Genomic DNA, 57,671 nt, shown 5'->3' with positions numbered 1-57,671 from the left:
GCATCAGCTCTGCGAGAGAGCTAACAGAAGCATTTATAACTAACGCCAAGGCAACTCACGGAAACGATTATGACTACAGCGAATTCACTTACGTGACAGCTAGCCAGCCAGGAAAGATCATTTGCCCCTCCCATGGCGATTTCTGGCAGGCACCGTCCAACCACTTGCGAGGAACAAAATGCCCGCGGTGCTCAAAAATCATCACGCACAAAAGATCACTCAAGGAAAAGTGCAGATCGCTCGACATAAACTACTGGCGCACCCTTAAAAGACGAGAAGCCGGCCTCTCGGAAGAAAAAATACTTAGCGACGGCCATATACGCAACACTAGAGAGATCAACCTAATTACAGTATTTGGAAAAATATACCCCAACCTAGAAGAGGCAGCACGCCAGCTGAAACCACCAGCCAGCACAATGACAATCAGTCGCTGGATTAATAAAGGCATAAGCCCAGATGAGGCATTCACAAAGAGGCCAAACCTAGGAGGCCTTGAGGGAGTTGTATACTTGGTTACACACAAAGAGACCGGAAGACAATATGTTGGCATTACGATTCAAAGCTTTGAAATGCGCTGGAAGGGACATGTAGAAAGCGCTGCAAAAGACAGCATAAAATCAGAGCACTCACTACATGCAGCCATCCGTAAATTTGGCCAAGACGCGTTCACAATAGAGGTAATCGACCACGGCTCCATGAATCATGACCTAGAAATAAAAGAGCGCTCATGGATAAAAAAATTTAACACTCTCGTCCCTAACGGATTCAATATCTCGCCAGGAGGCACCTCAGGCGGATCAACACCAAAACCAATCACTGTCGACGATATAAAATTCAAAAGCAGACGACTAGCAGCTGAATACATATCAGGAACTAGGAAAATCTCTATTGATGCCGCCAAATACCGACTTAGAAAAAACAGGATAGATATCAAGAAGCCTGTCAACTCCGAAAAGCACAAAACTCATAAAAACACCCAACGTTGAGACTAAGCATCTACTGAATGCCCCAACAGCACTGATCATTTGGCGCCTCTTGAATCTGGAAATGAGGCCGAAAGCACATCTTAAAGAGAGTAAACAACCATCCCACACCATGTTCAGTTACCGGATAGGCACAGAATCTAGGAAACACTCGATAGCGTCGCCAACATGCTCAATAAAATATCAAGCCCCGTAAGCAACACCACTGGACAAAATAGAATCCGCCCGGAATTTTCCCAAAAAATCAAATAAATAGAGCTTGAAGAGGCCTATATGGGCGGGCACGTTGGTTGTTGCCAAACAAAAACAGCATCCTCAGCCCCATGCAGACCATCCAATTCTTGCACGATGCCTTCACCTAGGTACTCCCCACGATCCATCGAAGTCCTGATGGCCGCGGTGGCCGCCCTGCTGCAAGGCCGCGCTGGGGCGCTTCCTGCCCGGCTCTGCCTATCCCAAGCATGCGATCAAGCGAATCGACCGCCTGCTCGGCAATCGGCAGTTACAGGCCGAGCGGGGGTTGATCTACTGGGCCATGCTCCGCGCCCTGCTGGGGTCACTCAAGCATCCAAGCATCCGTCGATCCTGGTGGACTGGTCGCCGATCGATGCCGCCGGCAAGCTGTTCCTGCTGCGCGCCGCGATCCGGCTGGCCGGACGCTCGCTGCCGGTCTGTGAAGTCGTCCATCCGCGCGAGGGCTGCCCGCGTTGTCAGAAACGTCTGCTCGAGATCTTGGCGACGATGTTGCCGGTAGGCTGCACGCCCACCCCGGTCACCGATGCCGGCTTCCGGCGGCCCTAGTTCCAAGCCGTCAAGGCTCGGTTCTGTCGACGAACAAGCCTTTAGCCTCAAGCGCTGCACTCAGGGAAGCAAATTCGGACACCCACGGATAGCCTGGCGGGAGCAAGAGCTCCTTGTAGTGAAGAATCGGCGGATGGAGGCAGCCTGAAGCTCCGGCAGGATACAGCACCGTCAATCTCAACCAGCCGGCCCACCATCCTCCAGCCGGACGACGCTCCACCTGCCAATCCGCGGCCTTGGCGGTAGCGGAGACTTTGGCCTGCAAATCGTCGGTAAGCAGCGGTAGGGCCGCTCGATGCAGGTACACCGAGCGACCGACCCGTTTTCCGAGCCGGCGGGTCCTCTCCATACAACCTCCTCCATAGCGCGACCACAGCGCCGACGATGACATAGCCCTCTGCGGTAGCGTGACTCCCTTGGAGGGCATCCACTTACGTCACAGGCGCATCAGCTGCCATCTAGCCACCGCGCTGGGCTATCGAGCGGCACAGAGTGGCATCAAGACCTGTTTCATCACGGCGGCCGACCCGATGCTACAACTGGGAGCCGCCCAACGGCAGGGGCGACTGAAGGCCTATCTTAACCGCACCATCCTGGCGCCGCGCCTACTGGTGATCGACGAGATTGGCCACCTGCCGTTCGGGCGCGAGGAGGCCAACCTATTTTTCCAAGTGGTCGCCAAGCGCTACGAGAAGAGCTCGATGATCCTGACCTCGAGCCTGCCGTTCAGCCAGTGGGCCGATACCTTCAGCGGCGATGCCACGCTGACGGCGGCCATGCTGGATCGGCTCCTGCACCATGCCTACATTCTCACCCTGACCGGAGAAAGCTACCGACTCAAGGATAAACGAAAGGCGGGCGTGATCCGCCAAACCGTAAACCCGAGTGATTCAGATGGATCATTATTACTTCGGCAAATGAGGGCCAAGGTGGGTCAGTTTTCAGTCGGTGTTGACACACCGAGCAGAGCGACATAGAAATTATGAGCTATTTCAGACTACCAGTTGAGGCTCTAACAGCTCTCCTCCTATCTCAGCAAGCCGGCTGTCCCTCCTGTCATATGCGTCAACCCTCTCGAACATGACCCTGAAGACAACCGCAGCAATCCGGGATGCAAGCAGAGGGGGCACTGCATTGCCAACCTGGTGAAATTGCTCTGTCCTGTTACCTTGGAAGAAGTAGTTATCCGGGAAGGTCTGAAGACGGGCAGCCTCACGGACGGTCAGACTACGGCATTGGCAGGGGTCGTAATGGATGAAGTAATGCCCATCCTTTGAAATGTGGCTGGTGATCGTCGTGGCTGGCATCCCCTGCATCTGCACCCTGAAACGATCACTGAACTTTCCGCTCTTCCAATTCTTATGATCGGGAGCAAGACCTTCCAAGGCAAACTCCTTGTGCCCCTTGGGCGAAGTTTCGTGCGCCTGTGCGTAGACGGCGGCATACAGATAGCGGCGAAGATCCGAAGGCATATGCCCCCGTGCTTCATGGTTCAGCCAGTAATCCAGATTCTCATCCAGATACCAGTCATCCAGCTGCTCGATACCTGTGGTGCCATCTTCCTTTCCAGCGGCTCTTTTCACTCGCCGCCCCCCCGGACTTTTGGGGGCCCCAAAGTGGCTCCACAGTTTGTTCAGCTCTGCCCACATGCCCGCATTCACAGGATCAATCTCGTTACAGAGATACTCGAGCTGCGCCCGCACTACAGTGCTCCAGCCATCTTGGCTGTCAGCCATTTTCGTCAGCGTGCTGCGCAGCTTCGGCAGGCCACTAAGGACCTGACCGACAGACACCCTTGACGCCTCCTTGCGCAAGGTGATCAGGTTCGCCGAGGCAGGGAGACTGTCCGTAGCAATACCCAGCAGAATGACACGGTGTCTTGCCTGAGGAATGCCGTAGTCCTCGGCCTTGAGGATGAATGTCTTGGGGTCGATCTTGTCCACGTCGTCACCCGGGCCGAACGATGCGCCGGTTGCGAGCGAGTAGATGCGGTACTGCTTGCCACTCCCCCCTTTGTGAAGGGCCTGATGCGGATCAGAAAGATCTCTCAGAATGTTGGAGAAAATCCGCTGGTCATTGACCTTCGCGGAAAGAATGCCCTTCACGTTCTCCATCACGAAGACTGTGGGCTGCCGCTCCCGGATGATCCGGAGGTATTCCTTGTAGAGGAAATGTCGATGATCGTCCTCGGCCTTGTAGTCGGCCTTTGCCTGATTGCGGGCACGACCGACTATCGAATAGGCCTGACAGGGCGGACCACCGATCAGCACCCATGGGCGATTGCCGTCCAACCTCTCATCCAGAGCCTTGTCCAGGATGTCGTTGCCCAGATCACTACCCAGGGTTATGCACTTGGCTTCCTCGGCAGCCTCCTCCCAGAGCGGCAGGGTAATCGCCGAGGGGGTGAAGCCTCCGGTCGCTGACGGGCTGTTGCAGTAGCTGTAGTACTCGAACAGCCGATCAGGCATCTTCTTCCTGAGCAGCCGATAGAAGGCTCTCAGCCGCAAGGTTTCCCATGCCTTGGGATCCATTTCGGCTGAAACGATGATCTCGAAGCTCTTGCCACCTCCGGCCGACGAAAAGCCCTCTCCCAGGCCTCCGGGACCAGCGAAGAGATCCACCACTTGGATCGGCTCATCGAGCGCTCTTGCTGGCTCCAGCGGCGTATCCTCTGGAAGGGCTAAGGTCATCTGGTCTTGATTCATGGACATCGTCAGTAAGGAAGTCAGGTCTCGCATGATGGCGGGCATCCGCGGCAGCGACACCTCACCGGAAATGAGAGTGCGGCGTCTGCTACATCGGCACGGCTTCAGGTATCGCCTCCACCAGAAGGGGCTACCGGGCAAGCCGGATCTGGTGCTTGCCCGTTACAGGCTCTGCATTTTCGTTCACGGCTGCTTCTGGCACAGACATCCCGGCTGCCGTTACGCCACGACGCCTCGCACGCGTGAAAGCTTCTGGCAGGAGAAGTTCGCTCAGAACGTCGCAAGGGATGCCCGTAATCGCGCCCTGCTCCTCGATCAGGGATGGAGGGTGTTCGAGCTCTGGGAGTGCGGAATCCGACGGCCGGAATCAGACATGTTCTGGGTCCTCGAGGCAGTCCGCAATTGTAATGAAAAACATCTCAGCTGGCCCGACCTATCGAGCCTCTGATCCCCAAGGCAGGGCAGTCACCCGAAGGAACAACCTGCCCCTGCCTACCAACGCCCTCGGGGCGGAACTCGGTCAAGTCAGTTCCAAACGAGCCTCAGGCACGTCAACCGCGGGTGCCGAGAACGGACGAGCGAACATCGCCGCCTTGCACTCTGGACGCTTTGCCCACTCCGAGATCATCTTCCCGTTCGCTGTCTCATGCAGTCGGTCATTGACCTCACGAGCCCAGATCCTGACCTGCTCCAGAAACTGCGGAGAGACGCCCTGTCGGTTCCAGACCCTTTCAAGGTCAAAGGCACCCTTGTAGGACTCTGCGACTACCGCAACTGTGTATGCGGCAACGTTCGCAAGGAACGCCGAGACGAGCGGCCGAGCTGTCTTGTGAACAGCCTTGAAGATGATGGCCTTGGCGACCAGAGCTTTGAAGAAAGACGGATCCAGCACAACTGGCGAACCGTCTGCCTCGGAGTCCGCCAACGAAGTCATGAACCTGTCGAAGCACTTCTGGGTCCCGAGGCTTACAACATCGGGCTTGACCTCCCAGGCCATGAGATACTTCGCGAGATCCGTTTTCGTGATCTTCCGGGAGACAGGTACCGACTCCTTCAAGGCTCGCAGCTTCGCCGCAGTAGTCCCCTCCCGGGCTAGAAGGGTGTTGTAGCTACCAGCGGCCCGCTCGTAGAACCATCGCCCAGTCCCATCGGGGCAGTAGACCGTGAGCGAAAGGCGCTCGACGTCGACATGGAAAGGTTTGTTGGCCGAAAGGTCGGACTGCCGTACTGCATTCTGGCTGTTGGCATAGCGCGAGATATCAGAAACGAGAGCCTCCTCCTTGGCAGGATCCTCCTCCTTCAGCACGATGATTTTGGCCGGCACGCGAACCTTGGCAAGGTCCGTCTCACCATATTTTTTCTTCGCGAAATAGATGGACGCTGTCGTCTGGCCACCATTCACGATCTGCATGCCCTGCAGCCAGGCAATTCCCGGAGCGCCATCGCTGGTCCGGTCGAGCTTCATGTCATCGGCCACGAGCACGATGCCGTTGTTGTAGGCCATGAACCTCTCCGGGGCAGTCCGGAGGGTGTTCTGGATACCGGCGTTGACGCCCTTGGACTTCACGCTCAGGAAGGAGCGGACGTTGGCCTCCAGCAGACGAGGACCGAATTTTTCATAGATGAACCGCAGAGCCTCGCCCGGGATGGCAGTCAAGGCGTAATCATAGTCACCGGTCTCGCCTGGCACGAAGACGCATGGCAGCGGCGATCCGGAAACCTCGTTGAAGTCCACAACGAGTTCGTCGCGCGGCTTGCCCTCTGAACGGTGTCGGTACAGGCGCTCGATGTCCATGACCTCAAGCTTCACGGACTTGCCACCGACCTCCCGACTCTTGAAGCTCTTGGACTTGGCGACTCCATCCGTGAGCACAAAGATACGGACCTGTTCCAGCTCGTCGTAGATGCCCTGAATTGTCAGGGCGAGAGAATGCTCGTCACTCGAAGGGTCGAGTTTTCCTACGAGGCGCCCCGATGCACAGTACTCGAGAAAGCGGATGCACTGAGAAGCGGCTGTCTTGGTGTCCTGATCGGGTACCGGAGTCAGGACTTCAACCCCCTCATACAGACTGACAAACAGATCCAGCTGATCGGCATCCTCGGACATGGCGTAGCCACTGAGGCGCAAATTGGCATTACCGACCTTCCTGTCGAAATGACAGACTACCGGCTCGAAGGTCATCCCGGCCTCGACCAGATGCTGCATCACCACTTCACAGAACTCGAGCTCGGCAAAGGGGGATCCGTCACTCATCTGGGCCGCGACCTCGGCCCGTGTGTCGGCAAAAAATTCTTCCAGGGTCATTGCAATATTCCAAGAGCTCGAAGAGCAGCGGGAAGGTCCGAAAGGAAATCCTTCGCGCGATCCAGATCTATTTCATAAATGGCACGGGAAACCCCATTGGGCACAGACCCTGTCGTCAATCTCGGAAAGCCTCCGGTGATCCTGTATACACGGACCTCTTTGAGCTCAAAGGTCCGTGTATACGCCGGAGCGTGCGACTCTACGTAACCGGCGGTCAGCAGCCTCTCCCTGATGAAGGCGACCGCAGCAGGGGCATCGACCAGTTGGTGCTCGATGCCGGAGATGATCTCAGGAAGTGTCGATCCCTCAGCCCCCCGGGAGAACCGGACTGCTGCCAGGAAGAGTGGCGAGGCTGTTGCGTCGTCAAGCTGCTCGAGGGAGCCGATCTTCACAGGAAAACCAGAGGTGGACAGCGTAGCCTTCACCTCGATCGCCCCATTCCCGAGAACAAAGTCCTGCGGGGCATCATCCGGCCCGAGCCAGCCTTCCAGAACAGTTTCCGTCGAAACACCGGCTTGGAACAGGAATGACATGAACGTCAGCTCACCAGCGAGACCCAACTCTGCCTCTGGCCCAAGAGGCTGTGTACCGCGAGACATGAACTGTTGCCACATCCGCACCCTGCGGAGCATGGTCTTGAGAGCGCGTTCCTCGCCATTCTGAACCTCAGCGTCCATCGCTCCAGCTACGTCACCGACCATCTCTGCAAACAACTCGGGGCTGCCGGACTCCTTGCGAGACAATGCAATCCACGTTTTCCCGTCCCCGTTCGGATCAGCCCTGACGACCTCGAAGCCCTTGCCCTCAGGCAGGCGCTCCGACGGAGCAAGCCGAGCGCTTGGGAAGCAAGCCAGCAGTGCCTCTTCATTGCCTGGAAATCTGCGCGCAGCGAGTAGCTCGCACGAACCAGCTGGCGCCACGGGAATACCACGCCACCCTCCCACACAGTCACTGCCGGAGAGTGCCTCCCACGCTGCGACAAACTCGTCAATCTGCCGGGCCATACTCATTCTCCCAAAGCAGATGGTCTACTTCGTACTTGACCGTCGTAATCGATCGACTGGCTGGGAAACTAGCCCCAAAGGCCACAACTGGCGGGCCATCCTCCGGCAACCCGGCAGTCTTCGGATCGAGAGGATAAACGAGCAAGAGCCCCCGTTCGGGTGCGGCAGGAACACCCTCCGCACCGTAGCCTCGAACACGCCTCACTGCCGGCCCGCTGGGAGTCTTCGGCTGCTCCTTGCCAGCCTCATCGGTCTGCCGGGCAGGATCCTTGGTCCATGCCGAAATCGTAAGTTCCAGCGCGGCCCTCCAGGCATCCTCACCCAAGTCGATCGACTCGTCTCGAGGCGAAAGAAGCCTTCCGATTGAATAGTGCCCGCTTCCATCCTTGGGCTTTCGCGTAGCCATATTGTCGATCGAATACTTACCACAGAAAGAGTGGGGTTCTCCCTCACCTCCGCCCATCAGCACGACGGTCCATGAGGTCAGCTCGCCGTTGGTGACCATGGCCTTGATGAAGTCCATCAGCAGAGCACTGTTCACCTTGCGAGCCGCGGGGTGGGTCAGATATGCCCCGAAGAAGTCGATGACGTGGTCAGCCGGGACATCCTTCCAGAGGAATCCTTTCCAGTCCTGCGCCCCTTCGTCCCGCTTCCGCGTAATCGTGCCGGCCTCGGCAGGCACGCCTGCTGCCTCAAATAGATGCTCTGCTGCCGCGAGATTCTTGGCGAGAATTCCCGGGTCGCGATGAAAGGCGACAGTTTCGAGTACCTCACCACTGAACGAGAGCTGGAGACTCTTGGCACTGCGCATCTTCAACGGGGAGGTGACCATCAGAACCGGATGGGACTGAACCTTCATGCCATATTCACGCGGCGTAGCACGAGTGGCCACCATCGTGTCGAACTCTTGGCGCAACTCTTCGGCAGCATCGGCAATGTGTCCGAACCACTCGACGAGATCAGGCGTCGTGTAGAGTCGGCAGAGGTCTACATAGCCAGGGCGATAGCCGAACCACCGTCCCATCTGCATAAGGGTGTCATACATCTTCGTCGTTCTGACGAAGTAACTGACGCAGAGGCCTTCAAGGGTCAGCCCCCGAGCAAGCTTGTCGCCACCGACTGCGATGACCTTCAGACCAGTCTCCTCCCTCTCGGCATAGTCGAGAACGTCTCCTGCTGTACCGTTGATGGCCCTGACACTCAAGTCGCCGAAGACTTCGGGCAAAACGGCTACCACATCCTCCCAGTCAGGGAGGTCGCAGTCAGCTTCCAAATCTTTCAGAGCGTGGCCGATAGCCGCTGAGGTTGGAACGAAGTCATCCAACCAGAGACGCTTCCACTCTGCCAGCAACTCATCTCTCTCGAATCCTCGTTCTATGCGCTGCCGGAATCGTTTCACGAGAGCATCGACCTGACGCCGTACCTCCTCCTGGACAGCCGTGTAGCGCGTCACATGGATGAGCATCGAGGAATGACTTCGCCCCTGCCCACGCAGAATCCTGACAGCGCAGGCGAGGACAAATGCTCCTACAGCGTTGCGCAGAGAAGGCGGGACCTCATCCAGTCCATCGTGAAGAGGTACATGATCCTTGGGGTGTTTAGGCGGCATCCAGCCGCCGCTACCCTCCTCATCAAGGTGATCGTCCACCTCCCTCGAGAGAGGGAGACCACCTATCCTGCCCTCTGGTGAGCGCAGACCAAACACACGGGCGGGCCCGACATAGTTCGACGGTGCAGAAAGATTGACGATGAAGGATTGCGGGAAGAGGTCCGGCCCCTCTTCCTTGGTCTCATTGCGCCGATGGATGAAGATATTGGCAAACGGCGTAGCCGTGTAGCCGACGTATGCCTTTTTGGCAAACGAGTGCAGAATTTTTCGAATACGACTGTTGATTGCCTTCGGCTGATGATCGTCGTCGGGCGTCCCGTCAGGGTTAAAGAGCTGCTCTCCGGTATCGACCGAAGCGTGGTCAGCCTCATCGTCAATGAGCAATAGTGGCAGGTTGGTGACGATGGGGCGCCCGTCAGCATCCTTCGCGTCGGCGACTTGATTGCGTATCCACTTCAGGAGACGCTCGAGGACAGTCTTGTTCTTCTTGACCACGAAGAGCCAAGGCCTCTGCTCCGGAGTGATGGCGTAATGCCTCGCGACCCGAGTATTGAAATCCCCATTGTCGGAGCGATTTGTCGCGCAGTTCGGACGGATTTCCGCATCCCTGCCGTTTTCACCTACACCGATGAATCGGACCACATCATTGCGAACAGAGGTCTCGTATCCCAGAAATCCCTCTTCGAGGCGAATCTGGGTCTGGGATCGCAGATTGTTGTGAAGCCCGGCAAGAACGATGATGATCTTGTAGCCAGCATCAGCCGCCTTGCAGATCAACCCGGTGTAGTTACCCGTCTTACCCGACTGAACGTGCCCCACCACAAGACCGCGCCGATCCCAGCGCCCCTCGCGCACAGGGTCCTCAAGCAACTCGAGGATCTGGTTGGTGGACTCGTCCAGAGCCTCCACAGCTTTCAGGGACATCTTGCGCTCAAGAAAGTCCCGGTAACGCTGCCAATAACGCCAATCCCTTCTTCGGGCTGCGGTAAGCCAGTCCTTGTGTCCCTCTTGGTCGGCCAGGGTCGAGGCGTTTCCGATCCAAAGGCTGAACCGCCGGATCAACTCAGCCACCGCCGCTCTCCTGTCGATCTCCACCCCCTGAACCATGGCCCCGGCGACGAAGTCGACCTGTTCCGCAATGAGGGCTGGCGTCACCATACCCTTTTCCATGGCATCCGCCAGAAAGGTCTGGGCAACGCTCACAACGCGTTGAAACACCTTGCTCTGTTCTTCCGTCACTTCAAGGTTCCTTCTTTGCTCCTGTCCACCCCGGGCAAGGAGGCGACCAGAGCCGGATAGTTATGAAACGGATCAGTGCACGACAGGGCTCGGACTGCGGCTTCGGAACTCATACCTCGCCGTCCGGTCATGTCGCGATAAAGAGTAAGGAGAACCGTGCGGACACCTTCCGGGGACTCCTCCGGCTCTCCAGAGAAGCCGGTCTTCGGGGTTTCCTTGTTCTCTGCCGTATCCAGCCATATCCGCTGGACCGGAACAGTCTCCTCGACGACTCTCAGCATTGCTCGGACGAGGTCAGTACGGCCTCCAATTGCCTCGAGTACCGCGGCCACGGCCGGATGCCCCTCATCGATACGGTAACGTATGCCATCCCTGAGCCGTTCGACACGCCAGGCCTCCTCGACCTGGACACCGCCGGGGCCGGGCGCCGGAGCCCCACGAAAGGCGAAGACTCTTCTAGCCCTTTCCCTCGTGTCCTCGGCAAGCTTCGTGAGCCATGGACGCACCGATACCGGAGGGCGAGCAGTCGATTTCTTTACATCGATCTTCCAATCGGCATCGGAGGTATTCGGTATGTCGAGCCGGATTCGAGCAAGCCGATGCGACTCCTCGCGGTTCCACGCTCGCCCCTGGCCAAGACCCAGCCATCCGCCTGCAAGCAGCAAACGGCGGTTCCGGTAGACATAGAAGCCTTGCTGTGATGTCCACCCTTCAGGACCTCCCGCCTTCTGGAAGTCATCTGCGGACAGTCGATCCTTGTGCGGAAGAACATGACACTGGGCCTCGACCGCACCAGAGAGCGTGAGGATCCGGGCGACAGGCGACTGCCACGGCTTCGCGGGATGCCCCATCATGAAAGGATCCCAGGGGTTTACAGACTTTCCATTGATGAAAAGCCGAAAGGCCGGATTCGGGCCTTCCAGAAGCCGATGGAAGATCATCGCCAGTTGCATCTCCACGTCGTCCACAAGATCGGCGAAATGGTCGATGTCGTAGCCAGGTGTCACGATGCGGTCCAGCCGCTCCCAGAGGACAATGGTTCCGGATCGGAGACCTCCGATCGACTCGATAAAGGGTTCAGATCCGTCGGCGGGTCCCTCGAACATGCGCCAGCCGTCATCCGGCGAGGCAGCGATGGCATCCAGATCCCATCGCAGGCAGGCAAGGGGAGCATCCATCTTCTTCGCTGCGACCGTGAGACGACGACACTGCGAAAAAGAGGCAGTCTTCAACCCCATTCCGAAACGTCCTAGATCAGTCGGGGCCCGTTCGTCGAGCGGATTTTTTGCACCAAGCGTCATGGCAGTTTCGAGCTCGGCGTCATTCATGCCACGACCGTCGTCCTGGACGGAAATTCGACTGGAGTATCCATCCCAGTCGAACCGCACATGGACCTCAGAGGCCCCGGCAGACACACTGTTGTCGATCACGTCTGCCAAAGCGGCGGCGGTCGAGTATCCGAGCCCGCGCAGAGCCTCCAGCATTGCACCAGCTCGCGGCGGTGCGAGTCTCGCTCTCTGGGTCATCATGTCGATCCCTGTGAAATAACTGGAGCCGGTGGATGTCATCTTTCCAGCGAAGCAGCTGGCAGAACCTGCGGTGCAGGCGATGATGTGGCCATGGTCTTCTGGGCAGATACACCATCCATAAACGACTCCACATCCCCCATCATCCTGCGAGAGAGCTTGCCGAGGGCTTTCGACTCGATCTGACGAATCCGCTCACGGGTAACATCGAAACGAAGCCCAACCTCCTCAAGGGTCATTGCATCTTCCCCTCTCAGTCCGAAGCGAAGGGATATGACCTTGGCAGCGCGCTCGTCGAGTTCGCCGACCATCCCAGCCAGGGTCCTCCGCAGGGATTCAGCCTCCATAACGGCGGCCGGGTCTGGCGATGTGGCATCAATCAGGAGGTCTCCCCGAGGGAGCCCTACCTCGGGATCTGGTTCTTCCAGAGATACTATGTCCTCGAGAGTACTCAGCAGGTGTCCGACTTTGGCAAGTGGAATCCCCGTTCGAAGGGAGATTTCATCCTTCGACTCCGGACGCCCTTCCCTGGCCTCGAATGCCTCGCGCTCGCGACGGATTTTCGAGGCCGCTTCATACATGTGAACGGGAACCCGAACCATTCTGGCCTTGTCGGCGATTGCTCGCGCGACTTGCTGGCGGATCCACCACATCGCGTAGGTGGAGAAGCGGAACCCCCTGCGCCAGTCGAAACGCTCGACGGCCTTCATCAATCCGATGTTGGCCTCCTGCACGAGATCATCCAGGGCCTCCGTGGACCACTGGTATTTCTTGGCCACTGAATAGGCAAGGCGCAGGTTGGAACAGATCATCCGTTCTCGAGCGGCGGCCTGACGGCGAACAGCCGAAGCGAACAGGATACCAGCCGGATCATCACCCGCCTTTGCCGCCAGCTCGAGCATGAACCCTCGGGAAAGTCCCGCGGTGGCTAGAGCAGCTCGAATATGTGCAACATCATCTCTGTCCAACGATCTCGCATGGGAAATAGCCGATACAAAGGCGGCCGCATCCCTGTCTAGCTCTACCTCGTCTACCTCGTCGAGCGAGGTATCCAATAAGCTGGCCTCGCTTTCTTCCGAAGGCTCGGCTCCAGAACTGAACGCCTCGACATCAGCCTCTCCACGGGCGATCCTCTCGGCAGCATCAAAAACGGCTGCAAAACCCTCCGGCCAACGTGAGAGAGCATCCAGTGCTTCAGTACCGCACTCCTCCATCTCCCGGCTCAGGGCGATTTCCTCTTCGGCCTCAAGCAGATCCCCCCTAAACTCCTTGAGGTTGAGATAGATACGCAGAGGGTCGTTCCACCCCGAGGCCAGATCCTCGGCGAACTCGAAAGCCTCGGCGATTTCGAGATTCTCCTCGGCCGTCGGCTCGCCAAGAAATGGCGGCTCGTCAATCTCCGGCACGCCATCGATAACGGCTCCGAGATCACCGATAACGAAGGTCAGCAGGCTCTCTGCCTCCTGATTGCGCGACTCATCCGTCTTCAGGCAAGCGTCGATCAGAGCAGACTCGGGTACCGAACCCTCACGCAGAGCCCGGAATAACAATCCGCGAACACCTCCTGCCTCTCCGTCGTCACGGATCAGCGGAAGGGCTCTGTCGGGAAGGAACAGATCTATGTCGTCCCAGTCCTCGTCGCCGTCGATCGCCTGGTGCCGCCCAATAGCCTCGTGGAGAACACGGGCCTCTTCGACAACTCTGTCGTCACCCCGCGGAGCAACCACCTCTGGCTCCGCCTCCCAGTCATCGAGGTCGTCAAGGTCTGCATCGTCCAGATCGGGAACACTCAAGGACTCGCTCAACCTGGCCGGAGTGCCAGCAGCAACATGAGGAGGCCTCTCGGCAATCTCGACCGCTGCCTCCTCAACCCTCTCGGGCTCCTGTGGTCTTGGTACGGGGTAAACTGTGGGGACAACCGACTGTTCGACAGACTCGATTTTCTCAACCACTGGCTCGCGCTTGTCGAACGAGATATCCGCAAAAGCCTCCGGTGAGGCTTCTGCCAAAGACTCCGCGAGTGACGGCAAGAAGGTGGTCTCCACGGAAGGTGGCTGCTCGACCGCATCCTCTACCGCAGCAGGTCGCAATGCTGTGAGGGCCTCACGCAGCAGAGCCGCACATCCATCACACCCAGCCTTCTCCGCATAGGCCAAGGCGGCCCTTCCTTCGGGGTCGAGTAGCGCCGGATTTGCCCCGGCAGCCAAGAGCAGCCGAACGATGCCAACCTTCTTTCGTCCAGCCGCCAGCATCAGGGGGGTTGCCCCCTTACCGTCTCTCGCGTCAAGGTCATCACCTCGGCGGATATGGTGCTTGACCGCAATCTCGACACCGGCAATCGTCGCCATACGGAGCAAGGGGCTTAGGGTGTTCACCGGACTACCCATGCTCCATTGCTACCGACAGAGAGACACACATCCATGGACTCTGGGGAGGCTGCCTTCAAGATTTACCCCAAGCAATCTTTTCATGTTGTCGGTCAACTCCATATGCCGCCCTACTCATCCGGATTAGCTATCAGCCGTCACACTGGCTTAAATAGCACTTCACCACCACAGATAAATCCTATTCCCCTCATGTGCGCCAGCCAATCTCAATTGGCAACCAATTGGCAACCAAAAACACTAAATTCCAGAAACAACAAAGGCCGGTGATTGCTCAACCGGCCTAAGTCATTGAATTTATTGGTCGGGACGGAGTGATTCGAACACTCGACCCCTTGCACCCCATGCAAGTGCGCTACCAGGCTGCGCTACGCCCCGACTACTTGCCCCGGCTTACCGGAGCGGGTCGAACTATATATTAAGCTTCTGAAAAGTGGAAGTTTTTTTTGCGGCTTCGGCTATTTGCGCAAAACCTGAAGGACGTCTTCCAGCTCGGCGATCGTCTGCCGGATCAATTGCCGGTATTGGGTCGTATCTTCCTTGGCTTCGTCGCCGGAGAGGCGCAGGCGCGCCCCACCGATGGTGAAGCCCTGCTCGTACAGCAGGGCGCGGATATGCCGGATCATCAGGACATCCTGACGCTGATAGTAGCGCCGGTTGCCCCGGCGCTTGACCGGATTGATCTGGGGAAATTCCTGCTCCCAGTAACGCAATACATGCGGTTTGACCGCACAAAGCTCGCTGACCTCGCCGATGGTGAAGTAACGCTTCCCCGGTATGGGAGGCAATTCGTCGTTATGGCTTGGTTCCAGCATAGGCTTCAACCCTGGCTTTCAGCTTCTGCCCTGGACGAAAGGTGACAACGCGCCGTGCCGTGATCGGGATTTCCTCCCCCGTCTTGGGGTTGCGGCCAGGCCGCTGGCGCTTGTCGCGCAGATCGAAATTGCCAAAGCCGGACAATTTGACCTGCTCGTTGTGCTCCAGTGCCTGACGGATTTCCTCGAAGAACAGCTCCACCAACTCCTTGGCTTCTCGTTTATTCAGGCCAAGCTCCTCGTAGAGACGTTCAGCCATCTCAGCTTTCGTCAGAGCCCCCATACGCTACTTCCTTAACGTCGCGTTGAACCTTTCTTCCAGCGAGGTGAGGATGTTCTGGGTTGTACTGTTCACCTCATCATCGTTAAGAGTGCGCGATGGATGTTGCCAGGTCAAGCCGACGGCCAGGCTTTTTCGTTGCGGATCAATGCCTTTACCCTGATAGACGTCAAACAGCCGAAGGTCGGCCAGGTATTCCCCCGCCGCCTCGCGAATGCTCTGCAGCACCGCTGCGGCCGGTGTTTCACGATCGACGATCAGGGCCAGATCGCGGCGCACCTCCGGGAAACGCGAAAGCTCGCGGAAAGCCGGCAGACGACCGGCGGCGATTTCCGCCAGGACCAGCTCGAACAGGAAGACCGGCTGATCCAGCCCTAGCGCCCTGCCCAGCTCGGGATGCAGGGCACCCAGGAAGCCGACCAGACGCCCCTCGCGCTCGATCCGTGCCGTCTGCCCTGGATGTAGCGCGGGATGCTCGCCACTGACGAAGCGGTATTCGTCGGCAGCGCCGGCGGCGGCAAGCAGAGCCTCCACATCCGCCTTGGCGTCGTAGAAGTCCACCGCATCCCGGCCATGGCTCCAGCTCTCCGGCAGGCGGCTGCCGGTGATGGCGCCAGCCAGCACGGGCTCCTGCTTGAGGTTGTCCAGCTGACCGACGAAACGCAGGCCGCTCTCGAACAGGCGCACACGGGACTGCTGGCGGTTCAGGTTGTACTGCAACGCATTGGCCAGTCCCGGCCAGAGCGAGGCCCGCATGGCAGCCATGTCCGCGGAGATCGGATTGGCCAGGGTCAGCGGCTCGACGCCCGGAGTGAAGAGCTCGAACAGCTTGGGATCGATGAAGCTGTAGGTGATCGCCTCCTGGTAACCGCGCGCGACCAGCAGACGGCGCAGCACCGGCAGTTCGCCGCGAGCTTCGGCACGCGCCTGCGGGGCCAGGCGTGCCTGCGGATAGCGGACCGGCAGGTTGTTGTAGCCATGCAGGCGGCCGAGCTCCTCGATCAGATCCACTTCGAGGCTGATATCGAAACGATGGCTGGGCACCTCGACCTGCCACTGGCCGGCCGCAGCCGAGCTGACCGTCAGCCCCAGCGCGACCAGCAGGCGCTCGACTTCAACAGCCTCCATGCGCAGGCCGAGCATCTGCTCGATGCGCTCGGCGCGCAGGGTGATCGGTGCCACCTGCGGCAGGCTCGCCGGATCGGTTACCTCGACGATGGGACCGGGCTCTCCGCCGACGACCTCCAGCAGCAGCGCGGTGGCACGCTCCATGGCTTCGCGGGCCAGCTGCCAGTCGACGCCACGTTCGAAGCGGTGCGAGGCGTCGGTGTGCAGACCGTAGGAACGGGCCTTGCCAGCGATGGCAATGGTGTCGAAGAAGGCGCTTTCGAGGAACAGATCGCGGGTACCAGCGGCAACGCCGCTGTGTTCGCCGCCCATCACGCCGGCGATGGCCAAGGCGCGCTCGTGGTCGGCGATCACCAGGGTATCGGCGCGCAGGCTGACTTCCTGGCCGTCGAGCAAGACCAGTTTCTCGCCCCCCTCGGCCATGCGCACGCGGATGCCGCCACGGACCTCGGCGAGATCGAAGGCATGCATCGGCTGGCCCAGTTCGAGCATCACGTAGTTGGTGACGTCGACCGCCGGGTCGATGGCGCGGATATCGGAGCGGCGCAGGCGTTCGACCATCCACTGCGGGGTCGGCCGCGACAGGTCGACGTTGCGCACCACGCGGCCGAGATAGCGCGGGCAGGCCTGGGGCGCCAGCACCTCGACCGGGCGCACTTCGTCATGTAGCGGCGGCACGCCGGCGATCAACGGACGAGTGACCGGAGCGCCGTAGAGGGCGCCTACCTCGCGGGCCAGGCCGGCCAGGGACAGGCAATCGCCACGGTTGGGGGTCAGGTCCACCTCGATGCTGGCATCGTCCAGGTTGAGACAGGTGCGAATGTCCTGCCCCACCGGAGCATCGGCCGGCAGTTCCAGCAGGCCGTCGTTCTCCTCGCTGACCTTGAGCTCGGCTGCCGAGCAGAGCATGCCGAAGGATTCCACGCCACGCAGCTTGGCCTTCTTGATCTTGAAGTCGTCACCGAGCACGGCACCGAGCATGGCAAAGGGGATCCTGATGCCCGGACGGGCGTTGGGCGCACCACAGACCACCTGGAAGGTTTCGCTGCCGTTGCTCACCTGACAGACGCGCAGCTTGTCGGCGTCCGGGTGCGGCTCGGTGGCAAGGATCTCGCCCACCACTACGCCGGAAAAAGCGCCGGCCACCGGCGTGACGCTGTCGACCTCAAGACCAGCCATGGACAGGCGGGCCACCAGTTCGTCGCGGGACACCTGCGGGTTGACCCAGTCCCGCAGCCATTGTTCGCTGAATTTCATCCTGTTCTCCCAAAGAATTCGGTTACGGTTGCGGCCCTAGCGGAATTGCGCGAGGAAGCGCAGATCGTTGTCGAAGAACAGGCGCAGGTCGTTGACGCCATAACGCAACATGGCCAGGCGCTCGATCCCCATGCCGAAGGCGAAGCCCTGGTACTTCTCCGGATCGATGCCGGACATGCGCAGCACGTTGGGGTGCACCATGCCGCAGCCCATCACCTCCAGCCAGCCGGTGTGCTTGCACACCCGGCAACCGTGGCCGCCGCACATCACGCACTGCATGTCGACCTCGGCCGAGGGTTCGGTGAAGGGGAAGAACGAGGGGCGGAAACGCACGCCCAGCGGCTTCTCGAAGAACACCCGGAGAAACTCCTCGATGGTGCCCTTGAGGTCGGCGAAGCTGACGTTTTCGTCGATCAGCAGGCCTTCGAGCTGGTGGAACATCGGCGAGTGGGTGATATCCGAGTCGCAGCGGTAAACGCGGCCCGGGCAGACGATGCGGATCGGCGGCTGGCGGCTTTCCATAGTGCGCACCTGGACCGGCGAGGTGTGGGTACGCAGCAGCATGTTGGCATTGAAGTAGAAAGTATCATGCATCGCCCGCGCCGGATGGTGGCCGGGGATGTTGAGGGCCTCGAAGTTGTGGTAGTCGTCCTCGACTTCCGGGCCCTCGGCGACGCTGTAGCCGATATGGGTGAAGAACTGCTCGACGCGCTCGAGGGTACGGGTCACTGGATGCAGGCCGCCGGAAGCCTGGCCACGCCCCGGCAGGGTCACGTCAATGCGCTCGGCGGCCAGCCTGGCGGCCAGCGCGGCGGACTCGAGGTCGGCCTTGCGCGCATTGAGGGCCTCCTGAACGCTGTTCTTGGCAGCATTGATCAGGGCACCGGCCTTCGGCCGCTCCTCGGCCGAGAGCTTGCCCAGGGTCTGCATCAGCTGGGTCAGCTCGCCCTTTTTGCCGAGGTAGTGGACCCGGAGCTGTTCCAGGGCGTTGACGTCTTCGCAATGTTGCACGGCCTCGAGCGCTTGCGAGACCAGTGCATCCAGGTTTTCCATGTACAACCTCCAGGGGGTCTTGCAGAACTGTCCTGGCGCCTGCTTCGACCTTGTCGCACTCGGCAGGAGGTCTGCCAGGAACGCAACGCTCGGTTTTGCAAAAACCCCTTCTCAGATACGAAATAGGGGAAGAGCACTGGGCTCTTCCCCTATCGGTGACGTTCGGCACCGGGCGAACCCGGTGATTGTCGGGGGGATCAAGCCAGAACGGCTTTGGCCTTCTCGACAATCGCGGCGAACGCCGCTTTCTCGCTCACTGCCAGATCGGACAGAACCTTGCGGTCGATCTCGATGGCTGCCTTCTTCAGGCCGGCGATCAGGCGGCTGTAGGACAGACCGTTCTGGCGGGCACCGGCGTTGATACGAGCGATCCACAGGGCGCGGAACTGACGCTTGCGCTGACGGCGGTCACGGTAGGCGTACTGGCCAGCCTTGATCACCGCCTGCTTGGCGACGCGGAACACGCGCGAGCGTGCGCCGTAGTAGCCCTTGGCGAGTTTCAGGATTTTCTTGTGACGACGACGGGCGATGACGCCACGCTTAACACGAGCCATGAATAGTTACCTTCTGGAATCTTGACCGGGATTAACGAACGCGCAGCATGCGCTCGACTTTAGCGACGTCGGACGGATGCATCAGCGAGGTGCCGCGCAGCTGACGCTTACGCTTGGTCGTCATCTTGGTCAGGATGTGGCTCTTGAAAGCGTGCTTGTGCTTGAAGCCGTTCGCAGTCGGCTTGAAGCGCTTCTTGGCGCCGCTCTTGGTTTTCATCTTTGGCATGTTCGGATACTCCGCATTGAGTGATTACGCATAACCGCAAGGCCTGCCAGTGCCCTGGTGGGTTATTTTTTCTTTTTGGGGGCGATGACCATGATCAGCTGGCGTCCTTCCATCTTCGGATGCTGTTCGACGGCGCCATATTCGACGAGGTCGGTTTCGACCCGCTTCAACAGCTCCATGCCCAGCTCCTGGTGAGCCATCTCGCGGCCGCGGAATCGCAGGGATACCTTGGCCTTGTCCCCCTCGCTAAGGAAACGTACCAGGTTGCGTAGTTTTACCTGGTAATCCCCTTCTTCCGTCCCTGGTCGGAACTTGATTTCCTTGATCTGGACCTGCTTCTGGTTCTTTTTCGCCGCCGCGACCTGCTTCTTCTTCTCGAACAGGTGCTTGCCGTAGTCCATGATCCGGCACACGGGCGGTACCGCGTCAGCGGAAATCTCGACCAGATCCAGCTTGGCCTCTTCCGCTACGCGAAGCGCTTCATCAATCGAGACGATGCCAATCTGCTCGCCGTCCACTCCAATTAACCGAACCTCGCGTGCCGAGATATTCTCGTTGATCGGGGCTTTCGGTTGAGCTTTTCTATCTTGTCTCATTTCACGCTTAATAATGATTACTCCAATTCTTGGCGACCACGCCGGGCTACCGCCTGCGCCAGCATCTCGCGGAACTGTTCGACGGGCATCGTGCCCAGATCGACCCCTTCGCGGGTGCGCACAGCTACGGCTCGCGTCTCAACCTCCCGATCTCCGATCACCAAGAGATAGGGAACCTTGAGCAAAGTATGCTCGCGAATTTTAAAACCGATTTTTTCGTTTCTCAAGTCGGACTTGGCACGGAAACCGCTCTGATTGAGCATCCGCTCGACTTCAAGCGCGAACTCGCCCTGCTTGTCGGTGATATTCATGATCACCGCCTGGGTCGGCGCCAGCCAGGCCGGGAAAGCGCCTTCGTAGTGCTCGATCAGGATGCCGATGAAACGCTCGAAGGAACCCAGGATCGCCCGGTGCAGCATCACCGGATGCTGACGGTCGTTGTTCTCGCTGACGTACTCGGCGCCGAGACGGACCGGCAGGTTGAAGTCCAGCTGCAGGGTGCCGCACTGCCAGACACGCCCCAGGCAGTCCTTCAGGGAAAACTCGATCTTCGGCCCGTAGAAGGCGCCTTCGCCCGGCTGCAGATCATAGGGCAGACCGGCAGTCTCCAGGGCCGCGGCCAGCGCGCCCTCGGCACGATCCCACAGATCGTCGGAGCCGACGCGCTTTTCCGGACGAGTGGACAGCTTCAGCTGGATATCCTGGAAGCCAAAGTCGGCATAGACCTGCTGGGTCAGCTTGATGAAGGCGGCGGACTCGGCCTGCATCTGCTCTTCGGTGCAGAAGATGTGCGCATCGTCCTGGGTGAAGCCGCGCACGCGCATGATGCCATGCAGCGCGCCGGACGGCTCATTGCGGTGACAGGCGCCGAACTCGGCCAGACGCAGCGGCAGCTCGCGGTAGCTCTTCAGCCCCTGGTTGTACACCTGCACATGGCACGGGCAGTTCATCGGCTTGATCGCGTAGTCGCGGCTTTCCGATTCGGTGGTGAACATGTTCTCGGCATAGTTCGCCCAGTGCCCGGACTTTTCCCAGAGCACGCGATCGACCACCTGCGGCGTCTTGATCTCCAGATAGCCGTTCTCCCGCTGCACGCCGCGCATGTACTGCTCGAGCACCTGGTAGACGGTCCAGCCATTGGGATGCCAGAAGACCATGCCCGGCGCTTCTTCCTGGGTGTGGAACAGGTCGAGGCGCTTGCCGAGCTTGCGGTGATCGCGCTTCTCCGCTTCCTCGATGCGCTGGATGTAGGCGGCCAGCTGCTTCTTGTCCGCCCAGGCGGTGCCATAGACGCGCTGCAGCTGCTCATTCCTGGCATCCCCGCGCCAGTAGGCGCCGGACAGCTTGGTCAGCTTGAAGGCCTTGAGGAAGCGGGTGTTCGGCACGTGCGGACCGCGGCACATGTCGACATATTCCTCGTGGTAGTACAAGCCCATCGCCTGCTCGTCGGGCATGTCGTCGACCAGGCGCAGCTTGTAGTCCTCGCCCCGGGACCTGAACACCTCGATCACCTGCTCGCGCGGGGTCATCTTCTTGACGACGTCGTAGTCCTTGTCGATCAGCTCGCGCATGCGCTGTTCGATGGCCGCCATGTCCTCCGGCGTGAAGGGGCGCTCATAGGCGATGTCGTAGTAAAAGCCTTCCTCGATGACCGGACCGATCACCATCTTCGCCGTCGGATACAGTTGCTTGACCGCATGGCCGACCAGGTGCGCACAGGAGTGGCGAATGATCTCGACCCCCTCCTCGTCTTTCGGCGTGATGATCTGCAGGGTCGCGTCGCGCTCGATCAGGTCGCAGGCATCGACCAGCCTGCCGTCGACCTTGCCGGCCACGGTGGCCTTGGCCAGGCCGGCACCGATGGACTGGGCGACCTCGGCGACCGACACCGAATGATCGAACGTACGCTGACTGCCGTCGGGAAGAGTAATGATGGGCATGGCGCCTCCTCTCCTAGTGGTGACCCCTACCAAAGGCCACATGGGTTGGGATGAGCCAGTAAAGCGGTCCGCCGGATATGCCTGCCGCACGGAGGCAGGAGCCCAAAGGGCCGATCCGGACGAAGCGGAGTCACTGGAGGTAAAAATGCGGGATGCTTTCAGAAAGCTGCGCCACTGACAAGCATCCTTGACAGGCATAACAGGGCTCTAACCAACACCCCACTCTTTCAAGGTGATTGTGGGTCGCTCTTAATCTATTGAGCCAAAAGGGAAAACAGGCCGAATCGCTTACCCTTGGACGCGCGCATTCTAGCACGAAACATCAATAAATTGACGCGGTACTTTCCAGCAGAAAGCACCACAACGACCTACAGGTCGAGTGATGTTGCCCAACAGCCGCGAACACGGGCTTAAGCACTCATCCGAGCCACAACACCGACCACAGCCACTGCAATCATGACTTCGGCCATTGCTCCGACGGCAACTGGAGTGACAGGAACAGCGGATGCCACTCATCAATCGACAGCGGAGCGAGCAGCTCCGACAGCCTGAGCCAACAACCCCTGCCAATGTCCAGCACCAACAAAAGCGGAATAAAACAAAAATTTAAGAAATTTTTTTCTTAAAAAAGAAAATAAAAGTGAAAAATGTTATATTTAAAACAACATTTTTCTGCGCTGGCAGGTTATCATGTTCCAGCCGTCGGCGGATCGGCATGCCAGCAGCGTTAGCTGACTTACCTTTAGTAGGGGCTGTCAAGGCGCGCTGCAGGTTCGAGTAATTCGCAAGCCTAGGGTTCTTCCATATCCCCTATACGGGCTGTATCTGCGCAGCCGGCGACAGAGCAGATGACAGGCCGGAAAGACGGCCATTATTCCCGCGCTTGGTGGGCGCCCGGTATCGGGCAAGATTTGCAACATCCGTCGGCAGATCGGCATGCCGACAGCGTCAGCCGGCACACCCAAGATGGCGGCCACGCCGGAGCTCTCGGCTCCAGCAAGGCGCGCAGTTGGTTCGAGTAATCTGCAAGCCGAGGCTGATTCACCTACCCAGCTGGCAGGCACGCCAGCGGCGACAGAGTGCCCGCCCGGCCGGCGTAACCGGCCACACCCCATCGCCCCCACCCCCACTCGAAAGACGCCTTCCCGAGGCAGTTTCCCAATGTGCACGTCACACAGGGAGAGCGATGAAGACATCGAGCCACCACCGCAAGACCTTGCCACCGCTCCCGCAAGCGGCACATGGCGCCAGGAACGCTGGCCGACAGCCCCACCAAGGAAACCGCCATCAAGCTCGAGCAGCACCGGACGAACCAGGACAAGAAGCCGGACGACCAACTCGACGCACTCGCCATCACCGAACAAGTAACGCGAACTCCAGATCGTCGCCATGACCAAGAGACCGGCCAGCCGGAGAAGAAGGGAATCGCCTGGCCGCGAGCCCGCGCAGACCTGAAGTCACGAGCCGATGGGAGTTTTCCCGGAATCATTCCCAAAACAAAAAAGGCGATCCGAAAGGATCGCCTTCTAAGCCCCGCGCAGCGCGGGTTTTGTTTGGTAGGCACAATTGGACTCGAACCAACGACCCCCACCATGTCAAGGTGGTGCTCTAACCAACTGAGCTATGTGCCTGTCGATGGCCGCGCATTCTACGGACTTGCGCTGACCTGTCAACACCTTTTTCCGCTAACCGACTGAAAAAAATGATTTTTCCCATCCGGGCCGGATTCCGGCGCGCTAGCCGGGGAAAATCCGCTCCGGTAGCATCGATCCGACGTCGAATATTCGGAACAGGAAGCCGCACGATGGCGAACACCGACTACCCGCTCTCCTACTACGCCGCCTCGGCCCATCCCGCTCCGGAGCGTCCGGAGCTCATCGGCGAAGCCGAAACCGACGTGTGCATCGTCGGTGCAGGTTACACCGGGCTGTCCACCGCCTTGTTCCTGCTGGAAAACGGCTTTCGCGTCATTGTGCTGGAGGCGGCCAGGGTCGGCTTCGGCGCCTCCGGGCGCAACGGCGGGCAGATCGTCAATAGCTACAGTCGCGACATCGACGTGATCGAGCGCAGCCTGCCCGCCGAACAGGCCCGCCGGATCGGCGAAATGGCCTTCGAGGGCGGGCGCATCCTGCGCGAACTGGTCGCCCGCCACGGCATCCGGTGCGACCTGAAGGACGGCGGCGTGTTCGCCGCCTTCACGCCCAGGCAGATGGCCCATCTGGAGGCGCAGAAGAAGCTCTGGGAACGCTATGGGCATACCCGGCTGGAACTGCTGGACGCCCGCCGCATCCGCGAGGTGGTGGCCAGCGAGCGCTATGTGGGCGGCATGCTGGACATGACCGGCGGCCACATCCACCCGCTCAACCTGGCCCTCGGCGAGGCTGCGGCGGTGGAATCCCTGGGTGGCGTGATCCACGAACAGTCGCCCGCCGTACGCATCGAGCGCGGCGCCAATCCGCTGGTGCATACCCCGCAGGGGCGGGTCAGGGCGAAGTTCGTGGTGCTGGCCGGCAATGCCTATCTGGGCGACCTGGTTCCGGAGCTGGCGGCCAAGTCGATGCCCTGCGGCACCCAGATGATCGCCACCGAGCCCCTCGGCGAGGAGCTGGCCGCCAGCCTGCTGCCGCAGGACTACTGCGTCGAGGACTGCAACTACCTGCTCGACTACTACCGCCTCTCCGCCGACCGGCGGCTCGTCTACGGCGGCGGCGTGATCTACGGCGCCCGCGATCCCCGGGACATCGAGGCGATCATCCGGCCGAAGATGCTCAGGACCTTCCCGCAACTGCAGAAGGTGAAGATCGACTACGCCTGGACCGGCAATTTCCTCCTCACCCTCTCGCGCCTGCCGCAGGTCGGGCGGATCGGCGACAACCTCTACTACTCCCAGGGCTGCAGCGGCCACGGTGTCACCTACACCCACCTGGCCGGCCGGCTGCTCGCCGAGGCCCTGCGCGGCCAGGCCGAGCGCTTCGACGCCTTCGCCGCGCTGCCGCACTACCCCTTCCCCGGCGGCCGCCTCTTGCGCGTGCCCTTCACCGCCCTCGGCGCCTGGTACTACACGCTGCGGGACCGGCTGGGGGTCTGACTCAGGACGACGGACAGACCGGCACCGGCGCGCAGTTCGCGTCGGCGGCCCGGGCCGCGGGAAGCTCCGCCGCGAAGCGCGAATCCTGCGGCGCCAGTTGCCGGGCGCAACTGCGGGCCTGGCTGGCGACCGCCGGGCAGCCGCGCTCGGCAAGAACCTCGGACAGATTGAACCAGCCGGCGGCGAGTCGCGGATCACGCTTCAGGCTTTCCCGCAGCGCCTCCTCAGCACCGCGCGGATTGCCCTCGGCATGGCGACTGTTGGCCAGGGCGAACCAGCCGACGGACGCCTCCGGCCAGTGCTCCACCGCGGCGCGATAGGCCCGCTGCGCAACATCCCCCTGCCCGGTTTCCTCCAGGTCGCTGGCCGACTGCAGCCAGGGATGCATCTGCGCCGTCGCCGGCAGCCGGTTCGCCGGCAGCGTCAACACGGCCCAGCGCCCGCCCTTCGCCCAGGTCCGGTCAAAGGCGACGAAATCGGTCGTCAGCCGGCGCGTGGTTCCCGAACGCAGGATGAGCTGCCGTTCGCGGCGGTCGTAGCCCACCACCACCGAGAAATGCCAACTCGGCCACCAGTCCAGCGCGAGGTTCTGCAGCACCAGCACCGGGTTGCCGGCGGCCACCTCGGCCAGCACGCTCTCCAGCCGGGGCGCCAGGGGATAGACCAGCATCCCGTGGCGGCGCGCGGCGGCCACCATCTCCACCTGCAGACTGCCCTGGCGACCGGGCAGGTACACCTGATCCTTGAGCAGCCCCGGCGAGGTATCCACGCCCCGCTGCCCTAGCATGCTCGCCAGCGCCGCCGGCCCGCACTGGTAGTCGTCTTGCGGGTAGAAAGGCACGCCGGTCAGCTCGACCCGCTCGGGCAGACGCGCGGTCTCCGCCGGCAACAGCGGAGCGCGCGCGCAGGCCGCGAGCAGGGTGAACAGTCCGAGCAGGAGGATCGCCCGCAGGCTGCCCGTCACCTGACGCAACGGATGAAGGTGTAGACATCCGTGGCGCAGAGCATGTCGGTAACGATGAAGATCACCAGGAACAGCACGATGATGCCCACCACGCTGCCCCCGGCCGGGGCCTCGGTCAGCTGCCGGTTGAACTGGGCCAGTTCGGCACTGGTGAGGCTGTCGATCCGCTGCTCGACCTGCTGCCGGTCGACGCCCAGGGATTCCAGCTTCCTCCGGACTTCCTGGTCCTCGAGCATCTGCCGCAACTGCTGGCGATCGACCCGATGCTGCTCCGCGGCGATCACTTCCTGCGTGCCGATCATCGCTGCCTGGGCCATGGGAATCTGGGGGAACAGCAGCAGGTGCAGTGCAGCCAGGGTGCCGGCCACGCGCCGTATCGGGGTCGAGGTGGACATAGGAGAGAACTCCACTCATTTGATTGTCAGCCCGTCTCGTTGCGAAAGACGGCCATTCTAGACGGAACCTCCCCCAGCTCCACGTGCCGCTCCGTCAGATCGCAGTATAGTCAGCGGCGGCCTGCAGACAGGCGCCGGTCACGATCGCGCCCCGGCCGCTGGCTAGGGCGACCAAGCGGGTGAAGTTGACCACCGCGGCCTTGGCCGCCGAATGGGCCGTGCTGTTCTCCTGTCCCCACATGCGCCGGGGTCGAGGCCATGGTGACGATGGACCCGCCGCTGCCCATGACTGCGAACGGAGCCGCACCCGCAGCGCGGGTGCGGTCCGAGGGTCAGGCGGTCTGCAGCTGCGGCATGCTGCGCCGGTCCAGCCCTTTGGCGGCGAGCGCCAGACCGGAGAGCACGGCGGGAATCGCCAGCAGGGCGAACACCTGGCCGAGCGGCAGCCCCATGGCGATCATCTGGCCGCCGGCGAAGGCGCTGAGGATGGCGCCGAAGCGGCCTATGCCGCTCATCCAGCAGGCTCCGGTGGCGCGCGCCTCGGTGGGATAGAAGCAGGTGGCCATGGCGTTCATGCCGACGCTGCCGCCGTTCAGGCAGAAGCCCACCGCGCAGGCGATGGCGCCGAGCAGGAGCAGATCGTGGGTCGCCTGGCCGATCGCACAGATAGCCAGCGCCGCCACCAGCATGGTCACGAGCAGCACCCCGTGCGGCCGGAAACGATCCATCGCCCAGCCGACGCAGAGCGCGCCGAGCGGCCCGCCGACCTGGAACAGGGACGTGACGATGGCTGCCTCGGAGACGCTGTAGCCGCCCGACTTGACCAGGGTCGGCAACCAGCTGCTGAACAGGTAGACCAGGAACAGTGCGGTGAAATAGCCGACCCAGAGCATCAGGGTGCCGAACCGGTAGTGAGCGGACAGCACCAGCCGCGCACCACCCTGCTGCTGCGGGGCACGCGGCAGCACGAAGTCCGTGCGGCTATCGCTGACCCCCGGGGCAATCCGCTCGACGATCCGCCGGATGCTTTCCCGCGGTGCCCGGCGGCTGACCAGAAAGCTCAGCGACTCCGGCATCTTCCAGATCAGCAGCGGCGCCACCAGGATCGGCAGCACCCCGCCCATGATCAGCACGCTCTGCCAGCCGAGGTGGGGAATCATCCAGGCGGACAGGAAGCCGCCGCCGGCTGCGCCGAAGGAAAACCCGCAGAAAGCCACGGTGACCAGGAAGGCGCGCTTGCGCTCCGGGGCGAACTCCGCGGTCAGGGTGGCGGCGTTGGGCATGGCGGCGCCGAGGCCGAGGCCGGTGAGGAAGCGGAAGATCACCAGCTGGGTGACATCGGTCGAAAAAGCCGTGACCAAGGTCCAGAAGCCGAAGAACAGCACGCTCGACACCAGCACGATCTTGCGTCCGTAGCGGTCGGCCAGCGGACCGGCGACCAGCGCGCCGACCGCCAGACCGACCAGCGCGGCGCTCAGCACCGGGCCGAGCGCCTGCGGGGTCACCCCCCAGTCCTCGCGCAGCTGGGGCGCGATCAGCCCCATCACCGCCACGTCGAAACCGTCCAGGGCGATGATGACGAAGCAGAAGAACACCACCAGTTTCTGGAAACCGCCGAAGGGGCGGTCGTTGATCAGTTCACGCACATCCATTGTTTTTATTGCGCTCACTTGAAGTCACCTCGAGCCTTGAGGCTCAGTTTTTATTGTCAAAAGGCGATCGGGAGTGGCAGAGGGCGGACGGTCTTTCTCCGGGCATGAGGGCTGCGCGCGCACTGCCGAACGTGCGCAGCCAGTGGGTTTGCGGGCAAGCTCGCCGCCGGCAAGGCGACCGGCGGCGCAGTCGTTACAGCAGGCTCTGGAACCGCACGGGGCGGATGATCCGCGTCTCCTGGGCGATCACCAGATGCGCCGAGGCCTGCAGGTACTCGCGAAAGTCCGGGTCGCTGTCGCGGGCCAGGGCGCGCTTCTCGAAGTCGTCCAGGCTGTCGTAGCCCCAGAGGTGCACCACCTGGTTCAGCGGCCCGATGCAACTGGTGTAGAAGGCCAGCGGCCTGCCCAGGTGGCGCAGCAGCACCGGCATGGCCAGGCAGTCGAAGACCTCGAGAAACTCGGCCATGCCGCGCGGCTTGATGGTGTAGATGCGGTGGTCGACGATCGGCTTGTGGTTCATCACACGGCCTCCCGGTAGCGGGTTGCGGGTTGCAGCGCCTCGGCGCGGGCCAGATGGCGGCCGGTGAGGTAGCCGAAGGTCATGATCGGCCCCAGGGTGATGCCGGCGCCCGGATAGTTGCCGCCCATGACGCTGGCGCGGTCGTTGCCCACCGCGTACAGGCCGGGGATGGCCGCGCCGCTCTCGCCCAGCACCTCGCCCTCCAGGCTGGTGCGCAGGCCGTCGAAGGTGCCGAGGTCGCCCATGATCACCTTCACCGCATAGAAAGGCCCCCTGGCGATCGGCGCCACACAGGGGTTGGGCCGGTGCTCCGGGTCGGCCAGGTAGCGGTTGAACGCGGTGCTGCCGCGGCCGAATTCGTTGTCCACCCCGCGCTCGGCGCCGAGGTTGTACTGGCGCACCGTCTCCTCCAGCCCGCGCGGGTCGATGCCGGCCCGCTGCGCCAGCTCGGCGAGGGTCGCGCCCTTGAGCAGATAGCCGCTGCGCAGCAGCGGACGCAGCGGCATCGGCGCCGGCTTGGCGTAGCCCAGGCCGTACTTGCCGATGGCGGTGCGGTCGCAGACCAGCCACATGGCGGTCTCGCGCTGCCCCTCGCAGGCCTGGATCAGCGCGGCGCCGACGTCGTGGTAGGACTCCGACTCATTGGTGAAGCGCCGGCCGTCGCGCAGCACGCCGATGACGCCCGGCTTGTAGCGGTCGAGCAGGTGCGGGAAGACCCCGTGGCGGCCCTTGCCCAGCGGCACCCTGGAGACCGGCATCCAGGCCGCGGCCTCGGGGAAGCGCAGCTCCAGCTTGCCGCCGACGGACTCGGCCAGGTAGGCACCGTCGCCGGTGTTGCCGGCCGGCACCGGCGAGAGGTGCTCGCCGCCGCGGCGCAGGTGCGGATAGGCCCGGTGGATGCGCGCCAGGTCATGGGAGAAGCCGCCGCTGGCCAGCACCACGCCGCGCCGCGCCTCGATGCGCTGCGTGCCCTGCGGCCCGCGGACCAGGGCGCCGATCACCCGGCCGTTCTCCAGCAGCAGCTCGCTGGCGGAGGTACGGGTGTGGATCGGAATGCCCAGATCCAGCGTCGACTGGGCGAGGCGCGCGGCCAGGGCGTTGCCGCTGGTCACGTTGATGCCGCGGCGGTAGAGGAGCAGTTCCTTGAGGTGGGTGGTCAGCCGTTTGGTCACGTAGACGAAGGAGATCAGCGACCGGGTGGCGTTGAAAAAGTGTTTCAGATCGGCGTTCGACGAGTTGAACATCATGCCGATGAAGGTGATGGTCTCCAGCGGCGGACGCAGGCGCGCCATGTCCTTGCCGAGCCGGCGGATGTCATAGGGCGCCGCCAGCACCGAGCGGCCGATGTCGACGCCGCCGGGCAGCGTCGGGTGGTAGTCGGGATAGAGGGTCGGGACGAACTTGACCTCGGTCTCGCGCTCGAAGAACTCCAGCATTTCCGGGCCATGCTCGAGCAGGGCGTCCACCGCCCGGTCGTCGAAGAAGGCTCCGGCCTCGTTCCGCAGGTAGGTGCGCGCCGCCTCGCGGCTGTCCTGCACGCCGGAGGCCCTGGCCAGGTGGTTGCCGGGAATCCACAGCACGCCGCCGGAAAAGGCCGTGGTGCCGCCGAAATGCTCTTCCTTCTCCACCACCAGCACATCCAGGCCGTGCTTCTTCGCGGTGATGGCGGTCGACAGGCCGCCCGCGCCGGAGCCGACGACCAGTACGTCGCAGCTGAGCGTGGGAAGCGGGGTTTGCGCAGTCATGAGCAGTCTCCTTGCCGGACAGGCAGGGGCGCGCCCGCGCCGGAGAGCGGCGCGCGCCGATGAAGGGGGTTCAGCCCTGGCGGGCGGTGGTGGGCGACTCGAAGCCGGGGCGCGGGATCAGCGCCATCAGCATGCTTTCCAGGCCGCCGTCGACGGTCAGCTCGGCGCCGTTGACGTAGTCGGCGCGCGGGCTGGCGAGAAACAGCACGGCGTTGGCGATGTCGGTGGGCTCGCCGATCCTTCCGTTGGCGGTCATGGCGCAGCGTTGGCGCTCGATCTGCGGATCGGCATAGAAGGCGGCGGACAGGGGCGTGCGGATCAGCCCCGGGCAGACGGCGTTGCTGCGCACACCGCGCGGCCCCCATTCGCTGGCGATCTGCCGGGAGAGCATGCTCACCCCGGCCTTGGCCGCACTGTAGGCGCCGCTCCAGGTCTGCGGCGAGTGCGCGGCGATCGAAGCGATGTGCACGATGCGCCCGCAGCCGCGGGCCAGCATCGAACGGCCGAAGGCTTGGGAACAGAGCAGGTAGCCGTTCAGGTTGACCGACAGCACCTGGTTCCACTTCTCCAGGCTGATGTCTTCGATGCCGCCGGGCTGCAGCACGCTGGCGTTGTTGACCAGCACGTCACAGCCGCCGAAGCGGCTTTCCACCTGGGCGGCCGCCTGGCGCACGCTCGCCGGGTCGGCGATGTCACAGGCGATGGCCTGGACGGGTTCGGCGGCACGCGCGGACAGTTGCTCGGCAAGGTGCGCGCAGCCGGCCGCGTCGCGATCCAGCAGCACCACCCGGGCGCCCTGCCCGACCAGCGCGGCGGCGATTTCGCGGCCGATGCCGCCGGCCGCTCCGCTGACCACACAGACGGCCGAGTCGAGTCCCAGCCAGTTGTCGTTGTTGTTGTTCATGACCATCTCCGGCACTCACGCAGGGCGGCGCGCCGTGGCGCCGCGTTTTATTGTTGTGGGCGCGTCGAGCCTGCTGGCTCTGCACGTGGGGAGGGATGTTAGGCGGGCGCGGCGGCGCTCCAGAATGGACGAAATCGGCAACCACCCCGACATTTCGGACAAAAAAGCGTCTCCGGGCCGGGGCGGATTGACCGCTCCGGCCGCTTCGGGCTAATCAGGGAAGGCAAGGAGCCCGGAACAACAATGACCAAGATCCCCAGCTACGCCCTCTATGGCGAGGCCGCCCAGCCGGTCTGGCACGAATCCCTCCATGTGGAGACCATTTCCAACCGCTCCGGCGCCTACGACTGGTCGATCGAGCCGCACCGCCACGACAGCCAGCTGCAGATCCTCTACCTGCAGCAGGGTGGCGGCCAGGTGCTCTGCGACAGCGTCCGCCTGGCGGCCCGCGCGCCCTGCATCATCCATATCCCGGCGCAGAGCGTGCACGGCTTCGACTGGCAGGGGCCGGTGGAGGGCAAGGTGATCACCGCCCTGCAGCAGCCGCTGGAATCGGCGGCCGAAGTCCTCTCCCCCGGCCTGCTGCCGCTCCTGCGCAGCCGACAGTTGATCGACCTGCCGCGCTGGACGGCGGCGGAAGACCCGCTGCTGCCGCTGTTCGCCGCCCTCGAGGAGGAATACCTGGCCCGCGGGCGCGAACATGCGGCCTGCAGCACCGCCCTGCTCCTGGCGCTGGTCGTGCACATCGCTCGTCTGGGCGAGTCGGCCGCGGCCGAGCCGGGGCAGCTGCGCGGCCGGCGCAGCCAGCAGATTCGCCAGTTCCGCGAACAGGTGGAGATCCATTTTCGCAGCCATCGTCCGGTCAGCGACTACGCCGACCTGCTCGGCATGACCCTGGCGACCCTGGGGCGGCTCTGCCAGGAACAGCTGGGCATGAGCCCGCTGGCGGCGATCAACGCCCGCCTGCTGCTCGAGGCCAAGCGCGAACTGGCCTATTCCAGCCGCAGCATCAAGGAGATCGCCCACGACCTGGGCTTCTCCGACGAGGGCTATTTCAGCCGCTTCTTCCGCCGCCACACCCGCCTGACGCCCAGCGAATTCCGCAGCCAGGTGCGCCAGTAAGGCACGGGACGGCAAGGTCCGGCATCGAAGCCGAGCCTGCTGCGTGAATAGCGGACTTCGACTTTCCGGTGCGGCTTCAGCTTCGCTGCCGTTCCGCATACGTTGCCATGCGCTTTCGGCTTAGCCCATGTGCTTGAAAAGTTTACCTGTACAAATAACCACTCTTCGCCCTGTCGACACCAAGGCCTAGCATGGCAGCCCGATGCCAGCATGAGCCCCGCCATGGACGACTTTTCCCCCTCCGACCTCAAAACCATCCTGCATTCCAAGCGCGCCAACCTCTACTACCTCGAACACTGCCGAGTGCTGGTCAACGGCGGACGGGTGGAGTACGTCACTGACGAGGGTAAGCGCACCCTGTACTGGAACATCCCCATCGCCAACACCACCACGCTGCTGCTCGGCACCGGCACCTCCATCACCCAGGCGGCAATGCGCGAGCTGGCCAAGGCCGGTGTACTGGTGGGCTTCTCCGGAGGCGGCGGCACCCCGTTGTTCAGCGCCAACGAAATGGACATCGAGGTCGCCTGGTTCTGTCCGCAGAGCGAATACCGCCCCACCGAATACCTGCAGTGTTGGGTGTCCTTCTGGTTCGACGACGGCAAGCGCCTGGAGGCCGCCAAGGCTTTCCAGCGAGCCCGGCTGGAACTGATCGAGCGACAGTGGCTGGGCGGCCGCTGGCTGCGCGACGCCGATTTCCAGGTCGACGCCGAGCAACTGAAGACCCTTCTGGCGCGTACCGGCAAAGCCTTGGAGGCGGCCCCGGACAACACCTTCCTGCTCACCGAGGAGGCCCGCCTGACCAAGCAGCTGTTCCGCCTGGCGGCGCAGGCGGTCGGCTATGAAGACTTCGTGCGGGCCAAGCGCGGCAGCGGCGGCGATCCGGCCAACCGCTTTCTCGATCACGGCAACTACCTGGCCTACGGTCTGGCCGCCACCGCCACTTGGGTGCTCGGACTGCCCCATGGCCTGGCCGTGCTGCACGGCAAGACCCGTCGCGGTGGTCTGGTGTTCGACGTGGCCGATCTGGTCAAGGACGCGCTGATCCTCCCGCAGGCCTTCATCTCCGCCATGAATGGCGACGAGGAACAGGAATTCCGCCAGGCCTGCCTGGAAAACCTGACGCGCAGCGAAGCGCTGGACTTCATGATCGACAACCTGCAGGCCGTCGCCCAGCGGCTGGGCGGAGCGCGCCCATGAACATCCTGCTGATCTGCGAGTGCAGCAAGCGCGCCCTGAGCGAAACCCGCCGCATCCTCGACCAGTTTGCCGAGCGGCGCGGCGAGCGCACCTGGCAGACGCCCATCACCCAGCAGGGGCTGGACACCCTGCACCGGCTGCTGCGCAAGACCGCGCGGCGCAACACGGCGGTGGCCTGCCACTGGATTCGTGGCAAGGACCACAGCGAACTGCTCTGGGTGGTGGGCGACGCCAGCCGCTTCAACGCCCAGGGGGCGGTGCCGACCAACAGCACCGCGCGCAATGTGTTGCGACGGGAGGACGAGAACGACTGGCACACGGCCGAGGACATCCGTCTGCTCGCGCAACTGGCCGCGCTACTGCACGACCTGGGCAAGGCGAGCATCGCGTTTCAGGGACGGCTGCGCGGGAAGCTGCTGGAAAGGAACCTGTACCGGCACGAATGGGTTTCGCTGCGCCTGTTCCTGGCCTTCGTCGGCGAGGACGACGACGAAGGCTGGCTGCGGCGGCTGGCCGATCCTGGCGCCTTCGACGAGCGGCTCTGGCTCGCACCCGATCGCTACCGGCGCGACGGGCTGGATGCCGCAGACGCATACCCGTTCCGCGACCTGCCGCCATTGGCGGCCGCCGTGGCCTGGCTGGTGGTGACCCACCATCGCCTGCCGGTAGCCCCCGTCGTCAATGAAGACGGCACCCAGGCCTGGCTCGGCAAACGCAGATCCGACCTCAAGAAGGCTTGGCTGGAAACGCCGCTGGCGCAGGTCGCGCACGACTGGAACGAGATCCGCCAGCCGGCCGAACACACGCGGATCGAGCCCTACTGGAAGCCCGCCGGCCCGCTGCCGGTCGCCGAGCCGAAATGGCGCTCGCAGGCCTCGCGCCTGGCAAGACGCCTGCTGGAACTGCGCCCGCGCCGCGACGGCGACTGGCTCGGCAACCCCTACGCCATGCACCTGGCCCGACTGAGCCTGATGCTCGCCGATCACTATTATTCCAGCCTGCCGAAGGACTCCCCGCAGCGCCTGCGCGGCGACGGCAACACCCGGCTGTACGCCAACACCGACCGCGACGGCAGCCTCAAGCAGCCGCTGGACGAGCACCTGCTCGGCGTGGCCCGCGACGCCGGGCTGATCGCCCACGCCCTGCCCGGCTTCGAGCGCTACCTGCCGCGACTGGCCAACCACCGCGGCCTGCGCAAGCGCAGCGCCAACCCGAGGTTCTCCTGGCAGGACAAGGCTGCCGATGCTGCCGTCTCGCTGCGCGAAGCCGCCCGCGAACACGGCGCCTTCATCGTCAACATGGCCTCCACCGGCTGCGGCAAGACCCTCGCCAACGCCCGCATCCTCTATGCCCTGGCCGATCCCCGGCAGGGCCTGCGCGCCACCTACGCCCTGGGCCTGCGCACGCTGACCCTGCAGACCGGTCGCAGCTACCGCAGCGACCTGCATCTGGGCGAGGACGAACTGGCGATCCGCGTCGGCGGCTCGGCCAGCCGCGCCCTGTTCGAATACTACAAACAGAAGGCCGAGGCGCACGGCTCGGCCTCGGTGCAGGATCTGATCGAGGAAGACAGCCACGTCCTCTACGAAGGCGTCGTCGCCGACCACCCGCTGCTGTCGCGCGCCCTGCACGATGCCGACATCCGCAACCTGCTGTCGGCGCCGATGCTGGTCTGCACCGTGGACCACCTCGTCCCCGCCACCGAAGCGCTGCGCGCCGGCCGCCAGATCGCGCCGATGCTGCGGCTGATGAGCGCCGACCTGGTGCTCGACGAGCTGGACGACTACGACCTCGACGACCTGCCCGCGCTCACCCGGCTGGTGCACTGGGCCGGGATGCTCGGCACCCGCGTGGTGCTGTCCTCGGCCACGCTGCCGCCGGCGCTGGTCGAAGGCATGTTCATGGCCTACCGGGCCGGGCGCATCCAGTACCGGCACAACCGCGGCATCGATGGCGGGCAACGCGCCGAACAGGTCGAAATACCCTGCCTGTGGGCCGACGAGTTCGGCGCGCAGACCGCGACCTGTACGGATGCGGCGACCTTCGCCGTCCAACACATGCAGTTCGTCGGCAAGCGCGCGGCGAAGCTGGAAAAGGCCGAGCCGCTGCGACGAGCCGAGCTGGTGCCGCTGGACATCGCCAAGAACCTGCCGAACGCGAAGACCCGCGCCGAGTTCGCCCGGCATGTGCGCGACGCCTGCCTGCGCCTGCACGGCGACCACGCCGAGACCGATCCGGCCAGCGGCAAGCACGTGAGCTTCGGCATCGTGCGCATGGCCAACATCGATCCGCTGTTCGATGTGGCGCAGGCGCTGTTCGCGCTCGGCGCGCCGGAGGACACCCGCATCCACCTGTGCGTCTACCACGCGCGCTTCCCGCTGGTGCAGCGCTCGGCCATCGAGTACCAGCTCGACAGCGCGCTCAACCGGCGCGGCGACGGGAAGGACGTCTATCGCCTGCCGGCCATCCGCGCTGTGCTCGATGCCCATCCGGAACCCAACCAGTTGTTCGTCGTCCTCGCCTCGCCCGTCTGCGAGGTCGGCCGCGACTGGGACGCCGATTGGGCCGTGGCCGAGCCCTCGTCGATGCGCTCGCTGATCCAGCTCGCCGGCCGCGTGCAGCGCCATCGCAGCAAGCGCGGCGAGAAGTCCAACATGCTGATCTTCGACACCAACCTGCGCCACTTTTTACCTACCAAGGGACCGGACGATCGTCCCGCCGCGATCTTCGTGCGACCCGGCTTCGAGAAGGAGCGCGCCGCCGCCGATCACCCGTTCCGCCTGATCGCACACCGGCTGGGCAAGCTGATGGCGCCGGAGGAGTACCGGACTCTCACCGCGCTGCCGCGCATCCGCCCGCGTGCACGCGACGACTGGCGGCCCAAGCAGCGCCTCGTCGATCTGGAGCAAGCGCGCATGGCCGACTGCATGCTGCCGTCTGCGGAGGACGCCGAGGGAGAACGGGGCGTGCTGAACGCCGCCAGTGGCTGGCAACAGCCGCAGGCTGCCCTGACCGGCGTACTGCCACAACAGCAACCCTTCCGCGACGACGCCATGCCGACCACGACGCTGGTGTTCCTGCCGGACGAAGACGAGGAACACCTCGTCCTGCATCGCGTCGAGGACGACAAGGCCCGACGCGGCCAGAACCTCTATGTCCCCATCGACCGCAGCCAGCGCCATCCCGTGCCGCTGGAACTGGGCGAGCGCATCGGCACGTGGGGCGAGTTCGACCTGATGGGGCTGCTGGCCGAGCAGGCGGAATACCTCGATCTGCCGCTGCACGCTTGTGCCGAGCGGTTGGCGATGGTGGAGGTGCCGGCAAGCACGCAGGGATGGAGATATCACCCCTGGCTTGGGTTCGCGAAATAGGTGGCGGCCCGAGATTTTCCTCAAGCAGCGACACAGGGCACAGATATGAAGCCGACTCAAAGGAGCACGACAACCAATGACAGAACTGACTGACAGGGGAAAGGCCTTCCGCTCGGCCATCGCCGCCTTCATCGAAGCGCGGCGCGAGGCCAAGCTGAAGGGCAAGGACGACGATGCCGGCGTGGCATCGAAGTACGACTACGGAACATGGCTGGCCGATGCGGCCCACCGGGTCGGCCAGATCCAGGCCGTCACCCACGTGCTCAAGGCCACCCATCCCGATGCGCGCGGCAGCAGCCTGCACGTTGCACCGAACAGCCTGCCGCAACGCCCCGAGATCGGTACCCATGTGCTGGGCGACGACTATGCCGAGGATGTAGTCGGCAACGCGGCGGCGCTGGACGTGTTCAAGTTTCTCAAGATCGAGGTCGACGACCGCCGCCTGCTGGACTGGATGCAAGCCGGCGATGCCGACCTGTGCAGCGCCCTGCACCCGGATACCACCGTCGCCACCGGCTGGATGGATGCCTTCGGCAAGCTGGTGCGCAGCGATCCGACGCCCAGCTCGCACGAGGCCGCCAAGCAGGTCTACTGGCTGATCGGCAAGGAGCCGTCGAACGATGTCGATTACCACCTGCTGCAGCCGCTGCTCTCCAGCAGCCTGGCCCATACGGTGCACGCCGACATCCAGGACGCTCGCTTCGGCGAAGCCAACAAGCTGGCGCGGCAGGCGTTCCGGACGAAGGAAGCGCACGAAGCTCCCTATCGCGACTACCGCAACCTGGTCGCACGCAAGCTGGGCGGTACCAAGCCACAGAACATTTCCCAGTTGAACAGCGAACGGGGCGGCATCAACTATCTGCTGGCCTCACTGCCGCCGCCCAGGTGGGATCAGGATCGGTTCCGCAATTTGTTGACTCTCGATTCGGCACTGGACAGGTTCGCCTACTTCACGGGCGTGCGGCATCAGGTGAAGACACTGGCCGACTTCCTGCTGACCAATCCCGACAGGAACATGCAGACGCGGGACAGGCGCGAAGCCATCGAGCAGGCGCTGAGTCTTCAGTTGCCGGTATTCGCCGCCAGCATCCAGGCCGGCTCCGAACCCGGCTGGACCCGCGATCCGGACTGTCGCCTCCCCCTGTGCGAACAGCTCTGGCTCGACCCCGAACGCACCGAGCTGCCACCGCGCGAAGGACACGAGCAGGAAGACGCGGACTTCAAGGCCGCCTACGAGCGCGGCGACTGGCCGGACGAGGTCGCCGGCCGCTTCGCCAACTGGGTCAATGCGCAGTTGCGCGAGGCTGGGCTGACGGCGGTCGGCGATGCCGAATACAAGCACTGGGCCAGGCAGGCCATCGTCGATGCGGCCTGGCCGGTGCCGCTGCAACGGCGCGCACCCGCAGGAGGCGAGGCATGAACGCCTGTCCCCGTTTCGACCACCTGCTAGTACTGCCACGCCTGCGGGTGCAGAACGCCAACGCCGTTTCCAGCCCGCTGACCCACGGCTTCCCGTCGATCACGGCGTTTCTCGGCCTGATGTGGGCGCTGGAGCGCAAGGCCCGTGCCGCCGGACTCGACCTCGCGTTCAAGGCGGTTGGCACGGTCTGCCACGACCACCAGGAACAGGTCACCGAAGGCGGTTTCGTGAAAGCCTTCCGCCTGACCCGCAACCCGGTCGGCAAGGACGGCAGCACCGCCGCCATCGTCGAGGAAGGCCGCATCCATCTGGAACTGAGCCTGGCGTTCGCGATCCGCAGCGAACGCTGGAACCGCGAACCGGAGGCCCGCGACGCCGACATCGCCACCGTGGCCGAGTTGCTGGCCGGCATGCGCATCGCCGGCGGCACGCTGCTGCCCCCGGCGCAACCGGGACGGCTTCGCTATCGTCCCTGGACCGTCGACCTGACCGGCACCGAGGACGACCGGCAGGCCGAGTTCCGCAAGGCGCGCATGCGCCTGCTGCCGGGCTTTGTGCTGGTGTCGCGCGAGGACCGGCTGGAGACGCGGCTGGCCGAGTTGCAGGCCGAGACCCCCGCCGCCACGCGGCTGGACGCCTGGCTGTCGCTGTCGCGCATCAACTGGCGCTATCAGCCGGCTGAGAAAGACGGCAAGGGCGAATGGCTCGACGACCGCAAGGGCCAGGGCTGGATCGTGCCGATCCCGGTCGGCTACGGCGCGCTCGGCAACCTGCACGAGCCGGGCAGCGTCGCCAATGCGCGCGACGCGACCACGCCCTTCCGCTTCGTCGAGAGCCTGTATTCGGTCGGCGAATGGCTCAGCCCGCATCGGCTGTACTCGCCACAGCAACTGCTCTGGTACGCCGACAGCCAGCCCGACGACGGCCTCTACCGCTGCCGCAACGACTACCGCCCCGCTGCCGACGCCTTCGAGCAGCTCTACGACTTCGACTGACAGTCCAACACGACAAGGAATCCATCATGTCCAAAGACCTCAAGACCGCTTCCGTCCTCGCCTTCGAGCGCAAGCTCGACCCTTCCGATGCGCTGTTCTTCTCCGGCGACTGGGCCTCGCGCGGCGAATCCGCGAACTGGCAGCCGGTGAAAATCCGCGAGAAATCGGTGCGCGGCACCATCTCCAACCGGCTCAAGACCAAAGATCAGGACCCGGCCAAACTCGACGCCGCCATCGAGAATCCCAATCTGCAAACCGTGGACGTGGCCGCGCTCCCGCTGGACGCCGACACGCTGAAGGTCCGGTTCACCCTGCGCGTACTCGGCGGCACCGGCGAACCCTCTGCCTGCAACGACGCCGACTACCGCAAGAAGCTGCTCGCCACCGTCGGCGACTACGTGCAACGGCACGGCTTCGGCGAACTGGCGCGCCGCTACGCCGCCAACCTCGCCAACGGCCGCTTCCTGTGGCGCAACCGCATCGGCGCCGAACAGGTGGAGGTACAGGTGGCGCACCTGAAGGACGGCAAACCGGCCACACAGTGGACGTTCCAGGCACACGCCCATTCCCTGCGCGGGCTGTCCGCACCCGCCGGCGAAGCGGCCGACCTCGCGGCGCTCGCCGCACTGATCGAATCCGGACTGGCAGGCACGTCGCATGTCCTGCTCCAAATCACCGCCTTCGTGCGGCTCGGCGCAGGCCAGGAAGTGTTCCCCTCCCAGGAGCTGATCCTCGACCGCGGTCGCGGCGACAAGAGCAAGACCCTGTATGCCGTGGGCGAAGGCGACAAGGCCGTGGCCGCCATCCACTCGCAGAAGATCGGCAACGCCCTGCGCACCATCGACACCTGGTACCCCGGCGTCGAGGACAACGGCCCCATCGCCGTGGAACCCTATGGCTCGGTCACCACCCAGGGCAAGGCGTACCGTCAGCCGAAAGAAAAGCTGGATTTCTACAACCTGCTCGACAACTGGATCATCAAGGACAAGGCGCCGGAGCTGGAGCAGCAGCATTTCGTCATGGCCACGCTGATCCGCGGCGGCGTCTTCGGGGCCACCGAATAAGGGGGAGGCGCATGGACAGCTATATCGACATCCGCCTGCTGCCGGACCCGGAGTTCGCCCAGAACCAGCTGATGAGCGCCCTGTTCGCCAAGCTGCACCGGGCCCTGGCGCAGCGGCGGACACACGACATCGGCGTGAGCTTCCCGCGGACGCAGGCCAAGCCGCACACCCTGGGCGACCGCCTGCGCCTGCACGGCACGACGCAGGCGCTAGAGGCCCTGATGGCGCTCGACTGGCTGAGCGGGATGCGCGACCACGCCAGCATCGCCGAGCTGCGGCCCGCACCTGCGGGAACGCAGTACCGGGTGGTCCGTCGCGTCCAGTGCAAGAGCAGCCCCGAACGCCTGCGCCGGCGCCTGGCAAAACGGCACGACCTGAGCGAGGAACAGGCCCGCGAGCGGATACCGGACACGACGGAGGGCCGCCTGCTGAACCTGCCCTTCGTCTCCCTCCGCAGCCAGAGCACTGGGCAGAATTTCCGGCTGTTCGTCGAGCATGGCGAGCTGCTGGAGCAACCGCTCGCCGGAACCTTCACAACCTACGGCCTGAGCAACGACGCGACCGTTCCCTGGTTCTGACCATTTTTTCCGGGGCGAACTGCAGGCTCTTTAAAAACAAGGACTTGCACCTTCGCCCAGTTTTATGGGGGATCGCGCCGAAAACCGGATTTTTCCTTGCAAGGCAAGGGGTTGGCTGTTTGAATCGCTACTTCACTGCCGAATAGGCAGCTCAGAAAGCATCGGCGCGGCCATGCTGCCGCTGCTGCTGCTTCACTGCCGAATAGGCAGCTCAGAAATGCCAGGGCAACGTCGAGTACCCCGAAGACGACTTCACTGCCGAATAGGCAGCTCAGAAAGGGCTGGAGGTGCGCGCGGCGCTGTCTATGGCCTTCACTGCCGAATAGGCAGCTCAGAAACACCAGGAACACGAAGCCGGCCGGCTGCTCGCCCTTCACTGCCGAATAGGCAGCTCAGAAATTGGCCATGGCCGTAGCGGCCTTGGCGGTTTCCTTCACTGCCGAATAGGCAGCTCAGAAAAGAGAACCACCGATCATAACCAGCATTACCGGCTTCACTGCCGAATAGGCAGCTCAGAAAATCTCGGCCAGCCTGCGCTCGAGAGCCGTGGCCTTCACTGCCGAATAGGCAGCTCAGAAAACAGGCCGCCCTGGCATTGGGCGATGTGCTCTCTTCACTGCCGAATAGGCAGCTCAGAAAATCCAGCGCGGCGTCGATTGCTCGAGCATCAGCTTCACTGCCGAATAGGCAGCTCAGAAATGGACGAGATCACGGATAGAGCGGCTGATCTTCTTCACTGCCGAATAGGCAGCTCAGAAAGGCCCGTGGCGGCAAAGGCTCGCCCGGTCTACCTTCACTGCCGAATAGGCAGCTCAGAAAGCCACCAGGGCGAACACCTGGGCGACGAGCAGCTTCACTGCCGAATAGGCAGCTCAGAAATGTCTCTGCGCTGGGCAGGGCCTTTTGAGGGCCTTCACTGCCGAATAGGCAGCTCAGAAAAAGACCACTCCCCTGATGCCGCCCTGGCCTACCTTCACTGCCGAATAGGCAGCTCAGAAAGCCGGTTCAGCATGCCGAGCGGGAGAAACCTCCTTCACTGCCGAATAGGCAGCTCAGAAAGCTGCCAGGGGCGTCCACGATTTTCAGTTGCTCTTCACTGCCGAATAGGCAGCTCAGAAAATTGACGAGCGATTGAAGGTGACTGCGATGGACTTCACTGCCGAATAGGCAGCTCAGAAATCGCCGACCCAGCCAGCGCAGCAGAGCCAGGCCTTCACTGTCGAATAGGCAGCTCAGAAATGGTGAAGCTGCGCAACAACTGCATCGGCCAACTTCACTGCCGAATAGGCAGCTCAGAAATTGAGAAACCCGACCGCCATGCCGTCCAGCCCCTTCACTGCCGAATAGGCAGCTCAGAAAATCCGGGAAGCCGAACCCAGAAAGCCCAGAGCCTTCACTGCCGTGTAGGCAGCTCAGAAAGTCACTTCCCGCTGGAAGCGATCCGCCCGGAGCTTCACTGCCGTGCAGACTGTTCGCCGGGCGCGGAGAACGGAGCGCCAGGAGCGGCTAGAACCTGCCCCGCCAGACGATCGCCAGGGCAGCCAGCCCGACGCACACGACCAGCCCCTGCATCGCCGGCAGCAGGCCGATGGCGTCGACCAGCGCGCCGATGCCGAGGATGCTCAGGGCGCTGCCGAGGTAGCCGGCCACATAGAACAGCGAGCTCAGGGCGCCGCGGTGCTGCGCCGGGGCGATGGCGGCCAGGCGGCCCATGGCGCCGACGAAGGCCGCGCCGTAGCCGACGCCGCTGCACAGGGTGAACAGGCAGAACCCCCAGGCCTGCCCGTACGCCAGGCTGGCGGTGCAACCGGCCCAGCTGGCCGCCAGCAGAGCGCAGCCGACGCGGATCGCCCGCCCGGCTGGCATCCGCCGGCAGAGGAACTGGGTGGCGCCGGCGGCGATCTGGAAGGCGGCGACGATCAGCCCGGCGGCGGCCAGGGCGCCGGCCGGCAGCAGGGAGGCCAGCATGGTGGTGCCCAGGGCGATGAACAGCGAGCCCACCATCCAGCCCAGCACCAGCACCGAGCAGACCATGGCAAACGCCGGCCACAGCGAGGCCATGGCCTGCGCCAGCGACTGGCGCGCGGCCGGACGGTCGGCGGATGCCGGCGTCTTCGCCGGTTTCGGCCAGTTGCCGAACACCAGCCCCAGGCCGGCGAGCAGCGCCAGCGCGGCGATCATCAGGAAGGGCGAGCTGCGCGGCCAGAAGTCCAGGTACAGCGCCGCCGAGCTGAGCACCGGGCCCAGCGCCGCACCGCCGGTGAAGGCGATGCTCGCCAGGCTGGGTGCGCGGCGCTGCCGGTCAAGGTTGTCGAAGTCCATCAGCGCGGCGTTGGCGCTGCCGGTCAGGGCGCCGGTGCCGAGCCCGGCCAACAGGCGGCCGAGGAACAGCGCCTGCAAATCGTCGGCGAAGCCGAAGAGCAGCGCGCCGAGGCCGACCACGGCGAGAGCCGGCAGGAGGATCAGCCGGCGGTCCGGCAGGCGGTCGGAGAGCCTGCCGAGGACGGCGAGCGACAGCAGCACGCCAAAGGCGTATACCGCGTAGAGGGCGCTCAGGACGACCGAGGGGAAACCCCACAGCGACTGGTAGAGCCCGTACAGCGGCGAGGGCGTGGTGCTGCCGAGCAGGGCGCCGACCAGCGCCAGGGCGAGAAAGGCCCGGGGAATCGCCAGTCGGCTGGACAACGGCAGGGGCGGCGGCAGCGAAGCGGTCACGGCAAGGCTCTCGAACGGGCCGCAGCCGGAGCGGGCCGCAGGCGATGGGTGGACGAAGCTGCGTCGTTGTCGTCGCGGCGGGGGCGGCAGCGGCTGGAGATCGCGCACGGCCATTCTCGCAGCCGCGAGCGCCCCTCAGAAGGTATTTTCTGCGCAAACGCCCGGACTGTTTCCACCCGCCGGCCTCGTCGCTCAGGCCCCGACCGGCCGCGTGGCCGCCTGTGCCGGCGCCTGCCGCGCCGGCTCCGCCGCCATGGCCTGGCCGGCGATGTAGCCGAAGGTCATGCCCGGCCCCAGGGTGATGCCGCCGCTCGGGTAATGGCCACTCATCACGCTGGCCATGTCGTTGCCCACCGCGTACAGGCCGGGAATCGGCGCACCGCCCTCCCCCAGCACCCGCGCGCCGGCGTCGGTGCGCAGCCCGGCGAAGGTGCCGAGGCTGCCGGGCACCAGCCTGATCGCGTAGAACGGGCCCTGCCTGAGCGCACCCAGCGACGGGTTCGGCCCGTGCAGCACCTCGCCCTGGGCCTTGTTGTAGGCCGAGGCGCCGCGCTTGAACTCGGGGTCGATACCCTGCTCCGCGCCGAAGTTGAAGGCCGCCACCGTGGCGTCGAGCTGCCTGGCGTCGATGCCGCACTGGCGGGCCAGCTCGCTCAGGCTGTCGGCCTGGTGCAGATAGCCCTTGCGCACCCAGGGCCGGGTCGGGAACGGGAACGGCCGCGCCCAGCCGAGGCCATAGCGGCGCTGCGCCTTGTGATCGCAAATCAGCCAGGCCTGCGCCACCTCGCCCTCCGGCGTGGCGGCGAACAGGGCATTCATGAAGTCGTGATAGGAGTCGGCCTCGTTGACGAAGCGCCGGCCATTGCGACGCACCGCGATGAAGCCGGGCTTGGCGCGTTCGAGCAGGTGCGGGAAACCGCTGAAGCCGCCGTCGGCGCGCGGCACTCGGGATACCGGCGCCCAGGCCGCGGGGCTGGTCAGATCGGTGGCAACCCGCCCGCCGACGCTCTCGCCCAGGCGCAGGCCGTCGCCGGTGTTGCCTTTGGGCGCCGCCGAGAGATGTTCGGTGCCGTTCGGCGCATGGGCGAACAGTTGCGCGATGCGTTTCTGATCGTGCGGGAAGCCGCCGCAGGCCAGCACCACGCCGCGGCGGGCACGGACCTCGACCAGCGCCCCGCCCCGCTCGATCCGCGCGCCGACCACCGCTTCGCCGTCGCGCAGCAGGCCGCGCGCCGGCGCCTCGGTGAACAGGCGCACCCGGCGATCCAGGGCGCTTTTCAACAGCCGCGCCACCAGCGCGTTGCCGTTGACCAGGTGCAGGCCGCGGCCATGCGCAAGCAGGTCGCGGAAATGCCGCAGCAGACGCTTGCCGGCATACAGCGCCGAGCGCGGCGAGCGGCGGGCGTTGAAGAAATGCGCCAGGTCCGCGCCGCCGGCGATGCCCATGCCGGCCAGGCTGATCAGGTCCAGCGGCGGGCGCAGCCGGTCGATCCAAGGGCCGAGCTGGCGGCCGTCGAACGGCTGGGCGCAGAGCGAACGGCCGCCGCGGACGGAACCGGGCGCGTCGTGAAAGTCCGGCATCGTGCTGCCGGAGAAGAACTGCACGGCGGTGCGCCGCTGGAAGAACTCGACCATCCGCGGCCCCTGCGCCAGAAAGGCCTCCATCCGCTCGTCCAGGCAGTCTGTGTGCAGTTCGCTGCGCAGGTAGGTCTTCGGCTGCTCGGCGTCCTCGACGACGCCCTCGGCGACGGCCAGGGGATTGCGCGGAATCCACAGCCAGCCGCCCGACCAGGCGCTGGTGCCGCCGAGAAACGGCTCCTTCTCCGCCACCACGACCTCAAGTCCGTGTTCGGCGGCGGTCACCGCCGCGGCGAGGCCGGCAGCGCCGGAACCGACGATGAGCACGTCGCAACTTTCGGGCAAGGGCTGACTGTCGATACTGTGCATGACGATCTCCTTCTTGTTGTTGTGATCGAGGGGCACGCCGCCCCCTGCCCACGCGTGGCGGACATCGGCATCTTCGCTGGGTGTTCGGCCCCGCTGGCGGGGCCGGGTCGTCACTGCAACGGCGAGAAGTCGGTCGGCCGCATCAGCCGCGAGTCGAGGCTCATCACCGCGTCCAGCTCCTTGTTCTTGCGACTGAACTCCAGCCAGCGCGGGTCGGCGGCCATCCGCGTGCGGCGCGCCTGGCGATCGTCCAGGCTCTCGTAGGCCCAGATGTGCACCACCTGGTTGGCGCCGCCGAACTCGGTGACGAAGAAGCCGACCAGATTGCCGAGAACCTCCGTCTGCAGCGGCAGCGCGTCGCTCTTGTAGAGGGCCAGCCAGTCGGCCAGCTTGGTCGGCTTAATGGTGTAGGTGCGCAGTTCGTAGTACATGTTCTTCTCCAGGTTGGGTTGCGTTCGATTTGCCGTTGCGCAGGCGTTCGGCGATGTCGCAGGCGGCGAGGTAGCCGAAGGTCAGGCCCGGACCGAGGGTGATGCCGGGGCCCGGATAGGTGCCGTCCATGATCGAGTTCATTTCGTTGCCGGCAGCGTAGAGGCCGGCGACGGGCTGGCCGGCGCGATCCAGCACATTGGCCCGGGCGTCGGTCAGCAGGCCGCGCGCCGAGCCGAGATCGCCGGTGCCGATCTTGATCGCGTAGTACGGCGCCTTGTTCAACGGCGCGATGCAGGGATTGGGCTGGTGCAGCGGGTCGCCCATGTAGCGGTTGTAGGCGTTGCCGCCCTTGCCGAATTCCCGGTCGACATGCTCGCGGGCATCGGCGTTGTAGCGCTCCAGGGTCCGCTGCAGGCCGGCGGCATCCACGCCGATGCTGCACGCCAGACCGGCGATGCTCTCGGCGCGGTGCAGGTAGCCGGCCTCGATCAGCGCCGCGTTGTCCACCGGCCTGGGCCGGGCCAGGCCCATGCCGTACCTGTTCATCGCCTCGGCATCGCAGATCAGCCAGCACGGCGCGTTGGCGCCGCCGTCGGCGAACATCGCCTCGACGAAGCTGTGGTAGGAGTCGGACTCGTTGACGAAGCGCCGGCCGGCACGGTTGACCGCGATCACCCCCGGCTTGGCGCGGTCGGTGACCAGGTGCGGGAAGCGCTCCAGGCTGCCGTCCGGCTTGCGCAGCACCGAGACCGGCGCCCAGAAGAAGTTGGCGGCCATGCCCTCGCCGGTGGCGGCATTCACCGCGGCGGCCAGGCTCAGGCCATCACCGACGTTGGTCTCCGGCGACATGCTCCAGTGCTCGGTATCGGTCTCCGGCCGGTAGGCGGCGGCCTGCGGACCGGCGGCGAAGCCGCCGCTGGCCAGCACTACCCCGCCACGGGCCAGCACGCGCCGGCGCTGGCCGTCATAATCGATCAGCATGCCCTTGACCCTGCCGTCCTCGACGATCAGGGATTCCGTGCGCGCATTCAGCCAGAGTTCGACGCCCTTGGCGAAGGCGGTGCTGGCCAGGCGCGCGATCAGCGCATTGCCGACCGTCAGGCGGGTGCCGCGCGGATGGCTCAGGCGGTCGACGCCGTAGCGCGCCAGCAGCTTGAGGCAGTGCCAGAGCGACTTCGGCGAGCGCTTGATGCCGAGGAAATGCTGGATGTCGACGCGGTTGACCATCATCCCGCCGAACAGCAGCATGCCGTCCGGCGGCCTGCGCAGGTCCTTGAAGTGCGTGCCGAGGCGGCGCCCGTCGTACTCGGCGATTTCCAGCGCGCGGCCGGTTTCGGTGCCGCCGGGCAGGTCCGGATAGTAGTCGGGCGACAGCGGCCGCAGGCTGTACTTCAGCTCGCTGTGGCGCTCGAGAAAGCTCAGCGCCTCGCGCCCGCGCTCGATGAAGGCGTCGATCAGCGCGGGCTGGTAACCCTTGCCGATGACGCCTTTCAGGTAGGTGCGCGTCTGCTCGGCCGGGACATGGATGCCGGCCGCGCGGGCCTGATCGCTGTCGTGGATCCACACGGCGCCGCCGGAGATCGCCGAGGTGCCGCCGAAGGTGGCGGCCTTCTCCACCAGCAGGACCTTGAGGCCCTGGCAGGCGGCGCTGACCGCTGCGGCGAAACCTGCAGCACCACTGCCGAGCACTATGACGTCGTAGGTCTGCGCGCAGGCGTCCGTCGGGCCTGTACAGGACAGGTGCGTAGCTGTGTTCATCGTCAGATATCCAGGGGCGTGACGCCCATGAAATGGCCGAGGTTGCCGAGCTGGGCGCGGGCCATTTCCGGACCGGTCTGCACTGCGCAGCCCATGCGCCGGGCGAAGGCGAGCAGCGGCGTGATCTCCGGCGAGGTCACCACATCGGCGACCAGGGTGTGCGGTTGCAGGCTTTCCAGCAGGCTTTCCGACAACGGCAGCTCGCCGCTGTCGCCCATGCCCACCGGGGAAGCGTTGACCACCAGGTCGAAATCGGCGAGCGAGGCGTGGTCGCCGCCGATATCGATGGCCGGGAAGGCTTGGCGCAGCAGCGCACAGAGGCTCTCGACGCGTTCGGCGCTGAGGTCGGCGATGGCCAGCCGGCTCACCCCGCCCTGACACAGCGAATAGGCGATGGCGCTGCCGACGCCGCCGGAACCGATCACCAGGGCGCGCTTGCCGCGGGGCTCGAAGCGATGCCGGCGCGCCGCGTTGAGAAAGCCCTCGCCGTCGACGATATCGCCGACCAGGCGGCCGTCCGTCTCGCGGCGGATCACGTTGACCGAGCGCAGGGCCGCCGAGCGTTCGCTGACGGCATCCAGGCGGGTGGCGAGCAGCTGCTTGTAGGGCACGGTGACCACGCAGCCGCGCAGGTTCTGCCAGCCGCGCAGGGTGGCGAGAAAAGCGTCCAGCGACTGCTCCTGCAGGTCGATGGGCAGCATCGCCAGGTTTTGGTCGTGCCCGGCGAACCAGGTGTTGAAGTTTTCCGGGGATTTGACCTGGGCGATCGGCGAACCAACGATGCCGACCAGGGCGGTGGAACCACGAATCATGCGGGCCTCCAGCTGTTGCTATTGGATTTGTTGTGGCTCGATCCTGCGCCCGCAAAATTTCCGGAACAAGGTTCCCGTTTGCCTTTCCGGTTGTTAATCGCAATCACACTGCGATAATCGCATCAAATCGGCAAAATACTTCCCGCGCCCATGAAACAGCCCGTCATTCACTCCCGCGACCTGATCGCCGGCCTGCAGAAGGGCCTGGCCCTGATGCAGCTGTTCTCCGAACGCCACCCGCGCCTCAGCGTGCCGCAGGCGGCCAGTCTTTCCGGGCTGACCCCGAGCGCCGCACGGCGCTTCCTGCTGACCCTGGTCCATGACGGTTTCGCCGAGACCGACGGGCGCCACTACTGGCTGACCGCCAAGGCCCTGCGCATTGGCCAGGCCTACGTGGATTCGGCGCAGTTGCCGCGCATGCTGCGGCCGATCGTCGAACAGGTGGCCCGGACCACCCAAGAGCATGTCTCGGTGGGCGTGCGCGACGGCGACGACATCGTGCACATCGTGCGCAGCCGCTACAGCCACGTCGCCTCGCTGTCGATCCGCCCGGGTTCGCGGGTGCCGATGTACTGCACGGCGAGCGGCCGGCTGTGGCTGGCCGCGCTGGACACTGCGGAGCTGGACGCCTATTTCGCACGGGTCGAGCTGCGCGCCCTGACGCCCTACACCCGGCACACGGAAGCGGAAATCCGCGCCGAACTGGCCCGGATCGGCGAACTCGGCCATGCGCTGGTGGACCAGGAGTACGAGGTGGGCATGCGCGTGCTGGGCGTGCCGCTGCGCGACCGCGAGGGGCACCTGAAGGCCAGCCTGACGCTGACCACCCATGCCTCGCGGATGAGCCCGGAGGAGATGCGCGAGCGCTACCTGCCCGCGCTGTACGAGGCCCAGGCCCTGCTCAGGCCGATTCTCTGAGCCCCGCGCGGGAGTCGCCGGCGGCGGCCGGCGCTCCCGTCCGGCGAATCAGGGATGCAGCTTGCTCGCCGGTTCGCCGGCGATGCCGAAGTCGCTCCTGGGGATTTCATGGATGATCACGCGGATCCGCTCCATGGGGGAAGCCAGCGAGCGGGAGATGGCCTGGCTGACTTCGCGGATCATGGATTCCTTCTGTTCGCGGCTGGGGCCTTCGATGAGGTGCACATGAACGATGGGCATAGGATGACTACTCCAGAAAGGCTGTCCTTTCGCCAGAGGCGACGGCGCGAGGCAGCCCGGGTCATAAGGGAAGCGAGACGTGTTGCCCGCGCTGTAAAGCCGGCATCGGGTGCCGGCCACAGGCAGCCTCCAATGAGATACGATGTCTGTCAACTGCAGAATATGGATTGGGCCTATGATGGACCCGCCATATGTGTTCGCTAAACGCACACCAAAGGTGCTTCCTTTGACGCAACGGCTTGAACCGCTCAGTACAATCTGCGAGCGCCTCCCGAATTTTCCCTCCTCGCCCATCCCACCAAGGTAGTCCGTCGTGCTGCAGATCCTCTCCATCACCACGCCCATCTTCATCCTGATCGGGCTCGGCTTCTTCGCCGTTCGCTTCAACGTGATCAGCCGCGAGCAGATCCGCGGCCTGGGCAGTTTCGTCATCACCTTCGCCCTGCCGGCGCTGGTGCTCAAGGCGTTGTCGAACAACTCCTTCCAGGAGGTGATGAACTGGCAATACATGCTGGCCTACACCCTGGGCTCCCTGGGGGTCTACCTGCTCGGCCTGCTGTTCGCCCTCCGGCTGCGCCGCGAACCCCTGACCACCGGCGCCATCACCGCGCTGGGCATGGCCGTCTCCAACAGCGGCTTCGTCGGCTATCCCATCGTCGCCATGCTGCTCGGCCCGGCGGCGGCCATCGGCCTGGCACTGAACATGCTGGTGGAGAACCTGCTGATCATCCCCCTGAGCCTGATCCTCGCCGAGGCCGGCCGGCAGCAGGGCTCCACCGCCAAGGTACTGGGCGAGACGGCCAAGCGCCTGGCCAGGACCCCGCTGATCCTCGCCATGCTGACCGGCCTGCTGCTGTCCCTCCTGGAGGCGCGCCTGCCGGCGATTCCGGGCAAGGTAGTGGAGATGCTCGCCTCGGCCTCGGCGCCGGTGGCGCTGTTCGTGATCGGCGGCTCGCTCTACGGCCTGAAGCTGAACGGCCTGTTCGCCGAACTGCGGATGATCGCCATCGGCAAGCTGATCCTCCATCCGCTGGCGGTCTTCCTGCTCTTTGCGCTGCTGCCGGACGTGGACCCGGTGCTGATGGTGGCCGGGGTGATGTTCGCCAGCTCGCCCATGCTGAGCATCTACCCGATCTTCGGCCAGCGCTTCGGCGTCGAGGGCCGCTGCGCCGCCGCCCTGCTGTTCACCACGCTGATGTCCTTCTTCAGCATCAGCCTGCTGATCGGCGTCATGAATCCGCATTTGTAGCGGCGCGACAGGAGGTTCCCGCTGCAGGCGGCGAGCGCCCCCTGGAGACTGGCCTAAGCTTTGGCCTGTCCATTCCGGACGCTCGTCACCGAGGAGGAATCGCAATGATCGGCAGCGACAAACAGGGGCACCCGGAGCGCGCGCAGGACAGCGGGCACTTCCTGGAACACTGGCATCCGCTCGATCGCCTGCGCCGGCAGGTCGATCACCTGTTCTCAGACCTCGGCCGCAAGGCCCTGCACAGCCCCTTCGGCCGCAATCTGCTGGAGCGCGAGCCGCAGTGGTCGCGGGAACTGTTCGGCCAGGGCATGCCGGCGGTGGACATCCACGACAAGGGCGCGGCCTACGAGATTTCCGCCGAGCTGCCCGGCATGGATGAGCAGGACATCGAGGTCAGGCTGTCCAGCGGCTGCCTGACCATCAAGGGCGAGAAGAAGGAGGAGCACGAGGACCGGAAGAAGGACGCCTACGTCGCCGAACGCTACTACGGCGCCTTCCAGCGCAGCTTCGCCCTGCCCGTGGAAGTCGATGCCGAGCGCATCGAGGCGCGCTTCGACAAGGGCGTGCTGACCCTGAGCCTGCCGAAGAAGCCGGAAGCCCTGGCCGACGAGAAGACCATTCCGATCAAGGCCGGCTGAACCGCCCGAGCAATCTCAGCGACAGGCGTCGGGATTCAGCGCGAGACGGCTGTCGAAACACCGCTCCTGCCCGCTCAGGGGATCGACGAAGCTCAGGCGCTGCGCCAGCAGCTGCAACGGTCGGCGGTAGTCGTCGACCTCCCGCCGGGCACGCTCGAGCAGGCGCGGATAGAGCGGATCGTTGCAGATCCCCGCGCCCAGCGCGGCCATGTGCACGCGCAGCTGGTGGGTCTTGCCGGTGACCGGATGCAGCACGTAGCGCCACAGGCCACCCGAACATTCGCCCAGTTCGACGCGGGTCTCGCTGTTCGGCTCGCCCTCGGTTTCGCGCATCAGGAAGAACGGCTCGCCCTTGACCAGCCGGGTCCGGCGCAGCAGCGGGAAGCGCCGTTCGGGCAGCGCCGGGGCGATGGCCGAATAGACCTTGCGGATCTGCCGCTCGCGGAACAGCGCCTGGTAGCGCCCACGGCTCGCCGGGTTGCAGGAAAACAGCACCAGCCCGGCGGTGAGCCGGTCGATGCGGTGCAGCGGCACCAGGTCGGGGTTGCCGAGGCGGCGCACCAGCCGCGCCAGCAGGGTCTGCTCGACGTACTCGCCGACCGGGGCGACCGGCAGGAAATGCGGCTTGTCCGCCACCACCAGGTGCTCGTCCACATGCAGCACGCCTTCGGCGAAGGGAATCGGCGTTTCCGCCGCCACCTCGCGGAAATAATGCACGCGCAGCGCCTCGCGATAGGGATGCTCGGGCCCTAGGGCATTCCCCTCGCCGTCCAGCACCCGGCCGCGGGCCATGCGCTCCAGCCAGACGTCGCGGCCGATCGCCGGAAAGTGCACGCAAAGACAGTCCAGCACGGTACGCCAGTCGCCACGTGGCAGATGCAGGACGCTGGGGCGAAGGCTGGCGGCAAATGCATCGGTCATGACGAACGGACTCCGGCGGCGGGAGCGCATTAGGCCCCAGCCGGGGTCTGACGTCAAAGGGCCCATGGGTGCCATAATGCCCGGCTTCGCCGCCTGCGCCAGGGCGCGGCACCGACCATGAACCGCACGCCCGGGAGCGAGGGAGCGCCCCAAGTGCCAGGACCGATACACCTCAGCCATGCCGACAGACCTTCCGCTTCCGCCCGATGCCTCCGCTCTGCCCCCCGTCCTCGCCGGCCCGCTGCTGCGCCGCTCGAGCCCGGAGCGCCTGGTCCTCTGGCTGGTCGGCTCGCGGCCCCTGGAGCTGTCGCTGCAATTGGCCTGGAGGGGACCGCAGGGTCCGCAGCAGCGTCTGCTCGAACTCGACGGGCCGCACTGCAACCACCTGCGTATCGGCACCCATGCCTGGCTGCACCTGATCGACGTGGCGCTGGACGAGCCGCTGCCCACGGACATTCCGATCGAATACGACTTGCTGCTGGAGGAGGACGGCCGGCAGCGCAGCATCGCCGACTGGGCACCGCACCTGCTGCACGAGGGGGCGACGCGGCCGGACTTTGTGCTCAAGTCGCGTCTCGACAACCTGCTGCACGGCTCCTGCCGCAAGCCGCATTTCCCCTGCGAGGACGGCCTGGCCAAGGTCGACGCCCTGCTCGCCGGCCTGCGCGACCGGCCGCAGGCGCGCCCGGCGCTGCTGATGCTGAGCGGCGACCAGATCTACGCGGACGACGTGGCCGGGCCGATGCTGGTGGCCATCCATGCGCTGATCCGCCACCTCGGCCTCTACGGCGAAGCGCTCGAGGGCGCGCTGGTCGCCGACAGCGAGGAGCTCTACGCCCACCCGCTGACCTACTACCGGCGCGAGGACCTGCTGCCCGCCTTCAAGTCCAGCGAGGCGCTGCGCGAACGCTTCTTCGGCGGCGTGGAAAAGCCGGTCTTCACCACCGCCAACGCCCACAACCACCTGGTCACCCTTGGCGAAGTGCTGGCCATGTACCTGCTGGTCTGGTCGCCCGTCCCCTGGACGCTGATCCGCCCCCAACGACCGGCGCTGGAGGCCGGCCTCGCCGAGCGCTACGCCGGCGAACAGCAGGTCCTCGACGATTTCTGCGCCCAGCTGCCGCAGGCCGCCCGCGCCCTGGCCCATCTGCCGTGCCTGATGATCTTCGACGACCACGACGTCACCGACGACTGGAACCTGTCCGCGCGCTGGGAGGAAACCGCCTACGGCCACCCCTTCTCCCGGCGCATCATCGGCAACGCGCTGATCGCCTATGCCCTGTGCCAGGGCTGGGGCAACAATCCGGACGTGTTCGGCGAGACGCTGCGCCAGATCGAGACGCTGACCGAAAGCACCGGCGAGCGCCTCGACTGCCGTGCCCAGGACCGGCTGATCGACGAGCTGCTCAAGTTCCAGAACTGGCATTACCAGCTGCCGACCACGCCCACCCTGATCGTGCTGGACACCCGCACCCGCCGCTGGCGCAGCGAAAGCCACCTGAGCCGGCCCTCGGGGCTGATGGACTGGGAAGCCCTGAGCGAGCTGCAGCAGGAGCTGCTCGACGAGCAGGCCGCGGTGATCGTCTCGCCGGCGCCGATCTTCGGCGTCAAGCTGATCGAGGCCGTCCAGCGCCTGTTCACCCTGGCCGGCCATCCGCTGCTGGTCGATGCGGAGAACTGGATGGCCCACCGCGGCGCGGCGCAGGTGATCCTCAACATCTTCCGCCACTCCCGTACCCCCGGTAACTACGTGGTCCTTTCCGGCGACGTGCACTACTCCTTCGCCTACGACGTGCGGATCCGCCACCATGCGGGAGGGCCGTGGATCTGGCAGATCACCAGCAGCGGCATCAAGAACCAGTTCCCCGCCGGCCTGCTGGAGTACTTCGACCGCATCAACCGCTGGCTCTACGCGCCCTGGTCGCCGCTCAACTGGCTGACCAAGCGGCGCCGGATGGAGGTGATGCCGCGCGTTCCCCACCGCGGCCGGCGCGGCGAGCGCCTGTGGAACGGCGCAGGCATCGGCCAGGTGCTGCTCGATGCCCAGGGCCGGCCGCGCGCCATCTTCCAGCACAATGCCGACGGCTCGGCAGCGACCCGCTTCGTCCGCTCGGCGGAGCTGCGCCAGGCCGCTGCGCCCGTCGAGGCCGGCGAGCTGGAGACCACCCGACTGCGCCGCAGCAAGGTGGAGTGAGGCGCTCGCGCCGCCTGAAACATTGCAAGCGAAAAGCCACCAAAGTAGCCAAAAAGCTCGTCTTAAGGCAAAACAAGCTGTACTTTAGTCAAACCCTCCGGCTCTTCATCGACGTAATGAAGAGACCGGGCCGGGCCTGCCCGCGCGGAGCAAATCCGCCTGGCAGCAGAACAACAATTAGGCACGCCGGCCACGGCACGGCATGTCCCCGACCAGCGGAAGCAGTTATTCCGGATGGTCTCTTGCGCATCCGCTGCGACATTTAAAACCAAAAAGGCTCGGCGCCCCTGGCTCATGCCATGGGAAGACCAGAGCCATTCAGAAAAAAAACGACTACCCCATACCGCCTTTCAGGAGTTTTTTTCTATGACCATCGCTTCTCAGCACGACTTGAGACGACAGTTCCGCGCCCTGCTGGAATCCCGTGCCTGCTACGACGCCGCTTCGGTGTTCGATCCGATGTCGGCGCGCATCGCCGGCGACCTGCACTTCGAGGTCGGCATCCTCGGCGGTTCGGTCGCCGCCCTGCAGGTGCTTGCCGCCCCCGACTACGCGCTGATCACCCTCAGCGAGTTCGTCGAGCAGGCCACCCGCATCGGTCGCGTGGCCAGCCTGCCGATCATCGCCGATGCCGACCATGGCTACGGCAACGCGATCAACGCCATGCGCACCGTGGCCGAACTGGAGCGTGCCGGCGTCGCCGCGCTGACCCTGGAGGACACCCTACTGCCGCCCAAGTACGGGCACAAGACCACCGACCTGATCCCCCTGGACGAGGCCGTCGGCAAGATCCGCGCCGCCCTGGAGGCGCGCATCGATCCGCAGCTGAGCATCATCGCCCGCACCAACGCCGAGCAGCTCACCGTCGAGGAGACCATCGAGCGCGCCAAGGCCTACCAGGCCGCCGGCGCGGACGGCATCTGCATGATCGGCATCAAGGACTTCGAGCACCTGGAGTCCATCACCCGGCACCTGCCGGATACCCCGCTGATGCTGATCACCTACGGCAATCCGAAGCTGCGCGACATGGCCCGCCTGGCCGAGAACGGCGTGCGCATCGTGGTGAACGGGCACGCCGCCTACTTCGCCGCGATCAAGGCCACCTACGACTGCCTGCGCGAGCAGCGCGGCGTCGGCCCCTCGGACCTGAACGCCAAGGAACTCTGCACCAAGTACTCGACCCTCGACGAGTATCGCGTCTGGGCCCGCGAGTTCATGAACGTCCAGGAATAACCTTCCGCCTAGCCGGTCCCGTGACGCCCTTGGTGCGTCACGGGCTGGCCCCCCAAGACCTCGGTACTACTGTTCCTCCTCCCCCTCCTCCCCCTCCTCCCCCTCCCAAGGGATACCGTTTTTGGCAGCATGGCACTTTCAAGCACCAAGTAACAAAATTGAAAGAATAAGCTTATTCCCTTTATTCCATCTTGCTTAAAGCCAATTGAAGCCAGAAGCCCTTCACCACCGCAGAAGCCGGTCAGCTATTGCGTGAGACCCACCATCACCACTCCTTGCTAAAGGCTGCAGACGAAAGCCGAAAATCGTGATGAAACTCACACACCTCTTTAATTTCAGCGAAATGCAGAAACCAAGGCGCAATGCAATAGGCATTCATCAGAAATGACATCATATTGACATCGCTAGATCACTCGATAAATAATGAACATATTTAAAAATTTATGCGTAAACGCCTTAAAACCCTGAACAGCCATGCTCGCTGCACCCACCTGTGTGAGTGAGAGAAAAGTCATTCGATCCCTCCAGCACTTTTCCTTGATGGAGGAAAGGCTCTTCAGGATTTTCGCTTGTTTACGCCCCAGAGGATAGGTAGGCGCCGACCCTATATTAAGTCGGTTTACATTGACGTAAGTAACATAAAAGGTAGTACCAATGAGTGACTTGTATTATTTCACCTATTATTACGAAAACGGTGACAGCTATTCCGGATACGGCTTTTCCAATACCGACGAATATTACAACGGCGAGTACTGGTATAGCTACAATGAAACCGGCAATTATGGCTACTATTACGTAACCAATGTCTACTCCGGCTTCGATGACTCTTTGGCCGGTCTCGTCCGCGTTTATAATTATTATGACAGTGAATCCGGCGAGACTTCTTATGCAGTCGACGCCTACAGCTATTACGGACTGGGGTACGAGAACGGTTATGTCTATGGCTTGACCGGTGGATATGACTACTTCGGCTACGGCTACTACGAGGCCGACGTCGCCAGCACCGCCGGCAGCCAGCTGTTCTACTTCACCTACGTCTACGGCAACGGCGACAGCTACTCGGGCTACGGCTACGACGACACCGGCACCTACTATGCCGGCCAGTACTGGTACAGCTACAACGAGACCGGCAACTACGGCTACTACTACATCGACGCCGTCTACGACGGTTACGGCAGCTCGTACTACGAC

Annotated in this window: 45 protein-coding genes, 2 tRNA genes, 2 pseudogenes and 1 CRISPR repeat array (1 of these 50 only partly in view); of the genes and pseudogenes, 18 read left to right on the top strand and 31 right to left on the bottom strand. The window is 64.0% G+C overall.

Annotated features, from left to right (window positions below):
* A protein-coding gene (locus tag EV691_RS07975; protein WP_131301704.1) for a GIY-YIG nuclease family protein crosses the window boundary here: on the top strand, window positions 1-986 show its 3' portion. The gene continues 427 nt to the left of window position 1, outside the view; the window shows 986 of its 1,413 coding nt (coding positions 428-1,413); its start codon lies beyond the left edge, outside the window; its stop codon occupies window positions 984-986.
* 320 nt (window positions 987-1,306) lie between these two features.
* Window positions 1,307-1,781 (top strand): annotated as a pseudogene (locus tag EV691_RS07970) (IS4 family transposase); the annotation flags it as partial.
* Between the two features lie 13 nt (window positions 1,782-1,794).
* Here the strand turns inward: EV691_RS07970 and EV691_RS07965 are convergent.
* The gene (locus tag EV691_RS07965; protein ID WP_131301707.1) at window positions 1,795-2,133 is read right to left on the bottom strand and encodes a hypothetical protein; all 339 of its coding nucleotides are present in this window, start codon (window positions 2,131-2,133) and stop codon (window positions 1,795-1,797) included.
* A 106-nt stretch (window positions 2,134-2,239) separates the two neighbouring features.
* Between EV691_RS07965 and EV691_RS07960 the strand changes: the two are divergent.
* Window positions 2,240-2,668, top strand: a pseudogene (locus tag EV691_RS07960) (ATP-binding protein); the annotation flags it as partial.
* 108 nt (window positions 2,669-2,776) lie between these two features.
* Here EV691_RS07960 and EV691_RS07955 read toward each other — a convergent pair.
* A complete protein-coding gene (locus EV691_RS07955) occupies window positions 2,777-4,489 on the bottom strand; it encodes a DNA cytosine methyltransferase (protein ID WP_341352494.1) in 1,713 nt (570 codons plus the stop codon).
* On the opposite strand from EV691_RS07955, the gene EV691_RS07950 reads away from it, so the two are divergent.
* A complete protein-coding gene (locus EV691_RS07950) occupies window positions 4,488-4,937 on the top strand; it encodes a very short patch repair endonuclease (protein ID WP_131301709.1) in 450 nt (149 codons plus the stop codon). The genes EV691_RS07955 and EV691_RS07950 overlap by 2 nt on opposite strands.
* A 72-nt stretch (window positions 4,938-5,009) precedes the next feature.
* Here EV691_RS07950 and EV691_RS07945 read toward each other — a convergent pair whose 3' ends face one another.
* The 15 genes from EV691_RS07945 to EV691_RS07875 form a co-directional block, all read right to left on the bottom strand.
* Complete coding sequence (locus EV691_RS07945) at window positions 5,010-6,794, bottom strand: AIPR family protein (protein ID WP_131301712.1); 1,785 nt, start codon at window positions 6,792-6,794, stop codon at window positions 5,010-5,012.
* Window positions 6,791-7,798, bottom strand: coding sequence for a PD-(D/E)XK motif protein (locus EV691_RS07940; protein WP_131301715.1), 1,008 nt, complete (start codon window positions 7,796-7,798; stop codon window positions 6,791-6,793). Before EV691_RS07940 ends, EV691_RS07945 begins: the two co-directional genes overlap by 4 nt.
* Window positions 7,782-10,646: a Z1 domain-containing protein gene (locus tag EV691_RS07935; protein ID WP_341352495.1), complete on the bottom strand. Its 2,865-nt coding sequence runs from the start codon at window positions 10,644-10,646 to the stop codon at window positions 7,782-7,784. The genes EV691_RS07940 and EV691_RS07935 overlap by 17 nt, the downstream gene beginning before the upstream one ends.
* Window positions 10,643-12,130: an ATP-binding protein gene (locus EV691_RS07930; RefSeq protein WP_165496614.1), complete on the bottom strand. Its 1,488-nt coding sequence runs from the start codon at window positions 12,128-12,130 to the stop codon at window positions 10,643-10,645. The genes EV691_RS07935 and EV691_RS07930 overlap by 4 nt, the downstream gene beginning before the upstream one ends.
* 80 nt (window positions 12,131-12,210) lie before the next feature.
* Window positions 12,211-14,547 carry a sigma-70 family RNA polymerase sigma factor gene (locus EV691_RS07925; RefSeq protein WP_207390284.1) on the bottom strand — a complete coding sequence of 779 codons (2,337 nt, stop codon included), beginning with the start codon at window positions 14,545-14,547 and terminating at the stop codon, window positions 12,211-12,213.
* Window positions 14,548-14,857: 310 nt separating this feature from the next.
* Window positions 14,858-14,934, bottom strand: a tRNA-Pro gene (locus tag EV691_RS07920).
* Between the two features lie 80 nt (window positions 14,935-15,014).
* The gene (locus EV691_RS07915) at window positions 15,015-15,371 is read right to left on the bottom strand and encodes a MerR family transcriptional regulator (protein ID WP_039804752.1); all 357 of its coding nucleotides are present in this window, start codon (window positions 15,369-15,371) and stop codon (window positions 15,015-15,017) included.
* Window positions 15,352-15,654 carry an integration host factor subunit alpha gene (gene ihfA / locus EV691_RS07910; RefSeq protein ID WP_011913482.1) on the bottom strand — a complete coding sequence of 101 codons (303 nt, stop codon included), beginning with the start codon at window positions 15,652-15,654 and terminating at the stop codon, window positions 15,352-15,354. The genes EV691_RS07915 and ihfA overlap by 20 nt, the downstream gene beginning before the upstream one ends.
* A gap of 3 nt (window positions 15,655-15,657) precedes the next feature.
* Complete coding sequence (pheT, locus tag EV691_RS07905) at window positions 15,658-18,036, bottom strand: phenylalanine--tRNA ligase subunit beta (protein ID WP_131301721.1); 2,379 nt, start codon at window positions 18,034-18,036, stop codon at window positions 15,658-15,660.
* A 36-nt stretch (window positions 18,037-18,072) separates the two neighbouring features.
* Entirely contained in the window at window positions 18,073-19,089 is a 1,017-nt protein-coding gene (gene pheS, locus EV691_RS07900; protein ID WP_089167863.1) for a phenylalanine--tRNA ligase subunit alpha, read from the bottom strand.
* Window positions 19,090-19,286: 197 nt separating this feature from the next.
* Window positions 19,287-19,643, bottom strand: a complete 357-nt coding sequence (gene rplT, locus EV691_RS07895; RefSeq protein WP_039804763.1) for a 50S ribosomal protein L20 — start codon at window positions 19,641-19,643, stop codon at window positions 19,287-19,289.
* Window positions 19,644-19,674: 31 nt separating this feature from the next.
* Complete coding sequence (rpmI, locus tag EV691_RS07890) at window positions 19,675-19,869, bottom strand: 50S ribosomal protein L35 (protein ID WP_039804765.1); 195 nt, start codon at window positions 19,867-19,869, stop codon at window positions 19,675-19,677.
* A 62-nt stretch (window positions 19,870-19,931) separates the two neighbouring features.
* Window positions 19,932-20,483, bottom strand: a complete 552-nt coding sequence (infC, locus tag EV691_RS07885) for a translation initiation factor IF-3 (protein WP_169531319.1) — start codon at window positions 20,481-20,483, stop codon at window positions 19,932-19,934.
* Entirely contained in the window at window positions 20,483-22,405 is a 1,923-nt protein-coding gene (gene thrS / locus EV691_RS07880) for a threonine--tRNA ligase (protein WP_131254684.1), read from the bottom strand. Before thrS ends, infC begins: the two co-directional genes overlap by 1 nt.
* A 1,554-nt stretch (window positions 22,406-23,959) precedes the next feature.
* Window positions 23,960-24,036: transfer RNA gene (locus EV691_RS07875), tRNA-Val, on the bottom strand.
* Between the two features lie 173 nt (window positions 24,037-24,209).
* Here EV691_RS07875 and EV691_RS07870 point away from each other — a divergent pair.
* Complete coding sequence (locus EV691_RS07870) at window positions 24,210-25,493, top strand: NAD(P)/FAD-dependent oxidoreductase (RefSeq protein WP_131301724.1); 1,284 nt, start codon at window positions 24,210-24,212, stop codon at window positions 25,491-25,493.
* A 1-nt stretch (window position 25,494) separates the two neighbouring features.
* On the opposite strand, the gene EV691_RS07865 is transcribed toward EV691_RS07870, so the two are convergent.
* The 7 genes from EV691_RS07865 to EV691_RS07840 all read right to left on the bottom strand — a co-directional run bounded on the left by EV691_RS07865 (window position 25,495) and on the right by EV691_RS07840 (window position 31,673).
* Complete coding sequence (locus EV691_RS07865) at window positions 25,495-26,412, bottom strand: PA2778 family cysteine peptidase (RefSeq protein ID WP_131302014.1); 918 nt, start codon at window positions 26,410-26,412, stop codon at window positions 25,495-25,497.
* 41 nt (window positions 26,413-26,453) lie between these two features.
* Window positions 26,454-26,852, bottom strand: coding sequence for a PA2779 family protein (locus EV691_RS07860; RefSeq protein WP_131301727.1), 399 nt, complete (start codon window positions 26,850-26,852; stop codon window positions 26,454-26,456).
* Between the two features lie 94 nt (window positions 26,853-26,946).
* Window positions 26,947-27,093: a hypothetical protein gene (locus EV691_RS23305; RefSeq protein WP_165496615.1), complete on the bottom strand. Its 147-nt coding sequence runs from the start codon at window positions 27,091-27,093 to the stop codon at window positions 26,947-26,949.
* A gap of 91 nt (window positions 27,094-27,184) precedes the next feature.
* Window positions 27,185-28,522 (bottom strand): MFS transporter, encoded by a 1,338-nt coding sequence (locus EV691_RS07855; protein ID WP_131301730.1) that lies wholly within the window; start codon window positions 28,520-28,522, stop codon window positions 27,185-27,187.
* Window positions 28,523-28,697: 175 nt separating this feature from the next.
* Window positions 28,698-29,024, bottom strand: coding sequence for an NIPSNAP family protein (locus tag EV691_RS07850; RefSeq protein WP_131301733.1), 327 nt, complete (start codon window positions 29,022-29,024; stop codon window positions 28,698-28,700).
* On the bottom strand, window positions 29,024-30,769 hold the full coding sequence (locus EV691_RS07845; protein WP_131301736.1) for an FAD-dependent oxidoreductase: 1,746 nt from the start codon (window positions 30,767-30,769) through the stop codon (window positions 29,024-29,026). The genes EV691_RS07850 and EV691_RS07845 overlap by 1 nt, the downstream gene beginning before the upstream one ends.
* Window positions 30,770-30,839: 70 nt before the next feature.
* Window positions 30,840-31,673 carry an SDR family NAD(P)-dependent oxidoreductase gene (locus tag EV691_RS07840; protein WP_207390286.1) on the bottom strand — a complete coding sequence of 278 codons (834 nt, stop codon included), beginning with the start codon at window positions 31,671-31,673 and terminating at the stop codon, window positions 30,840-30,842.
* Between the two features lie 243 nt (window positions 31,674-31,916).
* On the opposite strand from EV691_RS07840, the gene EV691_RS07835 reads away from it, so the two are divergent.
* From EV691_RS07835 to cas6f, 7 genes are all read left to right on the top strand, one after another.
* A complete protein-coding gene (locus EV691_RS07835; RefSeq protein WP_131301742.1) occupies window positions 31,917-32,795 on the top strand; it encodes a helix-turn-helix domain-containing protein in 879 nt (292 codons plus the stop codon).
* 222 nt (window positions 32,796-33,017) lie between these two features.
* A complete protein-coding gene (gene cas1f / locus EV691_RS07830) occupies window positions 33,018-33,995 on the top strand; it encodes a type I-F CRISPR-associated endonuclease Cas1f (protein ID WP_131301745.1) in 978 nt (325 codons plus the stop codon).
* Window positions 33,992-37,366, top strand: coding sequence for a type I-F CRISPR-associated helicase Cas3f (gene cas3f, locus EV691_RS07825; RefSeq protein WP_131301748.1), 3,375 nt, complete (start codon window positions 33,992-33,994; stop codon window positions 37,364-37,366). Before cas1f ends, cas3f begins: the two co-directional genes overlap by 4 nt.
* A 76-nt stretch (window positions 37,367-37,442) precedes the next feature.
* Window positions 37,443-38,786 (top strand): type I-F CRISPR-associated protein Csy1, encoded by a 1,344-nt coding sequence (gene csy1, locus EV691_RS07820; protein WP_131301750.1) that lies wholly within the window; start codon window positions 37,443-37,445, stop codon window positions 38,784-38,786.
* On the top strand, window positions 38,783-39,781 hold the full coding sequence (csy2, locus tag EV691_RS07815) for a type I-F CRISPR-associated protein Csy2 (RefSeq protein WP_131301753.1): 999 nt from the start codon (window positions 38,783-38,785) through the stop codon (window positions 39,779-39,781). The genes csy1 and csy2 overlap by 4 nt, the downstream gene beginning before the upstream one ends.
* A gap of 26 nt (window positions 39,782-39,807) precedes the next feature.
* Window positions 39,808-40,845 (top strand): type I-F CRISPR-associated protein Csy3, encoded by a 1,038-nt coding sequence (gene csy3, locus EV691_RS07810; RefSeq protein WP_131301756.1) that lies wholly within the window; start codon window positions 39,808-39,810, stop codon window positions 40,843-40,845.
* An 11-nt stretch (window positions 40,846-40,856) separates the two neighbouring features.
* The gene (gene cas6f / locus EV691_RS07805; protein ID WP_131301759.1) at window positions 40,857-41,423 is read left to right on the top strand and encodes a type I-F CRISPR-associated endoribonuclease Cas6/Csy4; all 567 of its coding nucleotides are present in this window, start codon (window positions 40,857-40,859) and stop codon (window positions 41,421-41,423) included.
* A 130-nt stretch (window positions 41,424-41,553) separates the two neighbouring features.
* Window positions 41,554-42,842: a CRISPR direct-repeat array (repeat unit 28 nt; unit sequence CTTCACTGCCGAATAGGCAGCTCAGAAA).
* Between the two features lie 87 nt (window positions 42,843-42,929).
* Here cas6f and EV691_RS07800 read toward each other — a convergent pair.
* From EV691_RS07800 to EV691_RS07780, 5 genes are all read right to left on the bottom strand, one after another.
* Window positions 42,930-44,138, bottom strand: a complete 1,209-nt coding sequence (locus EV691_RS07800; protein WP_131301762.1) for an MFS transporter — start codon at window positions 44,136-44,138, stop codon at window positions 42,930-42,932.
* Between the two features lie 192 nt (window positions 44,139-44,330).
* The gene (locus tag EV691_RS07795; protein ID WP_131301765.1) at window positions 44,331-46,085 is read right to left on the bottom strand and encodes an FAD-dependent oxidoreductase; all 1,755 of its coding nucleotides are present in this window, start codon (window positions 46,083-46,085) and stop codon (window positions 44,331-44,333) included.
* Window positions 46,086-46,195: 110 nt separating this feature from the next.
* Complete coding sequence (locus EV691_RS07790) at window positions 46,196-46,516, bottom strand: NIPSNAP family protein (RefSeq protein ID WP_039804781.1); 321 nt, start codon at window positions 46,514-46,516, stop codon at window positions 46,196-46,198.
* Complete coding sequence (locus EV691_RS07785) at window positions 46,485-48,275, bottom strand: FAD-dependent oxidoreductase (RefSeq protein ID WP_131301767.1); 1,791 nt, start codon at window positions 48,273-48,275, stop codon at window positions 46,485-46,487. The genes EV691_RS07790 and EV691_RS07785 overlap by 32 nt, the downstream gene beginning before the upstream one ends.
* Window positions 48,276-48,277: 2 nt before the next feature.
* Entirely contained in the window at window positions 48,278-49,087 is an 810-nt protein-coding gene (locus tag EV691_RS07780; RefSeq protein ID WP_207390287.1) for a shikimate dehydrogenase family protein, read from the bottom strand.
* Between the two features lie 150 nt (window positions 49,088-49,237).
* Here EV691_RS07780 and EV691_RS07775 point away from each other — a divergent pair, with 150 nt between their 5' ends.
* Window positions 49,238-50,005 (top strand): IclR family transcriptional regulator domain-containing protein, encoded by a 768-nt coding sequence (locus EV691_RS07775; RefSeq protein WP_131301774.1) that lies wholly within the window; start codon window positions 49,238-49,240, stop codon window positions 50,003-50,005.
* 48 nt (window positions 50,006-50,053) lie between these two features.
* Here EV691_RS07775 and EV691_RS07770 read toward each other — a convergent pair whose 3' ends face one another.
* Window positions 50,054-50,245, bottom strand: a complete 192-nt coding sequence (locus tag EV691_RS07770; RefSeq protein ID WP_131301775.1) for a 2-hydroxymuconate tautomerase — start codon at window positions 50,243-50,245, stop codon at window positions 50,054-50,056.
* A gap of 313 nt (window positions 50,246-50,558) precedes the next feature.
* On the opposite strand from EV691_RS07770, the gene EV691_RS07765 reads away from it, so the two are divergent.
* Together EV691_RS07765 and EV691_RS07760 are read left to right on the top strand one after the other, a co-directional pair.
* Entirely contained in the window at window positions 50,559-51,494 is a 936-nt protein-coding gene (locus EV691_RS07765) for an AEC family transporter (RefSeq protein WP_165496616.1), read from the top strand.
* A gap of 104 nt (window positions 51,495-51,598) precedes the next feature.
* Complete coding sequence (locus EV691_RS07760; protein WP_131254697.1) at window positions 51,599-52,132, top strand: Hsp20/alpha crystallin family protein; 534 nt, start codon at window positions 51,599-51,601, stop codon at window positions 52,130-52,132.
* A 15-nt stretch (window positions 52,133-52,147) separates the two neighbouring features.
* On the opposite strand, the gene EV691_RS07755 is transcribed toward EV691_RS07760, so the two are convergent.
* Complete coding sequence (locus tag EV691_RS07755; RefSeq protein ID WP_131301778.1) at window positions 52,148-53,053, bottom strand: pseudouridine synthase; 906 nt, start codon at window positions 53,051-53,053, stop codon at window positions 52,148-52,150.
* Between the two features lie 178 nt (window positions 53,054-53,231).
* On the opposite strand from EV691_RS07755, the gene EV691_RS07750 reads away from it, so the two are divergent.
* The 3 genes from EV691_RS07750 to EV691_RS23300 form a co-directional block, all read left to right on the top strand.
* Window positions 53,232-55,247, top strand: coding sequence for an alkaline phosphatase D family protein (locus EV691_RS07750; protein ID WP_131301780.1), 2,016 nt, complete (start codon window positions 53,232-53,234; stop codon window positions 55,245-55,247).
* A gap of 366 nt (window positions 55,248-55,613) precedes the next feature.
* Entirely contained in the window at window positions 55,614-56,480 is an 867-nt protein-coding gene (locus tag EV691_RS07745) for an isocitrate lyase/PEP mutase family protein (RefSeq protein ID WP_089167786.1), read from the top strand.
* A gap of 945 nt (window positions 56,481-57,425) precedes the next feature.
* On the top strand, window positions 57,426-57,671 hold a 246-nt coding region (locus EV691_RS23300), incomplete at its 3' end, for a hypothetical protein (RefSeq protein WP_207901104.1).

Origin of the sequence: Azotobacter chroococcum, from assembly GCF_004339665.1 — a bacterium.
Classification (GTDB): Bacteria; Pseudomonadota; Gammaproteobacteria; order Pseudomonadales; family Pseudomonadaceae; genus Azotobacter; species Azotobacter chroococcum.
The sequence above is the reverse complement of the archived record's forward strand: the minus strand, read 5'-3'. Positions and strand labels throughout refer to the sequence as shown.

Bases quoted from the DNA above. Each gene is read 5' to 3' on its own strand.
- ihfA (WP_011913482.1), bottom strand. From the start codon at position 15,654: ATGGGGGCTCTGACGAAAGCTGAGATGGCTGAACGTCTCTACGAGGAG.
- EV691_RS07795 (WP_131301765.1), bottom strand. From the start codon at position 46,085: ATGCACAGTATCGACAGTCAGCCCTTGCCCGAAAGTTGCGACGTGCTC.
- EV691_RS07850 (WP_131301733.1), bottom strand. From the start codon at position 29,024: ATGAACCACAAGCCGATCGTCGACCACCGCATCTACACCATCAAGCCG.
- EV691_RS23305 (WP_165496615.1), bottom strand. From the start codon at position 27,093: ATGTGGGGACAGGAGAACAGCACGGCCCATTCGGCGGCCAAGGCCGCG.
- rplT (WP_039804763.1), bottom strand. From the start codon at position 19,643: ATGGCTCGTGTTAAGCGTGGCGTCATCGCCCGTCGTCGTCACAAGAAA.
- EV691_RS07780 (WP_207390287.1), bottom strand. From the start codon at position 49,087: ATGATTCGTGGTTCCACCGCCCTGGTCGGCATCGTTGGTTCGCCGATC.
- EV691_RS07785 (WP_131301767.1), bottom strand. From the start codon at position 48,275: ATGAACACAGCTACGCACCTGTCCTGTACAGGCCCGACGGACGCCTGC.
- EV691_RS07790 (WP_039804781.1), bottom strand. From the start codon at position 46,516: ATGTACTACGAACTGCGCACCTACACCATTAAGCCGACCAAGCTGGCC.
- EV691_RS07930 (WP_165496614.1), bottom strand. From the start codon at position 12,130: ATGCTGGAGGCTCTGCGCGGGCTCGGATACTCGACCGCCGCCGCTTTG.
- EV691_RS07760 (WP_131254697.1), top strand. From the start codon at position 51,599: ATGATCGGCAGCGACAAACAGGGGCACCCGGAGCGCGCGCAGGACAGC.
- EV691_RS07965 (WP_131301707.1), bottom strand. From the start codon at position 2,133: ATGGAGAGGACCCGCCGGCTCGGAAAACGGGTCGGTCGCTCGGTGTAC.
- csy3 (WP_131301756.1), top strand. From the start codon at position 39,808: ATGTCCAAAGACCTCAAGACCGCTTCCGTCCTCGCCTTCGAGCGCAAG.
- EV691_RS07775 (WP_131301774.1), top strand. From the start codon at position 49,238: ATGAAACAGCCCGTCATTCACTCCCGCGACCTGATCGCCGGCCTGCAG.
- EV691_RS07770 (WP_131301775.1), bottom strand. From the start codon at position 50,245: ATGCCCATCGTTCATGTGCACCTCATCGAAGGCCCCAGCCGCGAACAG.
- EV691_RS07860 (WP_131301727.1), bottom strand. From the start codon at position 26,852: ATGTCCACCTCGACCCCGATACGGCGCGTGGCCGGCACCCTGGCTGCA.
- EV691_RS07745 (WP_089167786.1), top strand. From the start codon at position 55,614: ATGACCATCGCTTCTCAGCACGACTTGAGACGACAGTTCCGCGCCCTG.
- cas3f (WP_131301748.1), top strand. From the start codon at position 33,992: ATGAACATCCTGCTGATCTGCGAGTGCAGCAAGCGCGCCCTGAGCGAA.
- cas1f (WP_131301745.1), top strand. From the start codon at position 33,018: ATGGACGACTTTTCCCCCTCCGACCTCAAAACCATCCTGCATTCCAAG.
- EV691_RS07840 (WP_207390286.1), bottom strand. From the start codon at position 31,673: ATGAACAACAACAACGACAACTGGCTGGGACTCGACTCGGCCGTCTGT.
- EV691_RS07835 (WP_131301742.1), top strand. From the start codon at position 31,917: ATGACCAAGATCCCCAGCTACGCCCTCTATGGCGAGGCCGCCCAGCCG.
- EV691_RS07755 (WP_131301778.1), bottom strand. From the start codon at position 53,053: ATGACCGATGCATTTGCCGCCAGCCTTCGCCCCAGCGTCCTGCATCTG.
- EV691_RS07870 (WP_131301724.1), top strand. From the start codon at position 24,210: ATGGCGAACACCGACTACCCGCTCTCCTACTACGCCGCCTCGGCCCAT.
- csy2 (WP_131301753.1), top strand. From the start codon at position 38,783: ATGAACGCCTGTCCCCGTTTCGACCACCTGCTAGTACTGCCACGCCTG.
- EV691_RS07940 (WP_131301715.1), bottom strand. From the start codon at position 7,798: ATGGCCCGGCAGATTGACGAGTTTGTCGCAGCGTGGGAGGCACTCTCC.
- pheS (WP_089167863.1), bottom strand. From the start codon at position 19,089: ATGGAAAACCTGGATGCACTGGTCTCGCAAGCGCTCGAGGCCGTGCAA.
- rpmI (WP_039804765.1), bottom strand. From the start codon at position 19,869: ATGCCAAAGATGAAAACCAAGAGCGGCGCCAAGAAGCGCTTCAAGCCG.
- thrS (WP_131254684.1), bottom strand. From the start codon at position 22,405: ATGCCCATCATTACTCTTCCCGACGGCAGTCAGCGTACGTTCGATCAT.
- EV691_RS07950 (WP_131301709.1), top strand. From the start codon at position 4,488: ATGGACATCGTCAGTAAGGAAGTCAGGTCTCGCATGATGGCGGGCATC.
- EV691_RS07955 (WP_341352494.1), bottom strand. From the start codon at position 4,489: ATGAATCAAGACCAGATGACCTTAGCCCTTCCAGAGGATACGCCGCTG.
- cas6f (WP_131301759.1), top strand. From the start codon at position 40,857: ATGGACAGCTATATCGACATCCGCCTGCTGCCGGACCCGGAGTTCGCC.
- EV691_RS07915 (WP_039804752.1), bottom strand. From the start codon at position 15,371: ATGCTGGAACCAAGCCATAACGACGAATTGCCTCCCATACCGGGGAAG.
- EV691_RS07945 (WP_131301712.1), bottom strand. From the start codon at position 6,794: ATGACCCTGGAAGAATTTTTTGCCGACACACGGGCCGAGGTCGCGGCC.
- EV691_RS07845 (WP_131301736.1), bottom strand. From the start codon at position 30,769: ATGACTGCGCAAACCCCGCTTCCCACGCTCAGCTGCGACGTACTGGTC.
- pheT (WP_131301721.1), bottom strand. From the start codon at position 18,036: ATGAAATTCAGCGAACAATGGCTGCGGGACTGGGTCAACCCGCAGGTG.
- csy1 (WP_131301750.1), top strand. From the start codon at position 37,443: ATGACAGAACTGACTGACAGGGGAAAGGCCTTCCGCTCGGCCATCGCC.
- EV691_RS07750 (WP_131301780.1), top strand. From the start codon at position 53,232: ATGCCGACAGACCTTCCGCTTCCGCCCGATGCCTCCGCTCTGCCCCCC.